This is a genomic window from Meiothermus rufus DSM 22234 (assembly GCF_000423425.1).
In the GTDB taxonomy this organism is placed as follows: Bacteria; Deinococcota; Deinococci; order Deinococcales; family Thermaceae; genus Meiothermus; species Meiothermus rufus.
On sequence record NZ_AUHY01000016.1, the window covers coordinates 1 to 50,021 of the forward strand.

Below are 50,021 nucleotides of genomic sequence, written 5' to 3' on the forward strand. Positions count from 1 at the left end.
TTACTCGATGATCTTGGACACCACGCCAGCCCCTACGGTGCGGCCTCCTTCGCGAATGGCGAAGCGCAGACCTTCCTCCATGGCGATGGGCTTGATGAGCTCCACCGTAAAGGTCACGTTATCCCCCGGCATCACCATCTCCACGCCCTCCGGGAGCTGCACCACCCCGGTCACGTCGGTGGTGCGGAAGTAGAACTGCGGCCGGTAGTTGGTGAAAAACCCGGTGTGCCGACCCCCCTCTTCCTTCTTCAGCACGTACACCGAGGCCTCGAACTTGGTGTGCGGCGTCACGCTACCGGGCTTGGCCAGCACCTGGCCCCGCTCCACATCCTCCCGGCCAATCCCCCGCAGCAACAGCCCTACGTTGTCCCCAGCAATCCCCTCGGTCAGGGTCTTGCGGTGCATCTCCACCCCGGTCACCACCGTCTTCTGGGTCTCGCGCAGGCCTACGATCTCCACCTCGTCCCCGGTCTTGATCTTGCCCCGCTCGATCCGCCCGGTGGCCACCGTACCCCGTCCGGTGATGGTAAATACGTCCTCCACCGGCATCAAAAAGGGCTTATCCACATCCCGTTGGGGCGTGGGAATGTACGAGTCAATGGCGTCCAAAAGCTCCCAGATCCGATCCACCCACTCGTTCTCCCCACGCTGGGTCTTGGGGTTGGCCATCATGTGTTCCAGCGCCTTCAGCCCAGAGCCCCGGATGATGGGGGTCTCATCCCCGGGAAACTCGTACTGGTTCAGAAGGTCGCGAATCTCCATCTCCACCAGGTCCAACAGCTCCGGGTCATCCACCATGTCCACCTTGTTCAGGAAGACCACAATGTAGGGCACCCCCACCTGCCGCGACAGCAGAATGTGCTCCCGGGTCTGGGGCATGGGACCGTCGGTCCCCGAAACCACCAGAATGGCCCCGTCCATCTGGGCCGCCCCAGTGATCATGTTCTTCACGTAGTCCGCGTGCCCCGGGCAGTCCACGTGGGAGTAGTGCCGTTTCTCCGTCTCGTACTCCACGTGGGCCGTGTTGATGGTGATCCCCCGGGCCTTCTCCTCCGGCGCCTTATCGATCTGGTCGTAGGCCTGTACCTCCACGTTAGGGTTGGCCGCCGCCGCTACGTAGGTAATCGCCGCCGTCAGGGTGGTCTTCCCGTGGTCTACGTGTCCGATGGTCCCCACGTTCACGTGGGGTTTGGTGCGCTCAAATACGCCTTTCGCCATGTGTTTCGCCTCCTTTGGCTTCCGCTGGGTGTCTTTCAGGAACACACCGCCCGCAGCGGTGAACGGGCGGTGTGGGTTTGGAGCTCGGGATCGGGCTTGAACCGACGACCTCACCCTTACCAAGGGTGTGCTCTACCAGCTGAGCTACCCGAGCAGGCTTTAGGGCGCGACCTGGGGCACACGAGGCGCAACCCAGCTTTGTCGCGCCCTCTAGCGCTTGGAGCGGGAAACGAGACTCGAACTCGCGACCCTCTGCTTGGGAAGCAGATGCTCTACCAACTGAGCTATTCCCGCACGTAGCGCTTTACGCTGCCTGGGCCCGGCGCTTGACGTCGGAAGCAGGGCCCGACGCAGGCTGGAGGCACACAGCGCACCGTAGGCGCTTTGGTGGGCAGGGATGGATTCGAACCATCGAACTCCGAAGAGAACAGATTTACAGTCTGTCGCCTTTAACCACTCGGCCACCTGCCCATGTGGAGCCACCCATCGGAATTGAACCGACAACCTTCCGATTACAAGTCGGGTGCTCTACCAGTTGAGCTAGGGTGGCCCGGCTTGCTGTTCTTCCGATGGTGCGCTTTGGACAGAGGGGTCGAACCTTGTCCAAGTCGTAAGGTTACAACACGCGCAAAGGGCTGTCAAGCTGGGTAAAGAGCGCGTGAAAGGCAATAGCAACTGCGTGGGAAGGCGCTTTGGTACAGTAGGCCCATGCAAATAACAGCTTTTGGCGCAGCCCAGACCGTCACAGGGAGCTGCCACCTGGTTGAACACAAGGGCTTCCGACTGTTGCTGGACTGCGGGGCCTACCAAGGGGCTGACGAGGAGCGCAACACAGACACCTTTGGCTTCGACCCCCGAACAGTAGATGCCGTGCTCATCACCCATGCTCACCTTGACCACATTGGCCGCCTGCCCCGCTTATTGCGGCGGGGCTATTCCGGCCGGGTGTATGTGACTGAACCTACCCGGCTTATCCTACCGGTCATTTTGCAGGATGCCCTCAAGCTGATGCTGGAAGAGCGGGAGCGCCTTTTGCGCAAAGGACGTCCAGCCCCCCCATTGCCCTGGGACGAGCCCGATCTGGTGGAGCTATATGACCGTTTAGAGGAGGTCGTCCTTTACCAGACCCGGGATTTGGGCCCATTCCGCTACCGTTTGCGCAATGCCGGGCACCTGCCAGGAAGCGTTTTTGTTCAGCTGGAAGCCGAGGGACGCAGTCTGATTTTCAGCGGTGATCTAGGTCACCGGCGCAAGGATGTACTGCCTGATCCAGACTATCCTACCCAGGCTGATCTGGTGGTTTGTGAGGGCACCTATGGTGACCGCGCCCACCGCCCTTTTGCCGCTACCGTAGAGGAGCTTGCTCGAATTTTGCGAGAGGTGTTGGGCCAAGGAGGCAAAGTTTTCATCCCCTCTTTTGCCCTCGAGCGTACCCAGGAGGTATTGTTTTACATCCGCGAGCTCGAGCTGCGTGGGGCTATCCCTAGCGTACCGGTGTTTGTGGACTCGCCCATGGCCTCTAAGATTAGCGAAATCTACCCCAAGTTGCGCGACTTTTTTAGCCCTGAGGTTCAGCATATCTACGCTCAGGGGCTCGATCCCTTCCGGCCCCAACAGCTGGAGTACACCCAAAGCGTAGAGGCCTCTAAAGCCCTCAACTTTAGGGAAGGGCCACTCATCGTTATTGCGGGCAACGGCATGCTCTCGGGCGGGCGTATCCTGCACCACCTTCGGCTGGGCTTACCGGACAGCAAGAATGCTGTGATTATTTTAGGCTATCAGCCTAGGGGCGGTCTGGGGGAGTTGCTCATCCACGGGGCCGATAGGGTGCGCCTATTTGGTGAAACCGTGTCCGTGCGGGCCAGAACCCACACCCTAGGAGGCTTTTCCGGGCACGCGGGCCGGGATGAGCTACTGGACTGGCTAGATGGTCAGCCCCGGGTGGCCTTGGTGCATGGGGAGAAGGACAAGCTGGAAAGCCTAGGAGGGGCTTTGCACGAGCGAGGCCAGCAAGCTTTTCTAGCCCATTGGGGCCAGGCGATAGAAGTGTAGCCCTTCAGCCTCCTTGGCTTTGGTTTTCCCTAAAACTTCTGGCCAAACCGCGCAGGAAAACCAAAAGCCACAGCCCACCCACCCCCAGCAACGCAGCCAGGTCGGCCCAGCTGGGTGCGCGTTGGAAGGAGGGCAAAACCGTCCAGGCATGATCCACCAGGCGAAAAGCCACAATCCACAAGGCGATGTAAAAAAGTACCCGGGGTTCCCGCTTGGGGGGGTTGGTGAGCAAAGCCAAGAAGGGCAGGAAGAACTGGCCCAGCAAGAGGGAAACCGCCACCCCGCCCCAGAGGCCTTGGGTGCGGGGCAGGTAGTACTCCGCCTCGTGGGGTAGATCGGCTCCCCAGATGATGATGAAGGTGGTCAGGGCCAGGTAGACCCAGATGATACTCAAAGCCAAAAGCAGGTTGGCCTGGTTTTGCAGGTTGCGGCGGGAAAGCCAGGCGGCCACCGCGGGGCTGCGCGTGGCTAAGGCTACCGCCAGGGCCAGACCACCCAGGGCATGCCCCACCACAAACAAAGCCCCATAGGAAGCAGAGAAGAAGTGGGCCTCGAGGCCCATCAGTAGATCGAAGGCCAGAAAGGTGCCGCCCACCATCAATAGAGCCAGCCCCCAGGCGGCGGTCTCGGTGCGCCGCTGGGCTACGGCTCCTTCAGCTTGGCCCCAGCGGGTCATGCGCCCGGCCAGGAAGAGGAAGAGGGCAAAGTACAGCACCAGCCGTATGGCAAAGAAGATGGGGTTGTTGTAGGGCTGCCGGTGCTGCAGGATGGGATCCTCGGCGACCTGGGTGGGCCGGGCCCAGGGATAAAGCTCCGGCAGGAAAAGGAAGAGGGGTAGGGCCAGGAGGGCCAGGAGGGGCAGGGTAGAGACCGAGGCCTCTAGAAAGGGTTGCAAGGCTAGCCCCCACTGGCTGCGCAGCAAGTGGTGCAGGAGTAAAACAGCCAGGGTACCTACGGTTAGGGCTAGGAAGAAGGTATACCCAAACAGATAGGCCTGGGCCACTGGTGCGCCTAAGATCAGGCCTAGCAAGAGCGTCGCCCCACCGGCTAGGGCTAGGGCTAGGCCCAGCCGGTTTAGGCCGGTAGAGCGTTCAGGGAGAACCTGCTGCATGGCTACCTCCAGGGCAGTTGTTTTTCTGAATGCATTCCTTGATGTAGGCCACGGCCGCCCAGCGGTCTTCGGGAGGGATACGCGAGGCGTAGCCCATCATCCGGCCAAACCCTTGGGTGGCGGCGAGGAAAAAATAACCCGGCGGGGCGGCCAACAGGCGCTCGCTGGTGAAGGAGGCGGGCTGGGGGAAGCCCCGGGCCACTGCGGGGCCGTTGCCTGCACCCTGGGCTCCGTGACAGACGGCGCAGAAGATCTGGTAGACCTCTTTTCCCCGGGCCAGATTCACCGCAATGGGTACGCTTTCCAGCAGGCCCTGGGGCCCTTGGCCGGTGTAAAAGCCCGGCACCGGTTCCAAGTGCCCTCGGGCCACGCTGCCTTGGGGGGCGGGGCGGCCTGTTTGTCCATCGGCAAAGAAGCCGCTTTCGGCAAAGGCCTTGGCCTTAGGTTGTTCCCACATCCAGCCACACCCGGCCAAAAGCAGCCCTAGAAGGAGGAGCAAGGGCCTCAACGGGACACCTCCTCTACCTCGGCCCCCAGGGTTTGCAGAAATGCCCGGGTGGCCTCCAGGTCAAAGCGGGGGTCTCGAGCCTCCAGGTATAGGGCAAAGTGGTCGGTCAGGGCCTGGCGGTAGCCTGGGGCCTGGGTCACCGGATGGTAGGCCAGGGGGAGGTTGTTGAGGGCCAAAAGGCTCACGAAGAGGCCCAGGGTAATGGTCAGGATGGTGAGCTCGAAGGTGATGGGCACGTAAGCCGGCCAGGCCAACAGGGGCTTGCCCCCAATGTTGAGCGGGTACCCCACCACCTGGGTCCAGGCCTGCATGCCGAAGCCCACCAAGGCCCCCACCACCCCCAGGCTGAAGGCAATCCAGGGGATGCGCTCGTCGCGCCGACCCAGAGCGTCTGCCAGCCCCTCGACCGGGAAAGGGGTATAGGCCTCGAGGTAGCGGTACCCCGCGGCCCTAACCCGAGGAATCGCCTCCAGAAGCTCCTCGGGGGTTTTGAAGTAGGCCATCAGACCGTGCAGCATGGCTTTCCTCCTTGTGGAAGCGCAGCTTGTGCAAAAGGTGGAGCATCTCCGCCACCGCGATGGGGGGGAAGATGCGGATGAAAAGGGCAATGCCCAGCACAAAGAAGCCGAAGGTACCGATGAACAGGCCCCAGTCTACCCAGGTGGGGTGGAAAAGCTTTGCGCTGGAGGGCAGGAAGTCGCGCGATAGGCTGATGATGACGATAACGTAGCGCTCGAGCCACATCCCCACGTTGGCCAGCACCGAGATCAGGAAGAGCCAGGGCAGGCTGTGGCGGAAGCGGGGAAACCACAAAAGCTGCAATATCCCTACGTTGATGAGCATCATGGCCCAGAAATAGGGGGCATAGGGCCCGTTAAAACGCCAGGCCTGTTGGCGTAGCTCGTAGGGCTCGGCAGAGTACCAGGCCACGAAGAGCTCAAGCAGGTAAATGTAGGCCACCCCTAAGCCGCTGGCCAGCATCACCTTGGCCATCCAGTCCAGGTGCCGCAGGGTGATGACCTCCTCCAGCCGGTACCACTTGCGCAGGGGGATGATTAGGGTCAGGGCCATGGCGAACCCGGAGTAGATGGCCCCTGCAGCGAAGAAGGGGGGGAAGACGGTGATGTGCCAGCCGGGCACCAGCCCGTAGGCAAAGTCCAGGCTCACCACCGAGTGTACCGAGATCACCACCGGGGTGGCCAGCCCGGCCAGCAGCACGTAGGCTGCCCGGTAGCGGTGCCAGTGGGTAGCGCTGCCCGTCCAGCCTAAGGAGAGCGCCCCGTAGAAGGCTCGAGCCAGCCGGCTTTTGGCCCGCTCGCGCAGCAGGGCCAGGTCGGGGATCAGGCCCAGGTAGAGGAAAAGGGTGGAAATGGTGAGGTAGGTCATGATGGCCAGCACGTCCCAGGCCAGGGGGCTTTTGAACTGGGGCCACATGGCCAGGCTGTTGGGGTAGGGCAGCAACCAGTAGAAATACTGCGGGCGACCCATGTGGATGAGGGGGAAGATAGCGGCGCAGAGTACAGCAAAAAGGGTCATGACCTCGGTCAGGCGGTTCAGCGAGTCGCGCCAGTCTTGGCGCATCAGCACCAGGATGGCCGAGATCAGGGTACCCGCGTGGCCAATCCCAATCCACCAGACAAAGTGCACGATGTCGAAGCCCCAGGCTACCGGGATGTTAATCCCCCAGGTGCCTAGCCCCTGCAAAAAGGTCACCAGGATGGCGTAGAGCAGAAAAGCCGTGCCCAGCCCCCCCAGCAGGACTAGGGGCCACCAAATGCGGGGTGGGGGTTTTTCCACCACCCCGACTAGCTTGTCGGCCAGGCTCTGGTAGGTGTGCTCGCCCTGGATGAGGGTGGTGTCTCCGGTGGGTTTAGCTTGCATCGCCACGCTCCTTCAAAGCAGGGTTGGGGTTGCGCACCCGGCCTAGGTAGGTGGTGCGAGGCCGGGTGTTAATCTCGGAAAGTAGGGTGAAGTGCCGCGGGTCCTGGCGCAGCGCAGCCACAGCGCTGTCCGGGGCTTTGAGGTCGCCGAAGACGATGGCTCCCGAGGGGCAGGCCTGCTGGCAGGCGGTCTGTACCTCACTGGGCTGGATAGGCCGCCCCTCTTTGCTGGCTTGGACACGGGCTTCCTCGATGCGCTGCACGCAGTAGGTGCACTTTTCCATCACCCCGCGGCTACGCACGCTCACCTGAGGGTTCATCAACAGGGTGAGGGGGCTTTGCTGGGCAGCCCGGGGGTCGCCCTGGCCGATGAAGGCCTCTGCATAGGGGAAGAAGTTAAAGCGGCGCACCTTGTAGGGGCAGTTGTTGGAGCAGTACTTGGTGCCCACACAGCGGTTGTAGACCATCAGGTTGAGCCCCTCGCCCGAGTGCACCGTGGCGGCTACCGGGCAGACCGGCTCGCAGGGGGCTTTTTCGCAGTGCTGGCAGGGTACAGGCTGGTGGTGTACCCGGTCTTCGTGATGGTAGCGCTCGATGCGTATCCAGTGCATTTCCCGTCCCCGCAGCACCTCCTCCTTGCCCACTACCGGGATGTTGTTCTCGGCCTGGCAGGCCAGCACACAGGCGTTGCAGCCGGTACACAAGGAGCTGTCGATGACCATAGCCCAGGCATGGGGTTCCGAGGGCCATTCAGGATAAAGGGAGGGGGTGGGCTTGGCCTTGGCCGCGGTGGCCTGGTAAGCGGACAAAGGCTCGTCGTGGAAGATCTCGAGCCCCTCCAGATTGAAGTGCTGCTGGGTGCTGGCCAAAGGGTAGCGTCGCCCGGTAGGTTGCACCGTCACCCCCGCCACGTAGTCGGGATGCGCCTGGGTGCGCAGCCGGTAGGCGTCGAAACCTACCTTGTTGCCCACCTGTCCGGCCCGGGTGCGGCCATGCCCTAAGTACAGGGTGAAGCAGCCTTCCGGGTGGTTGGGGGCCACCCAGAGGGGTAGCTCGAGCCGCCGTCCTTCAGCTTCCAGGGCTACCACGGGCCGCTCGGGGGCGAAGCGGGCCTCGGCCTGGCGTATCGGCCCCAAGAGGCCCAAAGCTTCGGCGGTCTGGGGGCCACAGATTAGGGCGTTGTCCCAGGTGAGGTGGGTGAGGGGCTTGGGGGCTTCCTGCAGCCAGGCGTTGTTGGCAAAGCGCCCATCGAAGAGCATGGGGTCGGGGCGGAAGGCCAGCTCCAGCCCTTCCTGGGGTTGGTAGGCTGGCAGGCTTTGGGCCCAGCCGGGCTGCAAGGCCACCTGCCGGGGCGCGGGGGCTGAGCCCGCGACCAGCCCGTCGTGCACAGCTTTCTGCCAGCGGGCCTCGAAACCGGTAGCTCCCCAAAGGGCCTGGTAATGGCTTCGCAGCAGCTCGTAGCTACTTTGCGGGTTACCCAGGGCTAGGCTCAGCACCTCAGCGGCGCTTTTCCCGCCGTACAGGGGTTCGATGAGCGGCTGAATCAGGCTTAGGGTGCCGTCGTGGGCCCGGGCATCGCCCCAGGCCTCGAGGAAGTGGGCTTCGGGTAGGTGCCAGGTGGTATGGGCTGCGGTTTCATCGGCATAGAGGCCCAGGTGGACGCTGAAGGGCACTTGGGCCAAAGCCTGGGCGAACTCGAGGTCGGCGGGGGCGGTATAGACGGGGTTGGCCGAGAGGATTAAAAGCGTGTCTACCTGCCCTGTTTGCATCTCTTGTACCAACTCGGCTAAGCTGCCCTCGGGGCGGGCCTCCAGGGGTGGCAGGTAGGTCACCGTGCGGCCCTGGTTGCCGAGGCTTAGGTTGAGGGCTTGGGCGATGGCCTGCACAGCCGGGCTGGTCTGGGGGCCGGCCACGACCAGGCTGGCTCCGCGGTGGGCCTCCAGGTCGGCGGCCAGGGCCTTAAGCCAGGTGGCCTGCTCGGGCAGCAGGGCTGGGCCGGGCAACAGGCCTAGGTAGTGGGCCAGATCGCGGGCTAGGGCCTCGAGCTGGCTGGGTTTGAGCCCCAGCCGGTGGTCGGCTACCGCCCCGGTGAGGCTTAGCCCCGACTCTACCGCGTACAACCGGTTCATGCCCTCCCCAGGCCGGCGCCCCTGGGCGAAGGCCTGCTGGTAGGCTACGCTGCCGGGGAAGGCGTGCAGGAAGTCGGCCTCCAGGGCCAGAATCACCTGGGCGGCCTCCAGCCGGTAGACCGGCCAGAGGGGCTGCCCCAAGGCCAGGCGGGTTCCGCTATAGAGGCTGTCCCAGGCGATGGGTTCGTAGCTGATCCAACGGGCCTGGGGGTAGGTTCGCAACAGCTGGCGCAGCAGAGCCTCGAGGCTAGGCGAGGTCACCCGCTCGGTCAGGATGCGCAACCCCCTACCCCCGCTGGCCTGCTGCTGGGCCAGCCGCTCCTTTAGGGCCTGGCCGAAGGCCTCCCAGGTGCTGGGCTGGCCCTGGCGCAGCACGCTTTGGCTGCGGTCAGGGTCGTAAAGGCCCAGAAGGGCCGCTTGGGCTAGGGCGTCGCTTTTGCCCCGGCTCGAGGGGTGCTCGGGGTTGCCCTCCAGCTTGATGGGCCGCCCATGGTAGCTCTTGGCCAGAAGGCCCTGGGCAAAGCCCCCCAGGGTAAAGGCGGTAGCGTAGTAGGCCACCCCACCCTCCACCACCCCTGGGGGCTGCTTGACATAGGGCACAGCCTTGCGCCGGGAGACTGGCGTACAGGCCACCAGCCCCCCCAAGGCCAGCGAGGCGGCCATTAGCTGTAAAAAGCGCCGTCGGTCGAACTCGGGCCACCCCCAGGCCCGCCAGAAAAACTCTTCATCGCGCGACATCCCCACCTCCTAGCGATGGCAGACCGAGCAGTCGTCCAGGTTGGCGGTCTGCACCTTGTGGGCCTCGAGCAGGCGTTGGCCCAGGGCCAGCAGTTCCGCCGGCGGCTGGTAGTTCATGTTGAAAACCTCCTCTTTGGGCCGCAAGAAGGCCGCTGGGTTGCGGTGGCACTCCAGGCAGAAGCGCATCTCGAAGGCCTGGTGGAGTACCAGAACTTGCATCTGGTGCACCGGCCCATGGCAGGTGGCGCATCCCACCCCTTTGGCTACATGAATGGCGTGGTTGAAGTAAACGAAATCGGGTACCCAGGCCACTCGGTTCCAGCGCAGGGGCTGGCCGCTCTGCCAGCTTTCCCGCACAGGGGCCAGCAGGGGGCTTTGGGCCTTGATCTGGCTGTGGCAGGTCATGCAGGTCTCAGTGGGCGGTAGCCCGGCGTAGCTGGCCCGCTCCACTGCGCTGTGGCAGTAGCGGCAGTCCATCCCGAGCTGGCCTACGTGCAGGGCATGGCTAAAGGGTACCGGCTGCTCGATGGTCACTCCTACCCGTGGGTCGAACCCCCCCACGGCCACGCCGGAAAAAACCACCACCAGCAGCACCCCAAGCCCCAGCAGTGCCCCGTAGAAAAGGGCCTTTAGGCGGAAATTGCGCGAGCGTAGTCGTCGCACACTAAAGCACCTCCTGGTTTGGGTCTTGTTCTAACTATCGTATAGGCCCTGGCAAATCCTAGGGACATTTGTCCTTATAAAGCAACTGTAAAATGTGGGCTTATTCATAAAAAGAACTTATATAGGGCGTAACAGGCTTACCCGGCGGAAGCGTTGCAACCCGGGATAGCTCTTGGGTAGGCTCTAAGGTCGATGAATGTGCTCATCGTCTATGCCCATCCCAACCCTCATTCCTTCAACGCGGCTATGCGGGAGGTGGCGGTGGGCACCCTGAGCCGTGCCGGGCACAGTATTCTTCTTTCCGATCTATATGCCATGCGCTTCAATCCGGTGCTCAGTGCGGAGGAACTCCAAGGCGACCTAAGCGCCATCCAGCCGGAGATAGAAAAGGTGCGCCGGGCCGACCTGCTGCTTTTTCAGTTCCCCAACTGGTGGTACGGGATGCCGGCCATCCTCAAAGGCTGGATGGATCGGGTTTTTGCTTGCGGTTTTGCCTACGACGAGGCCCACTCCTTCGAAAATGGCCTTCTAAAGGGCAAAAAGGCCCTACTTAGCCTTACTGTGGGGGCCCGGGCCGACTACTACCAGCAAGCCCCGGAACGCGACTTGCTGCGGGTGCTGGAGCCCATTCACTATGGCTGCCTGGCCTACTGCGGAATGGAGGTTTTGCCGCCTTTCATTGTCTATGGGCCCACTGAAATGAGCGAGGCCGAGCGTAAGGCAGCCCTCGAGGCCTACCGGCAATACCTGCTGGCGTTGCCCCAGCTAAGGCCGCTGCGCTTCAGCCATATGGGCTAAGCTGTGGCTATGCACCGGCGCACCTTGCTTAAGGGTTTTTTAGCCGCTTTGGGGTTGGGCTCGAGGGCCAACCCACTGAACCCCCGCTATCATCGCTTGGCGGCGGCCTATTCGGCAGCCCACCGGGGGATTGCCCTGCTGGTTATGGTCGAGGGCCAGGTGGTGTTCGAAGACTATCCCAACCAGGGCCAGCCTCAGCGGGCCCACGAGCTGGCCAGCGGCACCAAGAGCTTCTGGGGGGTGCTGGCGGTTGCGGCTCAGCAGGATGGACTGCTTACCCTGGACGAACCTTTAGCCCAGACCCTAGAGGAGTGGCGGGCCGACCCCTGGCGGAGCCAAATCAGCCTGCGCCAGCTCTTGAATTTGACCAGCGGTATTCCTGGAGGCCGCTTAGCCCGCCCACCCACCTATGCTGAGGCCATAAAGACCCCGGCCGAGGCCCCACCAGGAACCCGCTTTTCCTATGGGCCGATTCCCTTTCAGGTTTTCGGCGAGGTACTGCGCCGCAAGCTAGGGGGCGACCCCCTCGAGTACCTTCAGCGCCGCATCTTCCGGCCCATTGGCCTAGAGTACGCCTTCTGGCGCCGGGGCCCAGATGGCCTGCCCCACCTGCCCTCTGGGGCTTTTCTGACCGCACAAAACTGGGCGCTGTTCGGTGAGCTGGTGCGCCGGGGTGGGCTTTGGCGGGGGCAGCGGGTTGTGGAGGCAGGGCTGCTCGAGGCCTGCTTTGTGCCCTCCGGGGTCAATCCCCTTTACGGCCTGACCTGGTGGTTGGCCCGGCCCATTGATCCAGCACAGCGTAGGGCCCTTGGCCCCACTGGCCGTGCCTTGGATCCCCTGGCCTCCACCCCGGGCCTGCCCGACGACCTGGTGCTGGCGGCTGGAGCGGGCGACCAGCGGCTTTACGTGAGCCGCAAGCTGGGCCTGGTGGTGGTGCGCCAGGCCGAGGGTATCGCCGATGCACTTTTGGGTCAGCGCAGCGGTTTTTCTGATGCCGTATTTCTCCGGCTTTTGTTGACCGGCGAGGGCTAAGGCCTGTGGGAAAATAACCCTATGACCCAAGGTGAGGTACGGGAGCTAGTCTGGGGGGCCTTGGCCCAGTACCACGCTGCGGCCTACCCCACCCCGCCCCATGGCCACCACCCCAACTTCATAGGGGCCCGCCGGGCGGCCGAGCGCTTGATGGGCCTTTCCGCTTGGCAGCGGGCCCAGGTGGTGTTGGCGGGCCCCGATCAGGTGCTCAAACCTTTGCGCGAGGCTGCGCTGCGCGAGGGCAAGCGCCTGCTGATGCCCCACCCCGACCGGGCTGGGCGCTACCTGAGCCTCGAGGGCCTGCAGCCCCAAGCCCTTAGGCGGGTGCGGGAGATCGCCCGGCTAGGGCGGCCCATCGAACTAAGCCAGATGCCTATAGACCTGGTGTTGGTAGGCAGCGTGGCGGTGGATGCACAGGGCCGCTGGTTGGGCAAAGGGTATGGTTTTCCCCCCAGGGGGCTCGAGGTGGCCGCACCCTGGGCCACCCTAGCCCATACCCTGATGTTTTTCGACGAGCTGCCCTGCGAGGCCGAGCGCACCATGGACCTGATCGCCACGCCCCATCAGGTGCTGGGCCGTCCGTACGGAGCGCCTATCGTGTAGGCTATAGCCAGAGCATGGGTCTTTTAGATGAACTATACAAAGAGATCATCCTGCGCCACTACAAGTCCCCCCGCAACTTTGGCGAGCTGCCGGGGGCCAACCTGCGGGTAATGGGCGATAACCCCTCCTGTGGCGATCAGGTGGAACTTTTTGTGCTGACCGATGGGACGCGCATAGCCGATGTGCGCTTTCGTGGGCAGGGGTGTGCTATCTCCCAAGCCTCGGCCTCGCTGATGACCGAGCTGGTCAAGGGCAAGCCCTGGACGGAAGCCCTGGCACTAAAGCAGCAGTTCAAGGCCGTGGTGGTGGATGGGGCCGCCCCCACCCCGGCCCTGGGCGATCTGGCCGCCTTGGCTGGGGTGCACAAGCTAGCAGCCCGGGTTAAGTGCGCTACCCTGGCCTGGAACGCCCTCGAGCAGGCCGCGCGGGAGGCGGGAGTGCTAGATTGAGATAGGGTTGGCAAAATCGCTGAAGTCGGCGCGGAAACCCCCGGGCACCCCCTTGACGATGACCGAGACGGCGTCGTGGGAGTGCAGGCTCTCGAGGTGGGCGCAGGCTACCTGGAAGTCGCGGATGCGCCCATCGGTGTTGAGCTCCTGGTAAAGCAGCCGGGCGGCGTCCTCTACGAACTTAACGTAGGCCCCATTCAGCTCGGCAAAGGCCTGTTCGTCTTCCCGTTTGACCATCACCTGGGTTTCGGTTTTCAGCGCCTGGCGAGCGTGCTGGATGAGGTCTTCTAGGTGCAGGCGGGCCCCTGGGGCTACCTCAACCCGGAGGCGGGCTTTGGAGCGCTGGCTGTGGGGGATGGCGTAGACCCCCCGGGTGTCGCGGGCGTGCTCGGCTAGCTCAGCCGAGCAGGGGCAGGCCGAGGAGTAGACAAAGTCCAGCGTGATGAAGCGGCGGATGGGCTTAGCGCCTTCGGCCAGAGCCTCATAGCTGGCGTCGTAAAACTGGTAACCCTCCAGCCCCGAGCGCAGCGAGGGAACCAGGGTGGGATAGCTGAAGCTCACCTTGATCCGGGCATCCAGGCTTTCCAGCTCGCGCTGGTAGTCGCGCACCAGGTGGGTCAGGGTCTCCAGGGTAAAGACCTCATCCTTGCGGGTATAAAAGGTGCGGATAATCCGGCTCATGTTGATGCCCTTGAGGTTGGCCTCGAGCGAGACTGTTCCGGTGATCCGGGCCTCGAGGGTCAGGGCCTCGCCGGTGGGGGTAGCGAACCTGAGCGGCAGCCGAAAACCACAGATGCCGACCTGCTGGATGGCCACATTAGCCCCCTCTACCGAGTCCACGGTCTCGGTCATGTCGGGTAGGCTAGCCCTGTAGGCTTCATCGGGCTGGAAATGGGCGTCGTAGTGGCGGGTGAGGATGGGTTCGGCTCCGTCGGTATTGCGGAAGAGATAGGCTTTTTTGCTGCTCTTTTTTTCTAGGAATGCGGGTGGTTCGAGGGTTTGCTTGTTGTCGTAGCTAAGCAAGGGCGGCTCCTTTTTCCGTCAGCAACCTCGAGGAGTCTGACGGTCGGTTGAGATTCGAAGGGAACATCCCCGCTCTCGCACCCGAAGCATTTCCCTTCAGCCTGCTTCAGGCGGTGGTGCGGCTTGCCCACCGCACCCCCCCAGGATGCCACCTTGTACAAGGAGTAAACGTAAGCTAGACAATGGTTCACCGCAGAAGGAACGCGGCCTAAAGATTCCATCCCCCAGCTACCTCCAGCACCTGCCCGGTGAGGTAGTTGCTGGCCTCATCTACGAAGAAAAGCACCGCCCGGGCCACCTCCTCCAGCCGGGCCAACCGCCCCATGGGAATCTGCGTTAGCGGTTGGGAAAGGGAGTTTTCTGCCACCCCTGGGGCAACCACGTTGACCGTAACACCTTGGCCAGCCAGGCGCAGCGCCAGGGCTTTGCTGTAGAGGATGAGCCCGGTTTTGGCGATGACATAAGGGGCAATTTCCCCACGGGCTAGCAGGTGCTGTGCGCCAGCAAAGCCGAGGTTCACCACCCGCCCATACCCGGTCTGGCATAGGTAGGGCAAAGCGGCCTGGGTCAGGTAGAAAGGGGCGTTGAGGTTGGAGTCCAACATCCTGTGCCACTCCTCCAGGCTGACCTGCTCGATGGGTTTTTTGAGGTAATCGCCCACATTGTTGACCAGCACCTGCAAACCGCCGAGTTGTTCTGCGGTGCGCTGGATGAGCTGCCGGGCTGCTTCTGGCTGGGTTATGTCCGCGGCTAGGGCGATGGCCCGCACACCCCGCTGCTGTGCTTCTTGACGGGTTTGCTCGGCCTGGGTATGGCTTTGCCGGTAGTGCACGACCACGTCGAAGCCCTGCTCGGCCAAGGCCAGCACGATGGCCCGGCCAATGCCTTGGGCAGAGCCAGTGACCAAGGCTACCCGGCCCATGGGTAGCCCTCCAGGAGCAAGCGGGTGATGCGGTTGAGGGGGTAGGAGAGGGCCTCTTGGGGGCTGACCCAGGCCCATTGCCGGATTTCCTCGTTGGGGGTGATTTCTTCCCGATCGGTATCGGCATAGTAGTTCACGAACAGAAAGTGCATGGGCCGGTAAAACTCTGGGTCGAACACGCCTTCCATCAGCCGGGCCAGGCGAAGGTTGTAAAGCGGCAGGCCCACCTCTTCATAGAACTCGCGCCTTAGGGCTTCCTCGAGGCTCTCGCCCCAGGCCACCTTGCCGCCTGGCACGCCCCACAGCCCCCGCCACTTGCCGGTTTGCACCAGGAGCACCCGACCCGAGGGGCCGCGCACCAGTGCGCCCACCGTGGGAATGGGGTAAGGGTTTTCCACAGAAGCGCAGCTTAAGGCTTTTTTTGCTGGGCGATGGTAACTTGGCCGCAGGTTTGGGGCTAAGGCTGTAGCCGCTTGTACACCGCGTAGACGCGCTTTCCCTTGGGATAGGCCTCGAGGCTGTACAGGCCGCTGTGGTTGGGTAGGCGGGTCTGGATATGCTGGGGTAGGCCGGTCTCGGCAGCCACCACCAGGGGGTCGTTGCGGTGGAAGCCCATTCCCCGAGCCAGCCGGCCTTCGAGCTGGGGGTGGTGGGCGCTGAAGTAGACCCGCAGGGGCCGACTTCCGGCCATCAGGACTAGGGAAGGGATGGGGCCGCGTTCGGCCAGGGCGATAATGGCTACCTCTTCCGAGACCTGGTACCGCTCGGCCAGCTCGGGGATAAGCCGGGGGGTCTGGCCCTTTTGCCCCAGGGCCGCCTCCACGGCCTCGCCCGGCAGCAGCATCTCCGCTGCTCCCAGGTTGCACAAGGCCTCGAGCTGCCGCTCTAGGGCCTGGCCGGTGTGGGTTTCGTGCAGTTCAGAGAGCAGATCCTCATCGTGCTGGATGAGAAAGTGCATCACCTCGTGGGCCAGGGTAAAGCGCTGGCGCTTAGGGGGGGAGGTTTGCTCGATGAGGATGAGTTTTTTCTCCGGTAAGAAAGTACCGAACTGTCCTTCGGGCAGCCGGGTGTAGGCCAGACGGGCCCCGATGCCCCCAGCTAGGCGCTCGGGGGTGAGGGGGGCGTGGGCCCGGCGGTAGTCCTGGGCTAGCTCGAGGACCCGATGGCGCAGGCTCATATGGCTACGAAAAGGGAGGTGCGTTGGGGCTCTTGGTGCACCTCGAAGTCGTAGGTGTAGGCCCTGGGAGGAGCCCCTGGTTGGGCAAAATAGGCCTGGATTTCTCGCCAGGCCTGGGCTAGGGCCTGGGGCTTCGGGCCCGAGGCGGTGAACATCAGGTAGCGCCCGGCAGGTACGTACAACCCGCCTAGACCCGGGGGCACCTCCTCCTGGCCCGCCACCTGGTAGCCCAGCAAAACCGAGTAGGCCCCCCGCCCGGCTGCTTCGTAGTCGAAGTACACTACAAAAGGCTTTCCTCTGGCCAGGCGGCGGGGCAGTAGGCGCTCGAGGGCCCCGCTTTCCATCTGGCGCCACAAGGCGGGCAGCCTGGCTTGCTGGGGATCTGCCTCCAGCCCTGGGTGGGTGCGCACCTGGTAGCCCGCCACAAAAAAGCCCGACTCGGTGGTGCGGACAGGTTTATCCATAGGGCTATCTTAGGCTACGCCAGGGTTCTAGGGGCTTCAACGGGGCTTTAGCCGGTACAATGGCAGCCATGTCCGAAAGCAGCGCCCAACACAAGGCTATTGCCAAGGCTCGAGGGCCCGTGCGCATTGCCATCGTCACGGCCTCCGATACCCGCACACCCCAGACCGACACCAACTACCACTACCTGAAGCCCGAGATCGAAGCCCTGGGGCACCAGATCGTGGGCTACCGCATCGTGAAAGATGAGCCCGATCAGGTGGCCCAGGCCTTAGAGGAGATGGTCGAGGCGGGGGCCCAGATCATCCTTTTCAACGGTGGCACGGGCATCGCCCCCCGCGACACCACCTACGACGTGCTGGCCCGCCGGATTGAGAAGCCCATGCCGGGCTTTGGCGAGCTGTTTCGCATGCTTTCCTATGCCGAAGTGGGGGCGGCGGCCATGCTCTCGCGGGCCATGGCCGGAACCTATCGGCAGAAGGTGGTCTTTTCCATGCCGGGCTCGCCCAATGCGGTCCGGGTGGCCTGGGAGAAGCTCATCAAACCCGAACTGGAGCACCTGGCCTGGGAGGTGGCCCGCTAGGCGGTGGTAGGGGCGTATCATAGGGGGTATGACCCTCAAGGGCCAAGGGCCGGGGCCCTTACCCCCCTTACTTGAACAGTACGTGGAACTGCGGGATGCCTATCCCGAGTACCTGCTGTTGTTCCAGGTGGGTGATTTCTTCGAGGCTTTTGGTGAGGATGCCGAGCGGCTTGCGCGGGCTTTGAACCTTACCCTTACCCATAAGAGCGCCAAGGACTTCAGCACGCCCATGGCCGGTATCCCGGTGCGCTCGCTGGACGTGCACCTCGAGCGCCTCTTGAAGCTAGGCTTCCGGGTAGCGGTGGCCGAGCAGATGGAGCTAGCCGAGGACGCGGACAAACTGGTGCGGCGCGAGGTAACCCAGCTTCTGACCCCCGGCACCATCCTGCGGGAAAACCTGCTCAAGCCGGAGGCTAACTACCTGGCTGCCCTCAGTACGGGCGATGGCTATGGGCTGGCCTTGCTGGATGTTTCCACCGGGGAGTTCTGCGGGAGCGTGCTATATAGTAAAAGTGCCCTCTACGACGAACTTTTTCGCTATCGGCCTGCCGAGGTGTTGCTGGCCCCGGAGCTGTACCGCAACGAAGCCTTTCGCCAGGAGTTTCAGCGGCGCTTCCCGGTGATGCTCTCTGAAGAGGGCTTCGAGGAAGAAGTCGCCCGTTCAGCTTTAGCCCGGCAGTTTGCCCACCTGCCCCCCGGTCTGGATCACCCCGCCCTTTGGCGCGCGGCAGGGGCGGTACTGGCCTACGCCATGCGGGTACAGGAGGAAGGGCTGCCGCAGGTGCGGGGCTTTGTACGGCACGACCCCAGCGCGTTCATGCAGCTTGGCGAGGCGGCCATTCGCACGCTGGAAATTTTCGAGCCCAGCGCGGTAGGGGATCGGAGCGAGGCGTGCACCCTAGTGGGGGTACTGGGTCTGACCCGTACGGCCCCGGGGCGCAGGCTCTTGCGGGCCTGGTTGCGCCACCCATTGGTAGAGGAAGCGCCCTTGCAAGCCCGGTTAGATGCAGTCGAGGCGTTGGTGCGGGATGGGGTGTTGCGCAGCGAGGTCCGCAAGATTCTCTACCGCATGCACGACCTCGAGCGCCTAGCCGCCCGTCTTTGGGCAGGCCGGGCTAGCGCCCGGGATCTTTCGGCGTTGCAGCGCAGTCTGGCCCTTTTGCCCGAGCTAGCCGAGCTGCTGGAGGGGTTGGGGCCCTTAAAGAGCCTGCGCGAGCGGCTGCCCGGCCTGGGCCAGGTGGCCGAGCGCATCGCGGCGGCCTTGGTAGCCGACCCTCCCCTCAAGCTTAGCGAGGGGGGGCTGATCCGTGAGGGCTACGACCCCGAGCTAGATGCCCTACGGCAGCGGGCCGAGGAAGGGCGGGGCTGGATTGCCCGCCTCGAGGCTATCGAGCGAGAGAAGACCGGTATTTCCAACCTCAAGGTGGGCTACAACGCGGTGTTTGGTTACTACCTCGAGGTCACCCGCCCGCACTACCCCCTGGTGCCCAAGGATTGGCGGCCCCTGCAAACGCTCAAGGATCGCATGCGCTTTAGCACCCCTGAACTCAAAGAGCAGGAGCGCAAAATCCTCCAGGCCGAGAGCGAAGCCGTCAAGCGGGAGTACGCGGTCTTTTTAGAGCTGCGTGAGGCGGTGGCCCAGGCTGCCGAGGAGGTGCGTCAGGCCGCGGTGGTGCTGGCCGAGCTGGATGTGTACGCGGCCCTGGCCGAGGCCGCGGTGGACTACGGCTACACCCGCCCCCGCTTCAGCAAGGAGGGTACGCTTTCGATCGTGGCCGGGCGGCACCCGGTGGTGGAGCGGAACAGCGCCTTTATCCCCAACGACCTGAGCATGGGGCCTTCGGCCCGGCTATTGATTCTGACCGGGCCCAACATGGCGGGAAAGTCCACCTATTTGCGCCAGACCGCCCTGATTGCCCTGATGGCCCAGATAGGCTCCTTCGTGCCGGCGGAGTCGGCCGTGCTACCCCTTTTTGACCGCATCTATACCCGCATCGGAGCCGCGGACGACATCGCCGGAGGCCGCAGCACCTTCATGGTAGAGATGGACGAGCTGGCCGCTATTTTGCGCGGGGCCACCGCCCAGAGCCTGGTGCTGCTCGACGAGGTGGGGCGCGGCACCAGCACCTACGATGGGCTGGCCCTGGCCTGGGCGGCCTGTGCGCACTTGCACGACCGGGTGGGGGCCTATACCCTCTTCGCCACCCACTATTTTGAGCTCACCGCCCTGCCCGAGCGCCTGCCCGCCGCGCGTAACGCGCATGTGGCGGCCAAGGAAGAGGCGGGGGGGTTGGTCTTCTATCACCAGGTGCTGCCGGGGCCAGCCAGCAAAAGCTACGGCCTCGAGGTGGCCCGGCTGGCCGGCCTGCCGCCAGAGGTGTTGCAGCAGGCCCAAGCGGTGATGGCTGCCCTGGAGGCCAGCCAGAAGGGCCTTTCCCAAGCCTTGCTGGAGGAGCTGTTGCACCTCGATCTGAGCCGCACCAGCCCGCTGGATGCCCTCTTGTTCCTGCGGCGCCTGCAGGAGCAGCTTAGGGGGCTCCCCTTGGCCGAGAAGGTATGATTCGCCGGCTGCCTCCCGAACTGGTGCGCGAGATTGCCGCGGGCGAGGTCATCGCCAGCCCCGCCGATGTGGTGCGGGAGCTGTTGGAAAACGCCCTGGATGCCGGGGCTACCCGCATCCACCTCGAGCTTTGGGGCGGGGGGCGTGACCGTATCGTGGTCGCCGACAACGGCCTAGGCATCCCCCGGGAGGAGCTAGCCCTGGCCTTAGAGGCCCATACCACCAGCAAGCTCACCGACCTGGCCCGCATCACCACCCTGGGCTTTCGCGGGGAAGGGTTGTGGGCCATCCGCCAGGCGGGGCGGGTGCGCCTGACCTCGAGGCCCGCCCACCAGCTTGGAGGGGCCACCCTGACGGCCTTCCAGGAGGAGATTCAGCTCGAGGAACACCCCGCCCCTGCGGGTACCCGGGTCGAGGTAACCGCTCTCTTTCACCATTTACCTGCCCGCCGTAGTGCGTTGGAATCCCCAGCGGCTGAGGGGCGCAAGGTGGTACAGCTGGTTGCGCGCTACCTGCTGCACCGCCCGGAGGTGGCTTTGCGGCTGGTGGTGGACGGCGAGGAGCGGATTGCCCATGCCGGAGGGAGCTTTGCCGAGGTGGCCAAATTGCTTTGGGGGTCGGTGGTGGCCAACCGCCTGCTGCCTTTGGAGGCCGCCGAGGGGCCTTTTCACCTGAGGGGTCTGCTCTCCCGCCCCGAGCTTTCCCGCCCCCGGCGCGACCGGCTTTTCCTGGCCCTACAGGGCCGCCCGGTGGAGTGGCCCGAACCCTTGCTCCAGGTGCTGCTTTCGGCCTACCGGGAGCTTTTGCCCCGGGGCCAGTTCCCCCTGGGCGTGCTCAACCTGGAGCTGCCACCGGAGCACCTTCTGGTTAATACCTCGCCCGACAAGTCGCGGGTGCGGCTTATCAGCCCAGAGCCGGTACTGGGGTTTGTAGGGCGGGCGGTGCAGGGCTTGCTTTCGGCCCACCCCCTGGCCCGGGCCTTGCCCGAGCCCACCCCTCTGAGCGGCCCCGCCCCGGTATCGCGGGCGGCCTTTCCCCGTCTGCGCTACCTAGGCCGTTTCCGTGAACTATACCTCTTAGCCGAGGCGGAGGACGAACTATACGTGGTGGATCAACACGCCGCTCACGAGCGTATCCTCTTCGAGGAACTAGCGCGCCGTTTTCGCGAGGAAGCCCCCCTCGAGCTTTCCCACCCCGAGCTGCTCACCCTTGGCTTGGGCGAGGAGATGAGCTATGCCGAGCGGGCCGAGGCGCTGGCGGAGGTCGGGCTGTGCTTGGAACCCTTTGGCCCCGGCACCTATCGTATCCGCAAGGTGCCGGCCTTTTTGGCGGGGCATCCCTCCCTTATCCCCGAGGTGGTCAAAGGCAGCCTTGGCGCTGCGAGTTTCCAGCAGGCCTGGCGCCAGGTGCTGGCCCGGCTGGCCTGCCTGCCGGCCATCAAGGCTGGGCATCCACTGGCCCAGGCCTCGGCCCAGGCTCTGCTGGATACCCTGGCCCAGTGCGAGCTGCCCTGGGTCTGCCCTCACGGGCGGCCCACGGCCTTGGTGATGCGAGAACTCGAGCTGGCCCGGCGCTTTGGCCGGCGGGGGTTGCGGGCGGTGGAGCGGGCTAGGGTTGAAAAAACATAGCGCTAGAGCATTTTTGATACCTCTCTTGGGTATACAAGTAGTTACAGTGTAACGTTGTTGTAAATCACAAATCAAAACCTTGGAGCCTGGAAAAATACTCTAAGCCTAAGTTTCCCAAAGGAGGCTTGCATGGAAAAGCAAGGTAAGGAGTCGTTGCTCTCTGCAGGGATGGATCGCCGTACCTTCTTGAAAAAAACCGCCGTAACCGGCGCGGCCATGGGCCTGATGGGCATGGGTATGGCCCAGCAGCAGCCCACCGCCGACCAGGTGGTACGGGGTAAAAACGCCGCGCTCAAAGTGCTTTCCAGCCGCCCGGTAGTGCTGGAGTCCACCCTCGAGCTTTTGCGTGCCGAGCGCATCACCAGCAAGGCCAACCTTTTTGTGCGCAACAACATCGACCTGCCCGGCTTCAACACCACCGAGGCGATGATGCAGCCAAGCTGGGTGGTGGAGGTGGGGGGCTTGGTGGATCCTCCCTTCCGTATCACCGTGGAGGAGCTGGCCCGGCTGCCTCAGACCGAGGTCACCAGCGTGCTGCAGTGCTCGGGCAACGGGCGGTCTTTCTTCAACCCGCGCCCTTCGGGTAACCCCTGGACCTACGGTGGGATTGGCCAGGTCACCTGGCGGGGGGTCTCGCTCAAGACCCTGCTCGAGGCCAAGGGGGCCAAGCTCAAAGAGGGGGCCCGCTTCATCACCATGAACGCCTCGACCCAGGGCGGGGCCCAGCCTTACGAGAAGAGCTATCCCATCTTCGTCCTCGATACCGCCTTGCTGGCCCTAAGCATGAATGGGGAGCCCCTACCGGCGGTGCATGGCGGGCCGGTGCGCCTGGTGGCCCCGGGAACCTTTGGCACCGCCAACGTCAAGTGGCTGGCCAAGCTCGAGTTCACCGCCAACGAGAGCCCCGGCAACGAGCAGGTGCCGCGCTACCGGGTGGCTACCGTCCCTGGTTGGAATATCCCTATCCTGCCCACCCAGCCAGGTAGCCGCTACAACTACACCCTGGAAAACTCCCGCTCCAACTGGGGGGCCAACATCAACTCCTTCATCCTCTTCCCCTTAGAGGGCCAGACCGTGCAGGGCCGGCGGGTGGAGGTGCGGGGCATTGCCTGGAACGACGGCCTCTCGCCCATCGAAAGCATCGAGGTCTCAACCAACGGGGGCACGAGCTGGCGCCGGGCCCTCATCGAGGGTAACTCGGGCCGCTTTGGTTGGTACTTCTGGGTGGCTCCGCTGCTGCTTTCGGCGGGCGAACACCAGGTGATGGTTCGGGCCACCGACGCGGTAGGCCGCACCCAGCCCCTCGACGGCAACGTTTGGTGGAACGAGCGCGGTTACGAGTGGAACGGGGTGATGCGGGTCAAGTTTAAGGTTACTTGAAGCGGGGTCACTCCTGTTCAAGCCTTAGAGCGTACATACTTGAAGCGGGCTGGGAGTGCCCAGCCTGCTTGACCTGTAAGTACTGAGGGTTCAGCGATGAAGAAAAAAGGTTACTGGTTGGCAACCCTGACGACAGCCCTCTTGTTGGCCTCCTGGCTGGGTTTAGGGCAGAACGCCCTGCCCGAAGGGCCGGGTCGGGAGCTGGTGCTGCAAAAGTGCCAGACCTGCCACGAGCTGGGTTTCGTGACCCGTGAGCGGCAGACCCGCGAACGCTGGGACAGCATTCTGAGCGAGATGCAAAGCTATGGCTTACGCCTTTCCCCTGAGGAGCGGGCCCAGATTCTAGACTATCTGGCCACCTACCTGGCCCCTGGGGCCGCCGCCCCTGCCCAACCCGCCCCTGCGGCCAGCGCCGCAGTGAATGGGGCCCAGGTGTACAACAACTGCGTGGGCTGCCACCAGGCCAATGGGGCAGGCATCCCCGGGGCTTTCCCTCCGCTGGCCGGGCACATTCCCCAGGTTTTGGCCCTCTCCGGCGGGCGGGAGTGGCTCATCCAGGCCGTGCTTTTTGGGTTGCAGGGGCCCATCACCGTACGGGGCAATAACTACAACGGGCTGATGCCAGCCTATCCCCAGCTCAGCGATGCCGAGATTGCCGCGGTGCTCAACCACATTGCCACCCAGTGGGGCAATACCTTTCCCCAAGGCCAGGCCCCCTTCACCCCGGCAGAGGTGCAGGCCCAGCGGGGCAAGAACCTGAGTACAGGGCAGGTTTACCAGGCCCGCCAGCAGCTTGGTATTCCCACCCGTTAGGGGAATGGCCCGGGTTATCTCGTTACACGCAGGGGCAGGCCAGAGCCTGCCCAAGCCCCCCCTGGTGCAGGCCCACCTGGTGGCGGGCATGGGGGTGGTGGGCGACCGACACTTCGGCAAGCATCCCGACCGGGCGGTGTTGGTAGCCGGTGTGGAGGCCTATGCCCTGGCGGCCCAGGTGGGCCTAAAGCTGCCCTGGGGGGCCTTGGGCGAGAACTTGCTCATAGACCTCGACCCCCATCGACTCGAGGCCGGGGCACGGTTGGCCATTGGGCCGGTTCTGCTTGAGCTTACCTCGGTTTGTACCGTCTGTGAGGCCCTTTCGGTTTTCGATCTGCGTCTGCCCAAGCTCCTGTATGGCCGGCGGGGCCTGTACGCCCGGGTGTTGCAGGGGGGTGTGGTGCGGGTTGGGGATGCCCTCGAGGTGTTGGCTCCAGAGGCCCGCAGGGTAAGCTAAAGCCATGCGCTCTTTTTCGGCGGAGGAAACCGCTGCTTTACTGCCCTACACCGCGCTGGCGGAGGCCATTGCTCAGGTGCTGGCCGAGCGGGCGCGGGTGATAGCCCCAGAGCGCCTGGTAGTGGGCTTGCCGGGTGGGGCTACTTTGCTTCTAATGCCTGCTGCCGACCCCCAGATCAGCGTGACCAAGCTGGTCACGGTACACCCCCAGGCCCGCCCCAGTGTGCGGGCCGAGGTCTGGGTGATGCGCACCGATAGCGGGGAGCGTTTGGCCCTGCTGGATGGGGCGGTGCTCACTGCCCGGCGTACGGCGGCGCTTTCTTTGCTGGCTGCACAGACCCTGGCGCCTGAGCCCGAGGGGCCGCTGCTCATCATCGGGGCTGGCGTTCAGGGCCGAAGCCACCTCGAGGCCTTCGCCGAGGGGCTGGGGGTGGACAAGGTCTACGTTTGCTCGCGCACCCCGGAGCATGCCGAAGCCCTGGCTGCGTATGCCCGAGGGCGGGGTCTTTTGGCCCAAGCCCTTTCACGTATCGAGGGAGTGCTGGACGAGGTACGCCTGATCGTCTGCGCCACCACCAGTCCCACCCCAGTGCTGCACTGGGCGGCGGAGGGGAGCTTCATCGCTGCGGTGGGGGCCTACCGTCCCGAGATGGCCGAGGTGGACCCGGCCTTGGTGCAAGAGGCCCAGGTCTATGTGGACACCTTAGAGGGAGCCCGAGCCGAGGCGGGTGACCTTTTGCAAGCCGGGGTGGACTGGTCTGGCGTGCGGCCCCTGGAGGCTGCCCTGAAAGCCCCCCGTCCCCAGGGAGGACGGGTGCTTTTCAAAAGCGTGGGCCATGCCCTGTGGGACCTGGCCGCGGCCCGGCTAGCGGTGCGCGCACTGGGCGGGTAGACTACGGGCATGTTCTGGTTGGTGCTCTGTACCGCGCCGGAAGGGGAGACCGGTTCCCGGTTGGCCCGTACCCTGGTGCACGAGGGGTTGGCGGCCTGTGTGAACCTGGTGCCGGGTCTGGCCTCGGTCTACCGCTGGGAAGGGCAGGTGGAGGAAAACCGCGAGAGCTTGCTTCTCATCAAAACCCACCAGAAGCGCTACCAGGCCCTAGAAGCCCGCATCCGTGAACTCCATCCCTACCAGGTGCCGGAGATCGTGGCCATCCGGCTCGAGGCGGGCCTACCCGCTTACCTAGACTGGCTGGCCCAGAGCGTTCTTGGGCTGGGTTCTGATGTTTGACTGACACCTCGAGGTTTACAATTGGCAAGGCTTAGGAGGAGATATGCAGCGAAGAGAGGTTCTCAAAGCGGGTTTGTTGGGCGGGGCGGCCCTGGCCGGGCTTACCCGGGCGCAAGGCAACGGTAACTTCACCCTGACCATTGTCCACATCAACGACACCCACGCCCACCTCGAGCCCACCGGCGGTCTGACCCTAGGTGGGCAGCGCGACCAGCGCCTAGGCGGCTTTGCCCGGGTGATTGCCTTCTTCGACCGGATGCGGGCCACGGCCACCAACCCGTTGTTCTTGCACGCGGGGGATGTCTTCCAGGGAACCTTGTACTTCAACCAGTACCAAGGCCTGGCCGACCGTCATCTCCTGCACCGCATGGGCATTCGGGCCATGGCCCCGGGCAACCACGAGTACAACCTGGGGCCAGAAGGTCTGGCCAACTTCCTCAGTGGGGTGCGCTTTCCGGTGGTCTCGGCCAACACCGATGTTTCGCGCGAGCCCAAGCTGGCTGGGCGCATCCGCCCGTATGCTGTGGTGAACGTGGGTGGACAGAAGGTGGGCATCATCGGCCTGACCATCCCCGAGACCACCATTCTCTCCAGCCCCGGCCCCAACGTGCGCTTTACCGACCCAGTGCCCGCCACCCAACAGGCGGTGGTGGAGCTTCTGGCCCGGGGGGTGAAGTTCATCGTGGTTCTTTCCCACCTGGGCTACCTGCAGGATCAGGAGCTGGCCCGCCGGGTCACGGGGGTTCAAGTGATTGTGGGAGGGCACAGCCACACCCTGCTGGGCCAGACACCCTTCCCCGAGCTACGCCCAGGTGGGGCCTATCCCACCATCGTCAAGAACCCCGAGAACAAGGATGTGTTGGTGGTGCAGGCCTGGGAGTGGGCCAAGGTGGTGGGCCGCTTGCAGGTGACTTTCAATGCCCAGGGCGAGCTGGTGGCCCATCAGGGCGAGGTGGTGCCCATGACCGCCAACCTGCCCGAGGATCGTTTTGCCCTGGATGCCATTGCAGCCTACAGCCTCCCCATCGCTGCTCTCAGAGCCCAGGTGGTGGCCCGGGCTGCGGTAGCCCTCAATGGCGAACGCAACGATGTGCGCCGCCGCGAGACCAACCTAGCCAACCTCATCGCCGATGCCATGCTGTGGAAGACCCGCCAGGCTGGGGCCACCATCGCCCTGCAGAATGGCGGGGGTATCCGTGCCACCATTCCGGCAGGAAACATCACCGTGGGCCAGGTCTATGAGGTGCTGCCTTTCGGCAATACCCTGGTGGTCCTCGAGCTCAAAGGCAGCGAGATTCTGGCCGCTTTGGAAAATGGGGTTTCCCAGTGGGAGCAGATTGCAGGCCGTTTCCTTTCGGGAGTGGCCGGTATCCGCTACACCTTCGACCTCAGCCGCCCGGCGGGCAGCCGCATCACCCGGGCCGAGGTGCAGACCCCTACCGGCTTCCAGCCCTTGGACCCCAACGCCACCTACCGGGTGGTCACCAACAGCTTTACCGCAGCCGGGGGCGATGGCTTCACCTCTTTCCGCGATGCCAAAGGCTTCCGGGTGGACACCGGTTTTAGCGATGCCGAGGTGCTCATCGAGTACCTGCGCACCCAGCCTACCTGGGAACCCCGCCTGGAAAACCGTATCACCATCCTCAACGAGCCTCGGGGCCAGCTTTGGGAAGGGCCTTTTTACTCGGATCGCTTCCTGCGCGTAGGCGTGTAGCCCATAAAACAACCCCCCGCGCCAGCGGGGGGTTTTCTGGTGCTATGCAGCCTCTTTGGAGAGGCGTTCGAGGCCAGCGGGGTTTTCCAGAACCAGCTTGCCGTAGCCCGAGCGGATGTACCCTTCGCGGGTAAGCTCGCCAATCACCTTAGTCACGGTCTCCCGTACCGAGCCCACCGCCGAGGCGATCTCGTCGTGGGTAGCCCGAACGCCTACCCGCCCGTTTTTCTCTACAAAGGCCACGGGGGTGCGGGAAAGCTCGAGCAAAGCGGCAGCAATGCGGTTTTTGAGGCGCTGACTGGAGATGCGCTGGATGGTCTGGTAGGTCTGGCCCAAGGCCCGGACTAGTCCTTGCACCAACTGGGCCATTTCCTGAGGGGAAAGCTGGCTGGGGGCCAGGGCATCCACTTTGCTTTCGGTAACGGCCTCGGCAAAGTAGCTGCGGGCCGTACCGGAGAGTACTTCTTCGCCAAAGAACTCTCCTGGGCGCACAAAACGCAAGGTCAGCCCGTTGCCTTCGTCGTCCACACTTTGCAGGCGCACCAGACCCTCCCGCACCCGGTAGAGCAGATCCTTGGGGTTGGGTTCACCGGGGTAGAGGATAATCTCGCCCGGGTCAAAGGTTAGGGTATCTAGAAGGCTGGTCTGCATGGCTATTCACTCCCCTAAGCTGAACTATAGCAGGCCGGCCCGATTTTGTAAACATTTATGTTGATTTATTTGGGGAGGGTTACCACCAGCCGCGGCTCTTCATCCACCAGGCCAGGCTTCCCCCAATCAGCACCAGTCCACCCCAGAAAAAGGCCCTTCCGTGGGGCCAGTGGTACTCGGTGAAGGTTTCAAAATTGGTTCCGTAGATGCCGGCCCACAGGGTCATGGGCAAAAACAGCACCGAGATCACCGTAAGGGCCTGTACCACCCGGTTGAGCCGGTTGCTCTGGGCCGATAGATGAACCTCCAGTACGTTGGAAAGCTCGTCGCGGGAAGCATCCAGCCCTTCGTAGACCCGGCCCATGCGGTCGGTGAGGTCGCGGAACAGGTAGGCCTCGCTGCCTAGCTCGGGCAGGCGCTCGAGGTGCAGCAGGGCCTCGCGGGCCTGGGAGGCCAGCCGGCGAATACGCAGTACCTCGCGGCGTGCGGAAAAAACGCGGCGGGGGGTTTCGGGGCCGTTGTCCCCGTTTAGGGCCAGCTCTTCTAGCTCCTCGACCCGGTCGGTGAGGGCATCAATGTATTCAAAGAAGGTCTGCACGCCCTGATCCAGAAGACGCTGCCACAGCCGTAGGCAAGGCCCTCCGCGGAAGGTATCCCAAATTTGCTCGAGGTAGTCTACCGGTTCGTTGCGGTAGGTCAGGACCACCTGGGTTTCGGGGAAGTAGAAGTACGAGACCCGTTCGGTGCGGCTGTGGGCGTTTTGGGGGGCCTCGAGGGTTCTGAAAATCAAAAAAAAGTGCCGGGGATATTCCTCGAACCGGCTCCAGTGCCCGATCTCCTGCGCATCGGCCAGGGCCAGGGGATTGAGGGGGTAGTGCGCTTGAATGAGGGCCAGTTCCTCAGGGGTGGGGGTTTCCACGTCCACCCAGACCTGTTCTGGTAGAAGGCCGCAGGTCATCCCATTGGCAAGCTGTTTGGCCCGAATCATGTGCCTTAGCATATCGCCTGGCGGTCTGTGGTCGCCTTGCTTTTGCAGTATGCTTTGGTATATGCCGGTTCCTGTGGTTTTTCTGCATGCCTTTCCCTATAGTCCAGCCATGTGGGAAGCCCAGCAAAGCGCCGTGATAGGGCACCCCTTGCTGCTGCCGGATATCCTGGGCTACGAGAGCTTGGAGGGAGCGGCGGCCCATGTGTTGGTGGAGATGGACAACCTGGGCTGGGAAAAGGCGGTGTTTGTGGGGCTTTCCATGGGAGGGTACGTGATCTTTCGCCTGTGGAACCTCGAGCCCGAGCGCTTTGTGGGGATGGTGCTGGCCGATACCCGGGCGACCCCCGACACCCCAGAGCAACAAGCAGCGCGAGTACAGCTTGCCGAGCGTATCCTGGCTGAAGGGATGACGGTCTTTCCCCCGCTCAACCTACACACCCATTTGGGCCAGACCAGCCTGAAGGAGCGCCCACTCCTAGTCGAGCAGGTACGCCGGATGCAGCTTGCCGCCGATCCGGCCAAAACTGCAAGTAGCCTCAAGGCCTTAGCCAAGCGCCCCGATTCGCAACCCTTGCTTTCCGAGATTTCGGTACCGGCCTTGCTGCTGGTCGGCGAGGAGGATGTGCTCACCCCACCCGCTGAGGCAGCGGGGATGGCCGCCCAGATTCCCGACAGCCGGATGCTGATTATTCCTAAGGCCGGTCACCTGAGCAATCTGGAAAACCCCAAGGCCTTCAACACCGCTCTAAGGGGCTTTTTGAGTGAGCTTTCGGCCTAGGGTTTCTCGCTGGGGCGGGGCGACTCCAGCTGGTGATTGACCCGGTAGTGGCCAGCCAGCTCGTCTACATAGGTTTCCTCGCTGGGCTTGACCCCCGATAGATAGGCGGCCCGGCCTAGGGCATGGGCCGCTACCGGAGCCGTTAGGATGATGAAGGCCAGCCCGGAGAGGGCCCGCGCGGCCACCGAGAGTTCCTGGTAAAAGACCGCCACCGCCAGCAGGATAAGCCCCACCCCTAGGGTGCCAGCCTTGGAGGTGGCGTGCATACGGTTGTAGAGGTCGGGCATCCGCACCACCCCCACTGCCGCTACAAACAGGAAAAAGACGCCTCCGCTCACCAGTAGGTAAACCAGCCAGTCCAACATCTCACTCTCCTTGGCGGTGGTACTCGATGTAGCGGGCCAGCCCCAAGGTGGCCAGGAAAGCGAACAGGGCCAGGGCGATGGCCACATCTAAAAAAGCGGTCTGGCCGCTAACAATGGCGTAAAGGGCAGCTAAAGCTACCGAGACCGAGGTGATGAGGTCCAGCCCCACCACCCGGTCGGCCAGGGTGGGCCCCCGCACCAGCCGGTAAAGGGCGAAGGGCAAGGTCAGGGCTAGGGCCAGCAAAGCCCCTTCCAGAAAACTCATCGTGTCACCTCCAGAACAGCTTTTTCCAGGCTTTCGTGGATAGAGCGGGCCACGGCCTGGGGGTCGTCCACGAACATCCCGTGGACATAAAGCACCTTGCGGTCGTGGGAGACATCCAGGCTGAGGGTACCGGGGGTGAGGGTGATGAGGTTGGCCAGCAGGGTGATTTCTAGGTCGCTTTTGACCTCGAGGGGGTAGGCGATGATGCCGGGCTGGATCTTCATGCGGGGAGAGAAGACCGCCTGGGCCACCCGCAGGCTGGAAAGAACAATCTCCCACAGCATGAGTAAAGCGAAGCGGGGCAGCTTCCAGAAGAGGGTGAAGTAGCGCCTCGAGGCCTCATCGAAGAGGGGGCGGGCCAGGAGCAGGATGAGAAACGAGAGGGCAAAGCCCACCAGAAAGTTACCCAGGGTGAAAACCTCGGTAACGGCCAGCCAAAAAATGGTCAGCAAGAGATTGTAGGTAAAGGCCCTCATCGGCTCACCCCCAGCACCGCCTGGATATAGCCGCTGGGCTCTAGCAGCTCTAAAGCGGCTTTTTGGGAGAGGCGCAGCAGCGGCTCGGCCCACAGCCCCAGCCCCAGGGCCAGCAAGGCCAGCAGGGCGATGGGTAGGGCCTGAGCGGCCCAGCCTCTGGCCTCGAGGTTTGCGCTCGCTTTAGGTGGCTCTTTCCAGAAGGCTTCGGCGAAGACGATACCCATGGAAAGCAAGGTGAGCAGCCCTACCAGCAGGGCCACCGCCACAATGCCGTACTGACCGGCCTCGAGGCCTGCAGCGGCCAGGGTGAACTTAGCCCAGAAGCCCGAGAAAGGCGGTAGGCCGGCTAGGGAAAAGGCCGGCAACAAGAACCAGACCGCCAGCCAGGGCTGCTGCCGGTATAGCCCCCCCAGCCGAACCAGCACCCCACTGCCCCCTAGGCGCTGGATAAGCCCGGCCACCAAGAACAAAGCCGAAATAACCAGCATGTGGTTTAGTGCGTAGAAGACCGAGCCGGTTAGGGCCAGGGGGCTCAGGAGGCCCAGCCCCATGAGCATGTACCCGATGTGGCTTACCAGCTGGAAGGATAGGATGCGCCGTAGCTCTCCCTGGGCCAAGGCCAGTAGCGCTCCTACGAGGAGGGTTAGCCCAGCCACCCACAGGATGACCTGGTGGGTAAAAGCGGTTTCGTAGGTGAAGAGCAGGGTGAAGACCCGGATCAAAGCGTAGACCCCTACCTTGGTCAGAAGGCCAGCGAACAAGGCTGAGATGGTGACCGGAGGGGCTGGGTAGGAAGCCGGCAGCCAGAAGAAGAAGGGGAAGACGGCAGCCTTTAGGCCGAAGGCTACCAAAAACAGCATGGCCAGCGCGCTCCGTAGCCCTGGGGCCAGGGCTTCGACCCGGGTGGCCAGGTCGGCCAGGTTCAAAGCCCCTGTGGCCCCGTAGAGCAGCCCTACCGCCGAGAGGAAGAGGATTGAGGATAAAAGCGAGACGGCAAAGTACTTTACCCCACCCGATAGCTGGGCCCGCTCAGCGCCCAGAACCATCAGCACGAAGGAGGAGATCAGCAAAACCTCGAACCAAACATACAGGTTGAAGATATCCCCGGTGAGGAAGGCTCCGTTGACCCCTACCAGCAGAAAGTGGACCAGGGCATGGTAGCCCTGGCGCTCGCGGGGAGCATCGTTTTCCTCCAGGGCGTAGAGGGTCACCGCCACAGCCACCACCCCGGTAACGAGCACCAGCAAAGCCGAGAGGTGGTCGGCTACAAAGGTGATGCCGAAGGGAGCGGGCCAGTTGCCCATCTGCATTACCTGGATGCCATCCTCGAGCTGGGTGAGCAGGTAAAGACCTGCCGCCAACAGGGCCAGGGCCCCAGCCAGGCTTAAGTAGCGCTGTGCTGTGCGGTAGGGCACCACCAGGCACAAAATGGCGGTGGTGAGGGGAACCAGAAGAGGTAGGATGACGCTCATGCGGGAACGCGCTCCTGTGGGGTTTGGGGTTCATCTACCAGCGAAGGAAGCGGGGCTGTCTCAAACTGCTCGGGCATGGCCTCGCCGTTCAGGGTGCCTAGTTCCTGCTGGGCACGGAAAAACAGCACAATACCAAAAGCCGCTAGACCGAAACCGATCACGATGGCGGTGAGGATTAGGGCCTGAGGCAGGGGGTTGGCGATAGGCTCGAGCAACTCCCCTCCCGGAGGCACCAGGGGGGGAAACTGGCTGCCCAAGCGACCTGCGGTGAAGATCAATAGATTAGCGGCGTTACCCACCACCAGAAAACCGATCAGAAATTGGATGAGGTGAGGGCGGAGCATCAAGTAGACGCCCACGGCGAAGAGCCCCCCGACCAGAAACGAGAGCAAGACCTCCATCAGCGAACCTCCTTAGCGCTTTCCTCCAGGGCGAAGATGGCCGAAAGCAGTGCTCCAAACACGGTCAAGTAGACCCCGATGTCGAAAATCACCGGGGTACCTAGCTTAAGGCCCAGAACCTTGAACCAGACCCCGGTCATGAAGGGCTGCTGGTTTAGTAACCCCACCAGCCCACTCAACAAGGCGATCAGCAGGCCTAGGCCCACCAGGCGCAAAGGGGGCAGTGGCAGCAGCTGGCGAGCCGCAGATAGGCCGTGGGCCAAAGCATAAAGGGCGTAAGCACCCACTGCCACCAAGGCCCCAATAAAGCCCCCGCCTGGCTCGTTATGCCCGCGCAGCAACAGGAAGATCGAAAGCAAAAGCAGAAGGGTGAAGAGGAACCTCGAGGTGGTCTGGAGTATCAGCGTGTTCAATGCTCCTCCTTGCGCCGCCGCAATAGGGCGTAAACCCCCAGGCCAGCCAGCCCCACCACCGCAATCTCGCCGAAGGTGTCCAGACCACGGAAGTCGACCAAAATGACGTTCACGATATTCTGACCGAAGCCTTCCGGCAGACTTTTCTCGGCGAAGAAGCGGCTTAGGTGTGGGGCGATAGGTTGGCCGAGCATATGCAGCATCAGAAGGGTTATCAGCCCTCCAAAGGCCAGGGCCACCAGCTTATCCAAAGGCCGGCCTGGGGGCACTCTGCCCAGGCGGGGGATCTGCAACAGCACCAGGGCAATGAGAATAGCAGTCAGGGTCTCTACCAAGAACTGGGTAATGGCCAGGTCGGGGGCATTTTGCAGCAGGAACAACAGGGCTACCCCTGCCCCTACAATGCCTACCACCACCACCATGCCCAGGTGCGAGCGCAGCCGCAAAGCGGCTAGGGCCCCCAGCAGCATCAACCCCACCAAAAGGCCCAGGGCTGGCTTAAGCGGAGCAGCCCCCTGGGGCCAGGCCAGCCCCTTTGGCAGCAGGGCCAGGCCCACCAGGCCCACCAGGCCAGCGAAGGTCCAGACGAGGTAGGCCCGTAGGGAGCCGTTTTGCAGCAGACGGGCCAGCCCCACTGCTAGCCGCATCAGGCCACGCAGCAGAGCATTGTAGGCGTTTTCCGGCCCAGGCAGGGGGTCGGTGGCCATCCAGGCCCATAGGCGTGGGTAGAGGAAATAAAGCCCCAGCCCCAGAAGTACCGTTAGCAAACTCAGCAGCAGGGCCAGGTTGAAGCCAGGCCAGAGCTTCAGGTGATACTCCACGGCCTTGCCCTTGACCGCGCTGGCTACGGCGTCGGCCAGGGGGTTGTATAGCCCTGGGAACAAGCCCACCAGAAGGCCCAGGCCCGCCAGCACCAAGGGGCCTAGCCAGAGGCTGGGGGACCCTTCATGGACCCCTTCAGGGGGCTGGCCACGGAAAAAGGGCACCACCAGGAGGGTGGCCAGGGTGGCTCCCACAGCAAAGCCCAGCACCGCCAGTCCCACCATCCAGGCTGGGGCGGCTTGCAGCGAGGCCATGTACAGCACTTCCTTGCCGATAAAGCCCAGTACCGGCGGCAGGCCAGCCAGTGAGAGCGCGGCCAGCCCCACCGCCACCCCGGTGATGGGCATTACCCGGAACAACCCCGAAAGCTGGTGGATGTCGCGGGTCCCGGCCTCGTGGTCTACTGCACCTGCGGCCATGAACAGCCCACCTTTGTACAGCGAGTGGGCCAGCAGAAAGGTGGCGAACCCCACCGCTCCGTAGTAGCTGGTGAGGGGCACCAGGCCGATGGCAAAGACCAACGCCCCTAGGGCCGCTACCGTGGAGTAGGCCAGCAGGCGCTTGAGGTCGGTGTGGCGGAAGGTGAGGGTGGCCCCGGTGAGCAAGGTGACCAGACCAAAGGCCATTAGCACGCTACTCCAGACCTCGCTGCTGCCTAAGCTGGGCTGGAGCCGGGCCAGCAGGTAGACCCCAGCCTTGACCATGGTGGCCGAGTGCAGGTAGGCCGAGACCGGGGTGGGGGCCTCCATGGCGTTTGGGAGCCAGAAATGAAAGGGAAACTGGGCTGACTTGGTGAAGGCCCCCAGCAACACCAACACTAGGGCGCTCAGGTACAAAGGATGCTGCTGCAGGGCCGGTAACTCGGAGAGGTAGGGGGTACCGGCCATACCGCTGAGCAGGATTAGCCCAGCTAACAAGGCCAGGCCGCCCCCAGCGGTGACCAGCAAAGCCTGCAAGGCCGCCCGGCGCGAGCGAAACTCGCGGTGGTTGAAGCCAATGAGCAGGTAAGAGGTGAGGCTGGTTAGCTCCCACATCACGAACAAAGTTACGAAGTGGTCGGCCAGCACCAGGCCTAGCATGGAGGCCATGAAAAGCAGGATGATTAGGTAGAACCGGCCCAGGTCAGGGTGGCCCTTCAGGTAGCCCCCGGAGTAGATCACGATGAATGTGCCAATGCCACAGATCAACAGGGCAAAGAGCAAGGAAAGCCCGTCGAGGTAGAAAGAGAGGCGAACCCCCAGGGTGGGAACCCAGTCCACACTGTGGCGTAAAGGGGCCCCCTCGAGCACGGCGGGCAGCAGGCTGGCGAAGTAGATCGTGAGGCCCAAGGGTAATAGTGCCAGCACCCAGTTGGCCTGCTTTAGGTTGCGCTCGACCCAAGGTGCCAACAGCGCACCCAAAAAAGCGATAAGAACAGCCCCTATCACAGCTTGTGCACTCCTTTTGCAAGGTCGAAGACCCCAAGTTTAGTGCTACCTTGCTACAAACAGCAAAGTCCGCCCTAGTGTATTACAGGCTAATCGGGCTGGGCAAATCGGTTACCGCTTGGGGGAGCACCCGGTGGGCAGAGGGGGATCAGGCCACTGGTTCGCGACCCAGCATCTGGTGCACCGCCCGCCCCAGCCGGCGGATGCCCTCCTCGATCTGGGCCTGGGTGGCGCTGGAGAAGGAGAGGCGCAGGGTGTGTTTTCCACTGCCATCGGCGTAAAAGGGCTGCCCCGGCACAAAGGCGGTCTTTTCGGCCACGGCGCGTTGCAACAGCTCGAGGCTATCTACCGCTTCGGGCAGGCTAAGCCAGAAGAACATCCCTCCCTCGGGCACAATCCAGCGCACCTCAGGGGGCATGTATTTTTGCAAAGCGGCAAGCATCCAGCGGCTGCGGGTCTGGTAGGTTTGGCGAATTTTGTCTATCTGGGCACGATACCACTCACCCTCCCGCACCAGCTCGTAGACCAGCATCTGGTTGAGGGTGGGGGAGTGTAGGTCGGCCCCTTGCTTGGCGTAGACGATTTTCTGAATGACCGGCTTGGGCCCCACCACCCAGGCCACCCGAAGCCCAGGGGCCAGGGTTTTGGAGGTGGTGCTGAGATAGATGACGTTGCCCCCGCCCAGCGCGTGGTCGAGGGCGTAGAGGGTGGGCAAGGGCTGGCCGTTGAAGTAAAGCTCCGCGTAGGCGTCGTCTTCCAGGATGGGGGTCTGGTACTTGCGGGCGAGCTCGACAATGGCTTGGCGCCGCTGTAAGCCCATCAGGCGGCCCGAGGGGTTTTGGAAGGTGGGCATTACGTACAGGAAGCGGGGAGCTTGTTGTTTCAGGGCGGCCTCGAGTGCGTCTAGGCAAAGCCCTTGGTCGTCCATGTCTACCGCGATGTACTGCGGTTCATAGGGGTTGAAAGCGCTCAGTGCCCCTAGGTAGGTAGGGGCTTCCACCAGCACGGGGCTACCAGGGTCGATGAGTACCTTGCCGATGAGGTCAAGGCCTTGCTGCGAACCGGAGACAACCTGGACGTTTTCGGGGCTGGCCCCGGGCATCCGCTGGGCGATCCACTCGCGCAAGGGTAGGTAGCCCTCGGTGGTGCTGTACTGGAGGGCCTGGGCGCCGTGCTCGAGCAGAATGCGCTGGGTGACCTGGGCCATGCGTTCGATGGGGAAGAGGTCGGCGGCGGGCAGCCCCCCGGCGAAGCTGATGAAGCCAGGCTGGGTGGTTAGCTTGAGCATCTCCCGGATGGTCGAGGCCTGGATGCGCCGGGTACGGGCAGCAAAGCGCTGCTGATAGTAGGTTTCTAGGGTTTCCACCCTTCTAGTCTACCCCGCAAATATGACGGTTTCCATAGTTTCTGCCGCAAAGGCGTTAGGGCTGGTAGCCCAGGCCCAGGGCCTGGTCTTCCTGAATCAAAGCATCCAGGATTTCCTGGCCCTTTTCCTGGCTTTGCTTTATGTAGGCCAGGAGGTCTTTGGCCCGGATGCGGCGGTGGGTGCCCACTTTGCGGTGGGCAATCTGCCCCTTCTCTAGCAGGCGAATCAGGTAGGGACGGGAGACCCCCAGTAGATCGGCGGCTTCCTGGGTGGTGAGTTCGGCTTCGAGAGGGATAACCTGTACAACCTCGCCCCGTGCCAGAGGCTCGAGGTAGGCCCGTAGAACCTCGGCCAGCGCGGGGGTGATTTCCAGGGTTACCTCCCCCACCCTGAGCCTTGCCTGCGGATGGATGTTTTGCAGAAGGGTTCGCAGGTTCTCTTGTTGGGTTTGTGGAAGATAGACCCTTGCCATAACGCCCTTATTGTAGTAGCCAACCGAAATAAACGCAATAAGCGAAATAAGCGAAACAAAAACCTAGTCCTATGGTCTAAAGATGAGGGATGAATTGTCTGATGAGCTGAACGAAGCGCACTAGTCCTGCCCGCTTAAGACTGTCGAGGAATTCCTCTGGGCTTAGGGGAGGTTTTTTTAGGGCGCTGCGCTGACGGCGCAGGGCGTGGACAAGCTCTTGGGGTAGGCTCGAGTCCCGAATGAGTTTTTCGGCTAGGTCTAGCAGGTAATCGTCTGGGTGAATGGCCACTAGATCGAAAGGATCCAAAGCGTTTTGTGGGAAATCGCGCAGGTTGAAGGTTAGGATAGCCTCGGCTTTTCCCACAACCGCAGCAGCGACCACATGGGCATCGTCAGGGTCGGGAAGGGTGATCTGAGCGATCAGATGCTCGTAACCCTCGACCACCGGCTCTTGGTGTTCTAAGGCCTCGGCCATCCGCGATGGAATGCGCCAGAGGCGGTGTTGCTCGGAAGGGGTGTTTGTGTTTGCCCGAAGAAAAGCAGAAATCCACTCTTCCTGCACCCGTTGGCTCCAGCAAAGGCGTACCAAGTCTTCCAGGGCCAGGTGCATAAAGATGTTTCGAGTAACCGCAGGATATAAGACGCTAGCATCGAGGAAGAGCTTTTTTGCAAGCATAGCCGTTGGTTAGCGGTGAAACTCCGGTTCAAAGAGCCGGGCATACTCGTCCAGGGCGAAGCGGTCGGTCATGCCGGCGATGTAGTCGCAGGCTGCGCGGTGGATGCCCTCGGTCTCGGCGGCTTTTTGCACCTGAGGGGGCAGGATGTGGGGGTCGTGGGTGTAGGCCTCAAAGAGCTTTTCCAGCACGAAGCGCGACTTGCCCACCTGCCGCACCACGTAGTAGTGGCGGTAGAGGTTGGCGTACAGAAACTCCCGCAAGGCTTTGAGCTGCAGGGTCAGGCCCTCGGAGTAGACCGCCAGGGGGCCAGGGTGATGCCGCACGGCCTCGAGACTTCCGATCTGGTGCCGCTGCAAAAGGGCATGGGTGGCGGTGATGGTGTCGGTGATGATCAGCCCCAGCAACTCCCGGACGAAAACCCGGCGGCCCATCTCGTCGAAGCGGTCGGGGGAGAGGCCCAGTTCGCCCAGCAAATCCCGTAACAGCTCCACCTCCCATAGCTGGCCGGCCACCAGCAGCCCCGAGCGCAGGCCGTCGTCGAGGTCGTGGGCGTTGTAGGCGATCTCGTCGGCCAGGTTGACGATCTGGGCCTCGAGGCTGGGGCGCAGGTGGGGTTCGTACCCCTCGGCATTGGGCAGGTCGTAGCGGGTCTCGTGTTTGATGATGCCTTCGCGGGTCTCCCAGCACAGGTTCAGGCCGCGAAAGCCGGGGTAGCGCTGCTCGAGGTAGGTGACGATGCGCATGGACTGCTGGTTGTGGTCGAAGCCGCCGTGTCCTTGCATCAGGCCATCCAGCACCGCCTCGCCCGAGTGGCCGAAGGGGGGGTGCCCCAGGTCGTGGGCAAAGGCGATGGTCTCGGTGAGTTCCTGGTTGAGGCCCAGGGCTCGGGCGATGGAGCGGGCGACCTGGGCGACCTCGAGGGTGTGGGTTAGCCGGGTGCGGTAGTAGTCGCCCTCGAAGTTCACAAAGACCTGGGTTTTGTACTGCAAGCGGCGAAAGGCGGTGGTGTGCAGCACCCGGTCGCGGTCTTTCTGGAAGGGGGTACGGAAGTGCGACTCCGCTTCGGGGTGCTCCCGCCCCCGGCTCTGGCTCGAGCGAACCGCATAGGGGGCCAAGTACTGGTCCTCTAAGGCCTCGAGGTGGGTACGTTCGAACAACATGGGCCCAGTGTACGCTTGGGTTGTTGCTGCCTACAAACCCGACTTCTCATGGGCAAGCCCTCATGCATTTTGCGAAGGCTCGAGGTATCAAGGTCTGGATGCCTCGAGTGTTGTGGCTGGCCTCAATTCTGCTAGCGCTTGTGGCTTGTGCCCCCAGCCAGGCCAACCTGCGGCGCTTCGACCTGATTGTGCAAAACCAGTGCACCGGCCCCAACCAGACCGTTTACTTTTACATCAATGGCGAATTTATCGGAACCGTGCGGGGCTCGAGGCTCTTTCCCGGCCTGCGCGAAGGGCGCTACGAGCTACGCGCCGAGGGCACCCAGCCCGGCCAGCCGGGGCACCTGCGCTTCAGCCGCTCGCTTTTGCTGGATCGGGATACGGTCTGGACGCTGTGCCCCTAGTCGCTGCCCTGCAAACCGGTTACGAGCTTGTCCAGGTCGGTTTGGGTAGTGTAGTGGGCAATGGAGGCCCGGATGGCCCCCTCGGGCCACAGGCCCAGGGCCTGCATGGGCATGGTGGCGTAGTAGTGTCCGGCGGCCACCCCCACCCCCACCTGGGCCAGCCGCTCGGCCACGGCCAAAGGAGGGTGGCCTTTCAGGTTGAAGCAGAAGGTGCCTACCCGGCCCTGGGGGGTGGGCAGGCCATACAGCTCCAGGCCGGGGATGCCCTGTAGCCGCTCTATGGTCTGGGCCACCAGGGGTTGTTCGATGGCCTCGATCTGCTTGTAAGCCTCTAGCAGGCCCTCGCGCCTCGGCTTTCCGCCCCCCAGTTCGTTGCGCAAATACTCGAGGGTGCCCAGCCATCCGGCCATACACTCGTGGTTGTTGGTGCCAGGCTCGAACTTGAGCAGGCTGTCCTGGGGGATGAACCACAGCTTGTCGGTGGGCAGCAGGGGGATGAGCGCCTCGCGCACGTACAAAAAGGCGATGTGGGGGCCAAACACCTTATAGGCCGAGAAAAAGGCCATATCCACCCCGGAAGCCTGCACATCGGGGAGGTGGTGGGGGCTGTAGTGCACCATGTCGGTGATGCACCAGGCCCCCACCTGGTGGGCAATTTCGGCCGCAGCGGCCACATCCGGCACAGTGCCCAGTGAGTTGGCCGCCGAGGTGACGGCCACCAGGCGGGTTTTGGGTGTGACTAGGGCCTTTAAATCGGCCGGCTCCAGCCGACCGCCCTGATCCCAACGGGCTTTCCAGACCCTGACCTGCACCCCTTTTTCTTCCAGGTTGCGCCAGGGTGAGGCGTTGGCCTCGTGCTCGAGCTCGGAGATCACCACCTCGTCGCCCTCGCTAAAGAGCCGCGAAAAGGCCCTGGAGAGGATGAAGGTCAGCGCGGTGGCGCTGGGGCCGATGGCCACCTCGGAGGGCTTGCAGTTGAAGAAGAAAGCAGTCTCCTGGCGGGCCTTGTCCCGCACCAGGGTTGCGGCCCTCGAGCCGGGGTAAGGCATGCCCACATTGCAGCTCGAGGTGGCCAGAAACTGGGCCATGCCCTCGATGCATTGCCGGGGCACCTGGGCCCCGGCGGCGTTGTCCAGAAAGCTAAAGCCTGTGGCCAAAGCAGGAAACTGGGCCTGGATGGACATGTCCCGATTCTACGCCCTACACCCTTTTGAACAGCAGGGTGGCGTTCATCCCACCGAAGGCAAAGGAGTTCGAGAGGGCGTAGTCGACCTGCTTCTCTTTCGGCGTGTTGGGTACGAAGTCCAGGTCGAGTTCGGGGTCGGGGTCGTCCTGGTTGATGGTGGGGGGCAGGATGCCGCTGTAGAGGGCCTGCACCGTAGCGATGGCCTCGATGGCCCCGGCAGCCCCCAGCAGGTGGCCAATCATGCTCTTGGTAGAGGAGACCGAGAGCTTGTAGGCATGGTCGCCGAAGACCCTCTTGATGGCCAGGGTCTCGGCCCTGTCGCCTACCGGGGTGGAGGTGCCGTGGGCGTTGATGTAGCCTACCTGTTCGGGGTTGATCCGGGCGTCTTTGAGAGCGGCCTGCATGGCCAGGGCCGCGCCGGCTCCTTCGGGGTGGGGCTCGGTAATGTGGTGGGCGTCGGCGCTGCGGCCAAATCCCACCAGCTCAGCGTAGATGCGGGCACCCCGGGCCTTGGCCCGCTCGTACTCTTCCAGCACCAGTACCGCAGCCCCCTCCGAGAGTACGAAGCCGTCGCGGCTTTTGGTGAAGGGGCGGCTGGCTTTTTCGGGTTCATCGTTGCGGGTGGAGAGGGCCCGCATCACCCCAAAGCTGCCAATGGCCATCTCGGTGACCACCGCCTCGGTTCCGCCGGTGAGCATGACATCAGCCTCGCCCAGCTGGATTACCCGAAAAGCGTTACCAATGGCATCCGAACCCGTCGCACAGGCCGTGACCACGGTGGAGGAAGGCCCCATTAGGCCGTACTTCATGGCCAGTTGGCCCGAGGCCATGTTGGCAATCATCATGGGGATGAAGAAAGGGGAGAGCCGGGTGCCGCCTTTTTCAAAGAGGATGCGGCTTTGTTCCTGCCAGGTGTGCATCCCCCCAATACCAGTACCGATCAGGGTGCCGATGCGGGTGCGGTCTTCTTTGTCGAGCTCGAGGCCAGCGTCTTGCAAAGCCAAGTGTGCGGCGATGAGGGCTAGCTGGGTGAAGCGGTCCAGGCGGCGCAGCTCGCGTTTATCAATGTAGGCCTCAGGATTGATGTCCACCTCGCCGGCGATCTGTACTGGGTAGGCAGAGGCATCGAACTGGGTAATCCGGCGGATGCCGGATTTGCCCGCGAGTTGGGCTTGGTGGAAGGCCTCGGCCCCGATGCCGTTGGGGGCTACTGGGCCGATACCGGTCACAACAACACGACGCATAGGCGTCATTATAGCCTACCCGTCGGGGGCCCTAGCGACGGGGCCAGGCCCAGCGTGCAAAACCCTGAGAAAAGCCCATCTTTTTCCGCTATACTCCAGGTGGATGCGGGCGTATGCCTTTCTGCTGCTCTTTTTGGCTCAAGCCCTGGCCTTTCCCCGCCTAGGGCTGCACGAAGGCTACACCCGCCTAGTGTTCGACCTAAGCCCCAGCGCCACCTACCAGATAGCCCAGACCCCCGACACCCTAACCCTGCGCTTCAGCGGGGTGGCCGCAGCGGCCAGTGATACCGATGTAGGCTCGCCTCAGGTGGCCTCCTACCAGGTGGTGCCGGGGGCCAATGGGGCCACGGTTTTCGTGCGCCTAAAGCCGAATGTGGAGGTCAAAACCTCCCTTCTAACCGATGCCGACCGGCGGCGGCTGGTGGTGGATGTGCTGAGCGTAGCGCCCGTGCCCGCCCCAAAGCCCGCGGTAGCGGCTACGGTTCCCCGGCCTCGTCCTCAGCCCATCGTGGTGGTCCTGGATCCGGGGCACGGCGGTGTGGACCCCGGGGCGGTGGGGTTTGTGGTGGAGAAAGAGGTGACCCTAGACCTGGCCTTGCGGGTGCGTAGCCTTTTACAGGCCCGGGGCCTCGAGGTCATCCTCACCCGCGGGCGCGATACCCACCTTTCGCCCGATAAGGCTACCGACCTGGGGATGCGGGCCGAGATGGCCCACTCCAAGCGCAATTTGTTTGTTTCTATCCACGTTAACAGCGCGCCTAATGTGGCCCAAGGCATCGAGACCTACTACTTCGGCCACACTATCGACCCCAGTCTGCTGGCCCAGGTGATCCGGGAGAACGGTGGGGGTGAGCTAGGCCAGCGCCTGACCCGCGAGGCCCAGAGTGTGGCCGAGCGGCTGGTGCGTGACCTGATTGCCCAGTCCAACCTCAGATTTTCCCGCCTGCTGGCCCAGCAGGTGCAGGGGGCTTTGCTCGAGGCCACCGGGGCGGTGGATCGGGGGGTGCGCCAGGCACCCTTTTATGTGCTGCGCAACGCCCGAATTCCGGCCATCCTGGTCGAGGTGGGCTTTGCCAACCATCCGGTGGAAGGACGGCGCTTGCAGACGAGCGAGTACCGCCAGGCCCTGGCTGAGGGGCTGGCCCGGGGCATCCTGCGTTTTCTAAGCAACGGGGGGGCGTTGGCCCCGGCTTTGCCATAAGGCGATGGGCAGTAGTTCCCATAGCGGCAGGTCGTCCAGGCTGGTCAGCACTAGGTCGGCCTGGCTCAGGTCAAGGTGTCGGGTTAAGGGGTTGGGGACGGCCACGGTGAAAGCCCCGGCAGCCTTGGCCGCCCGTACCCCATTGAGGGAGTCCTCTAGCACGATGGCTTGCTGGGGGGATACCCCCAGGTCCTCTGCTGCCCGCAGGAATAAGGCCGGGTCGGGTTTGGTACGGGGTACATCCTCCTTGGTGCAGATGACCGTGAAGTGCTCCAGCAGGCCCACCCGGGCCAGATGCCCTTCGACCCAGGCCCGGCTCGAGCTGCTGGCTACCGCTAGCTTCAGGCCCATGGCCTGGGCGGCCTCGAGGTAGTCCAGCACTCCGGGAAGGGGTTTTAGGGCCTGGTTGAGTGCCTCTTTGCGTGCCTCTACCTGCTCTAACAGCCGAGGCCGGTCGAGCGGCTGGCCGAGCTGCCGCTCGAGCTCGCTCAAGGGGTCGAAGTGGGGGGCGTTTTGGCCAATGAAGGGTAGCCAGTACGCCAAGCTTAGCTGGGCTCCGTAGGACTGAAAAACCTCCTGCCAAGACTGAAATTCGCTGCTTTCGGTATCCAGGATAGTGCCGTCGAAGTCGAAGATTAGGGCCTGCATAGGGCTGTATTGTACTGCTTAGCTGCCAGCCAGGGGCTTATTGGATGGCTACTCGTGGCTAGAGCCTCGAGCGGATTTATTTCTGAGGCAAAGGGGTGTAAGCTTGAGGGCGTATGAAACGCGGCCTGTTTCTTTTGTTGGCCTTGTTGGCGGTCAGCTTCTCTGTGGGTCTGGCCCAGAACCCCATCAAGGTGCGCATCGGTTTCAACCCCACCCAAAACTCCGACCAGCTCCGCCCGGCAGCCCGAGCCATTGCTGACTACCTCGAGCGCCGTTTCCAGGGGGCCATCGAGGTGGAAATCTTCATCCCCACCGAGTACCGGGGCCTGATCGAGGCCATGCGCGGGGGTAACCTCGACTTTGCCTTCTTCCCGCCCGACGGCTATGTAATCGCCAACCAGGATGTGGGCGCCCAGGTGCTCCTCAAGAGCGTCCGCGGCAACAGCCCCTTCTACTGGAGCGCTATCGTGGTACGCAAAGATTCGGGTATTAAGAACCTGCAAGGTCTCGACGGCAAGAGTATTGCTTGGGTGGATAAAAACTCGGCGGCAGGGTATGTCTTTCCCCGGGCGGCCATTGTGGGCGCTGGCTTCGACCCGGATAAGCTCTTTGCCAAGCAGACCTTTGCTGGTCGGCACGATGCTTGCGTGCTGGCCGTGCTGAATAAATCAGTGGATGCTTGCGCCACCTTTGCCAACGACACCCGCAACAAGAGTGGGGCCTGGACCCAGTTCCTCAAACCGGAGGACGCAGCCCAGCTCACCGCCATCTTCTACTCTCGGCCTATTCCTGGTGATACCTTTTCGGTCTCTAAGCAGTTCATCACCAAGTATCCCACCCTGGCCCGCGGGATTGCTGCAGCCTTGCAAGGCATCCGTACCCCCCAGAGCAACCTCCTGATGAACCTCTATCGCATCGACTACATGATTCCAGCTCAAGACTCCGATTACGACGTGGTACGCCAGGCGCGCAAGGTGGCTGGGCAGTAAGACCAGCAAGGGCTTAGATGGAATGCCCCCAGATAGGTGCTGGGGGCTTATGATTTGGGGATGGCACAACCGGGAGGAAGAATGACTTGCACAAAGGAGTGGAAAAATCTGTGGGGGTGCGCATGATTGAGGTGCGCAACCTCAGCCAGACCTTTCAAACCGCCAAAGGCCCCTTACAGGTGCTAACGGATGTGAATTTGGATATTCCTCGAGGCGACTTCGTGGCGGTGATTGGACGTTCGGGGGCCGGTAAGAGCACCTTCTTACGCACCTTGAATGGGCTTTTGATTCCTACTGCAGGAAGGGTGGTGGTGAACGGCACCGACATCACCAGGCTGTCCAAACGCGAATTGCAGAAATATCGCCGCACGGTGGGCTTCATCTTCCAGCAATTCAACCTGGTGAACCGTTTGAGCGCCCTGGATAACGTGCTGCATGGCCGACTGGGTTATCTGTCCGCCTGGCGGGGCTTGCTGGGCTTGTATACAGAGGTGGATTATCGGATTGCCCGGGAACAGCTTCAACGGGTGGATCTGGCTGCCAAGGAGAGCGCTCGAGTGGATTCGCTTTCTGGGGGACAGCAGCAACGGGTGGCTATTGCCCGCGCCATGGCCCAGCAGCCTACCCTGATGCTGGCCGACGAGCCTGCGGCCAACCTTGATCCAGTGCTCTCGGAGGAAGTGATGCGTACACTCAAACGCTTCAACGAGCAGGATGGGGTAACGGTGGTTATCAACATCCACGCCTTGGACTTGGCCCTGAAGTACGCTAAACGCATCGTTGCATTTAAGCGGGGTCGGGTAGTTTTCGATGGGGCCCCCGAACAGCTTTCCCAAGACCTGGTGGACGACCTCTACGAGCGCAAGGAGATGCTGGTATGAGCGGGCTGCTCTTCTATGTACTGCTGGGGTTATTGCTGGCGGTGCTGGCAGGGGTGGCCAAGGGCTCGATGCGACGCTGGGTGGTTGGGGCCGGATTGGCCTTGCTGGTGGTCTTTGCTGCCTTTCCCTTCAGCCGGGCCAGGGGCTTTTTGAGCCGCGACACAGTAGACCCCACCCTGCTGGCGCTGGTGCCTACCTTCCCGTTGTTGCTGCTAGTTCCACTGAGCGTGTTGGTGGCACTGGTGCTGGCTCGTTGGGGCGGACGGGCTGCTGGGCTGGGGGGTGTGCTGGGTGGCGTAGCAGCGATTATCGCCGCAGGCTGGTGGTATGCCCAGCCCGCCCAGATTGTCCGGCTGCACCCTGTCGAGGGTCTGATTGAGTTGCTGATCGCCCTGGGGGTGGCCGCCTCGATTGCCCTGTTGTCTTTCAGCCGCCCTAAGCAGCGCGTTCCAATTCTGATAGGTGCGGTGGTGGCCGGGGTGCTGGCTTTTGTGTGGTTTCACGCGCCCCAGGGGGGTGGGGTCTACCTGCCCAAGAGCCTGGGCTACTACAAGCTGCTTTTCCCTACGCCGCCAGCCACCCAACAGGAAATTGCCGAGGCTTACAACCGCGCGCTACCCGAGCTAAACGCTATTCGTAAGGAGCTGGGCCAGGATGAGCTACAGCCTATCCGAAGCCTGGCCGACCTGCAGGGGGCCCTTCCCCAGCAGGCCTCGAGCCAGGGCTACCGCCTGGTGCAGCCTGCGACTACCCAGTACGGTGCTTTCGCGGTCTTCTTTCTGGCCGGCCTGATGCTGGGGGCGGGGCTGATGCAGCTTGGCAGCCCCCGCCTGCAAGAACCCGACGACTTCCGCGCTGGCATTCTGATTGCCCTGGTGGCCAGCTTCCTGATTCCGGCCTTCGATGCCACCGAGTTCGACCTGAACAAGCTGGTCGTGGGCTGGCCTTTCCTGCAGCAGTTCGCCGATAGAGCCTGGCCGCCTTTGCTGGCCGACCCCGCCGCTGAGCGCTACCCTTTGCAAGAAGTGCTGAGCCAGATTGCCGTGACGGTGCAGATGGCCCTGGTGGGCACCTTCCTGGCAGCTATTTTTGCCATGCCCCTCTCGTTTCTGGCGGCCCGCAACGTGACTGCGGGTACACCCTTAATGCGCTCGGTGTTCTATGCCACCCGCTTGTTCTTGAACGTGCTGCGCGGGGTTCCTACCCTGATCATCGCCCTTATTCTGGTGGCTGCGGTGGGCCTGGGGCCTTTTGCCGGGGTGATGGCCATTGCCATTCACTCCCTCACCGAGCTGGGGAAGCTCTACTCGGAGGCCATCGAGAACGCCGACAAGGGGCCGGTGGAGGCCCTCGAGTCTACCGGGGCGGCAGGGGTCAACGTGGTGCGCTGGGCCATTCTGCCCCAGGTCTTGCCGCTGTTTATCTCCTATACCATCTACAACTTCGAGATTAACTTCCGCTCCTCGCTGGTGCTGGGGCTGGTGGGGGCCGGAGGGATTGGCTACTTCATCAACGAGAAGATGGCTTCGGGGCAGTACGATCAGATGATGGTGGGGGTCATTGCGATTGTGGTTGTAGTAAACATCATCGACTTCGCCTCCTCGTGGCTGCGCAGCAGGCTGGTATAACCAGCCAGAGCTAGGCCGGTACAGCCCGGGCTGTACCGGTTTTTTTCTGGAGCAATCTCAGTTTTGGTATTGGCCTAGCCCCCGGAAGCGGCGGTAGCGATCCTCGAAAAGCTCCTCTGGCCCCAGGTGGGCCAGCTCGGCCAGGGTTTCTAGCAGGGCCTGGCGGATGCCCGCCATGGCTGCGGCAGGGTTGCGGTGAGCCCCACCGTCGGGCTCGGGGATGATGCGATCCACGATACCTAGGCTTAATAGGTCGGGGGCGGTGAGCTTGAGGGCTTCGGCGGCCTTGGCCGCCTCCTTGGCATCGCGCCACAGGATGGCCGCGCAGGATTCAGGCGAAATAACCGAGTACCAGGCATTTTCTAGAATCAAGACCCGGTTGCCCACCCCAATGGCCAGGGCCCCGCCCGAGCCCCCTTCGCCCAAGATAACCGCAATAGCCGGTACCCTGAGACGGGCCATACGCTGAATGCTCTGGGCAATCACCCAGGCCTGGCCACGCTCCTCGGCCGAGATACCGGGGTAGGCCCCAGGGGTGTCGATAAAGGCGATAAAGGGGCGGCCAAAGCGGTCGGCCAGGTCCATCAGACGCATAGCCTTGCGGTAGCCCTCGGGGTGGGGCATGGCGAAGTTGCGCCGGATGTTTTCCTTGGTATCGCGGCCTTTTTGGTGGCCCACTACCACCACCGACTGCCCTTCCAGGCGGGCTAGGCCCCCCACCACAGCCGCGTCGTCGCCGAAGGTGCGGTCGCCTGAGAGTTCGACGAAATCGCTCATGATGCTGCCAATGACGTCGAGGGTGGTGGGGCGCCCTGGGGCTCGAGCGAGCTGGACCCGCTCCCAGCGCGATAGATTGCTGAAGGTTTCCGCCTTGAGCTGGGCCAGGCGTTCGCGCAGCACCTGTAGTTCGTCGGAAAGGTCTACCCCGCTGCTGGCGGCGAACCCCTCGAGCTCGGCGATTTTGGCCTCGAGCTCCTCGATGGGTTTTTCGAACTCAAGCGGCATCGGCCCTCCTAGCCCACGCGGTTCACCGTGCTGGGGTGCAGCAGTTTGAGGACCTGGGCCACCGTTCCTTTGAGCTGGCGCCGGTCCACCACCTGGTCGACCATGCCGTGCTTGAGCAAAAACTCCGAGCGCTGGAAGCCCTCGGGCAGGTCTTGGCGGATGGTCTGCTTGATCACCCGGGGTCCGGCAAAGCCGATTAGGGCGCCGGGTTCGGCCAGGATGACATCGGCCAAGGCGGCAAAACTAGCGGTGACCCCACCGGTGGTAGGGTCGGTAAGGATGGAGACATAGGGGAGCCGGCGGGCCCACAGCCGGTCCAGGGCCAGGGTGGTCTTGGCCATCTGCATTAGCGAAAGGGCCGCCTCCTGCATGCGGGCCCCGCCCGAGACGGCCACAATCACCACCGCGCGCCCTTCTTGGGCGGCTTGTTCCACCCCACGGGTGATCTCCTCCCCCACCACGCTGCCCATCGAGCCTCCGGCGAAGGCGTAGTCCATCACCAAAAGCACGCTGGGCACCCCACCGATGGTACAACGCCCCCCCACGATAGCGTCGGGGCGGCCAGCCTCCCGCTGGTAGCGCTCGAGGCGTTTGGGATAGGGCTCGGTGTCTACGAAGCCCAAGGGGTCGGTGGGTTTGAGGCCGGTGATCTCTTCGAAGCTACCGGCATCGGCTAGCATGGCCACCCGCCGGTCGGCGGGCATGCGCAGGTGGTGGCTGCATTTGGGGCAGACGTAGAGGTTGGTCTCGAGGTCTTTCTTGTATATCTGCGCGTCGCATTTGGGGCACTTGGTCCACAGCTCGGGTATATCCCGTGCCTCCCCCTGTGCCCGGCGACGGCGGAAAAGTCGCTCTAAGGCCATAACGCCCTATCTTATACCCCAGAATGAGAAACAGGCGAAGCCCCCCTTGCTTGAACGGGGTTCAATCTGTAGGGCCAATGTTGAAGCCCCGGCATGAAAGTACCGGGGTAGGTAAAGGGCCGTGTTTATGGTTGGCTGAGCTTAGCCTCGAGCCACGGCAGCAAGGCCCTCCTCGTCGAACTTAGGATTGTCCGCAAGGGTTTTTTCACGGGCGATAGCGTAGAGCAGGAAACCAAAGATAGGCTTGGCTAGGATGTCGGCCAGGCTGTAGCCGACCTGTAGGCCCACGATTCCTATCGCTTCCCCCAGACCCAGTGTGGGCAGCAGATAGGCAATGGGGTAGAAGCCCCAGGAGCCCAACAAGAGCAGGCGCATGTTGCGGGTGAGCAGCTTGACCCGCTCCGGTTGGCGCTCGAGGGCCTTGGTTAGTTCTACCCAGAGCACGTAGAGGATGTAAACGAAGGGGATGGTGGAAAGAGTGCCCCACAGCCAGCGGGTGGCATTATCGGTGGAAACCTCGCCCGGATAGCCCAGCACCAGCATCAGGATGGCCGCGGTGACCAGTTTGAAGATCAGGTTATGGGTGATGGCCCGGGCTAAGCCTAGCACCAGCACCAACTCTGCCAAAAGGAGCGGTACTGTGAGCAGCCAGTCGGCGTAGCGGTAGGCATCGTTGAACAACTTTCCGCTGGGTAGATACAGACCTGCTTGATCCCCAGTACCCACCGCATAAGCGTCCTGCCAGCTCAGGAAGATGCGGAAGTAGTGATAGGCAGCGATCCAGCAGACCAGGGTCGAGAAGTACAACGCCAGGTGGTACTTAGGGGCGATGAAATTGCGGGCAAACAGGAAGAAGATACCAGCTGCCCCCATTGCCGCGATGGTTAGGGACATCACGTTGTAGACCAGGAGGTATTGCCCTGTGGTAAGGGGTGTATCGGCTCCAATCATTCTTGTGACCTCCTCGAATGACTCGAGCCTGGCCAGGTTCGTGAGTCAAACCCATTTATAAGCAAATAGGAGTTACGCAGTTGCAGTTGACTGGACATTCTTCTGTGTGCTAGGAGGAGAGTGCTTAGCCAAGCTTCTCCAAAGGGGGTGATGCCCA

The 50,021-nt window shown here is 63.0% G+C and carries 51 protein-coding genes and 4 tRNA genes; 20 read left to right on the forward strand and 35 right to left on the reverse strand.

All coding sequences use genetic code 11. From position 1 onward, the window contains the following. The 5 genes from tuf to G552_RS0104475 form a co-directional block, all read right to left on the reverse strand. Nucleotides 1-1,218: an elongation factor Tu gene (gene tuf, locus G552_RS0104455; RefSeq protein WP_027881937.1), complete on the reverse strand. Its 1,218-nt coding sequence runs from the start codon at nucleotides 1,216-1,218 to the stop codon at nucleotides 1-3. 78 nt (nucleotides 1,219-1,296) lie between these two features. Beyond that, nucleotides 1,297-1,372: transfer RNA gene (locus G552_RS0104460), tRNA-Thr, on the reverse strand. Nucleotides 1,373-1,436: 64 nt separating this feature from the next. Next, nucleotides 1,437-1,512, reverse strand: a tRNA-Gly gene (locus tag G552_RS0104465). A gap of 91 nt (nucleotides 1,513-1,603) precedes the next feature. Beyond that, nucleotides 1,604-1,689 (reverse strand) — tRNA-Tyr (locus tag G552_RS0104470). A gap of 3 nt (nucleotides 1,690-1,692) precedes the next feature. After that, nucleotides 1,693-1,768, reverse strand: a tRNA-Thr gene (locus tag G552_RS0104475). A gap of 158 nt (nucleotides 1,769-1,926) precedes the next feature. Between G552_RS0104475 and G552_RS0104480 the strand changes: the two genes are divergently transcribed. Beyond that, entirely contained in the window at nucleotides 1,927-3,270 is a 1,344-nt protein-coding gene (locus G552_RS0104480) for an MBL fold metallo-hydrolase (protein WP_027881938.1), read from the forward strand. A 4-nt stretch (nucleotides 3,271-3,274) separates the two neighbouring features. On the opposite strand, the gene G552_RS0104485 is transcribed toward G552_RS0104480, so the two are convergent. The 6 genes from G552_RS0104485 to G552_RS0104510 are packed head-to-tail and all read right to left on the reverse strand — an operon-like array spanning nucleotide 3,275 to nucleotide 10,299. Beyond that, a complete protein-coding gene (locus tag G552_RS0104485; protein WP_051195679.1) occupies nucleotides 3,275-4,381 on the reverse strand; it encodes a hypothetical protein in 1,107 nt (368 codons plus the stop codon). Next, a complete protein-coding gene (locus G552_RS0104490) occupies nucleotides 4,362-4,889 on the reverse strand; it encodes a c-type cytochrome (protein ID WP_027881940.1) in 528 nt (175 codons plus the stop codon). The genes G552_RS0104485 and G552_RS0104490 overlap by 20 nt, the downstream gene beginning before the upstream one ends. Continuing rightward, nucleotides 4,886-5,407 (reverse strand): DUF3341 domain-containing protein, encoded by a 522-nt coding sequence (locus G552_RS0104495; RefSeq protein ID WP_027881941.1) that lies wholly within the window; start codon nucleotides 5,405-5,407, stop codon nucleotides 4,886-4,888. Before G552_RS0104495 ends, G552_RS0104490 begins: the two co-directional genes overlap by 4 nt. Next, nucleotides 5,340-6,770 (reverse strand): NrfD/PsrC family molybdoenzyme membrane anchor subunit, encoded by a 1,431-nt coding sequence (gene nrfD, locus G552_RS14750; protein ID WP_084640374.1) that lies wholly within the window; start codon nucleotides 6,768-6,770, stop codon nucleotides 5,340-5,342. Before nrfD ends, G552_RS0104495 begins: the two co-directional genes overlap by 68 nt. Then, the gene (locus G552_RS14755; protein ID WP_084640375.1) at nucleotides 6,760-9,636 is read right to left on the reverse strand and encodes a 4Fe-4S dicluster domain-containing protein; all 2,877 of its coding nucleotides are present in this window, start codon (nucleotides 9,634-9,636) and stop codon (nucleotides 6,760-6,762) included. The genes nrfD and G552_RS14755 overlap by 11 nt, the downstream gene beginning before the upstream one ends. Nucleotides 9,637-9,645: 9 nt before the next feature. Further along, entirely contained in the window at nucleotides 9,646-10,299 is a 654-nt protein-coding gene (locus G552_RS0104510) for a cytochrome c3 family protein (RefSeq protein ID WP_027881942.1), read from the reverse strand. A gap of 192 nt (nucleotides 10,300-10,491) precedes the next feature. Here G552_RS0104510 and G552_RS0104515 point away from each other — a divergent pair, with 192 nt between their 5' ends. The 4 genes from G552_RS0104515 to sufU are packed head-to-tail and all read left to right on the forward strand — an operon-like array spanning nucleotide 10,492 to nucleotide 13,181. Then, nucleotides 10,492-11,097, forward strand: a complete 606-nt coding sequence (locus G552_RS0104515; protein WP_027881943.1) for an NAD(P)H-dependent oxidoreductase — start codon at nucleotides 10,492-10,494, stop codon at nucleotides 11,095-11,097. Between the two features lie 9 nt (nucleotides 11,098-11,106). Beyond that, nucleotides 11,107-12,129: a serine hydrolase domain-containing protein gene (locus tag G552_RS0104520; RefSeq protein ID WP_027881944.1), complete on the forward strand. Its 1,023-nt coding sequence runs from the start codon at nucleotides 11,107-11,109 to the stop codon at nucleotides 12,127-12,129. A gap of 21 nt (nucleotides 12,130-12,150) precedes the next feature. Then, nucleotides 12,151-12,732, forward strand: coding sequence for a 5-formyltetrahydrofolate cyclo-ligase (locus G552_RS0104525; RefSeq protein ID WP_027881945.1), 582 nt, complete (start codon nucleotides 12,151-12,153; stop codon nucleotides 12,730-12,732). Nucleotides 12,733-12,746: 14 nt separating this feature from the next. Next, nucleotides 12,747-13,181: a Fe-S cluster assembly sulfur transfer protein SufU gene (sufU, locus tag G552_RS0104530; RefSeq protein WP_027881946.1), complete on the forward strand. Its 435-nt coding sequence runs from the start codon at nucleotides 12,747-12,749 to the stop codon at nucleotides 13,179-13,181. Here sufU and folE2 read toward each other — a convergent pair. The 5 genes from folE2 to G552_RS0104555 form a co-directional block, all read right to left on the reverse strand. Continuing rightward, entirely contained in the window at nucleotides 13,173-14,204 is a 1,032-nt protein-coding gene (gene folE2 / locus G552_RS14760) for a GTP cyclohydrolase FolE2 (RefSeq protein ID WP_084640376.1), read from the reverse strand. The genes sufU and folE2 overlap by 9 nt on opposite strands. 208 nt (nucleotides 14,205-14,412) lie before the next feature. Then, nucleotides 14,413-15,126 (reverse strand): bifunctional dihydropteridine reductase/dihydrofolate reductase TmpR, encoded by a 714-nt coding sequence (tmpR, locus tag G552_RS0104540; protein ID WP_027881947.1) that lies wholly within the window; start codon nucleotides 15,124-15,126, stop codon nucleotides 14,413-14,415. Then, complete coding sequence (locus tag G552_RS0104545) at nucleotides 15,114-15,524, reverse strand: NUDIX domain-containing protein (protein ID WP_027881948.1); 411 nt, start codon at nucleotides 15,522-15,524, stop codon at nucleotides 15,114-15,116. Before G552_RS0104545 ends, tmpR begins: the two co-directional genes overlap by 13 nt. A 59-nt stretch (nucleotides 15,525-15,583) precedes the next feature. Next, nucleotides 15,584-16,303, reverse strand: a complete 720-nt coding sequence (locus G552_RS0104550) for an ImmA/IrrE family metallo-endopeptidase (protein WP_027881949.1) — start codon at nucleotides 16,301-16,303, stop codon at nucleotides 15,584-15,586. Further along, the gene (locus G552_RS0104555; protein ID WP_027881950.1) at nucleotides 16,300-16,767 is read right to left on the reverse strand and encodes a GyrI-like domain-containing protein; all 468 of its coding nucleotides are present in this window, start codon (nucleotides 16,765-16,767) and stop codon (nucleotides 16,300-16,302) included. The genes G552_RS0104550 and G552_RS0104555 overlap by 4 nt, the downstream gene beginning before the upstream one ends. A gap of 68 nt (nucleotides 16,768-16,835) precedes the next feature. Between G552_RS0104555 and G552_RS0104560 the strand changes: the two genes are divergently transcribed. The 9 genes from G552_RS0104560 to G552_RS0104600 all read left to right on the forward strand — a co-directional run bounded on the left by G552_RS0104560 (nucleotide 16,836) and on the right by G552_RS0104600 (nucleotide 27,131). Beyond that, complete coding sequence (locus G552_RS0104560) at nucleotides 16,836-17,348, forward strand: MogA/MoaB family molybdenum cofactor biosynthesis protein (protein WP_027881951.1); 513 nt, start codon at nucleotides 16,836-16,838, stop codon at nucleotides 17,346-17,348. Nucleotides 17,349-17,376: 28 nt separating this feature from the next. Further along, nucleotides 17,377-19,908, forward strand: coding sequence for a DNA mismatch repair protein MutS (gene mutS / locus G552_RS0104565; RefSeq protein ID WP_156890673.1), 2,532 nt, complete (start codon nucleotides 17,377-17,379; stop codon nucleotides 19,906-19,908). Next, nucleotides 19,905-21,536: a DNA mismatch repair endonuclease MutL gene (gene mutL, locus G552_RS0104570; RefSeq protein WP_027881953.1), complete on the forward strand. Its 1,632-nt coding sequence runs from the start codon at nucleotides 19,905-19,907 to the stop codon at nucleotides 21,534-21,536. The genes mutS and mutL overlap by 4 nt, the downstream gene beginning before the upstream one ends. A gap of 129 nt (nucleotides 21,537-21,665) precedes the next feature. After that, nucleotides 21,666-22,916: a molybdopterin-dependent oxidoreductase gene (locus G552_RS0104575; RefSeq protein ID WP_245575112.1), complete on the forward strand. Its 1,251-nt coding sequence runs from the start codon at nucleotides 21,666-21,668 to the stop codon at nucleotides 22,914-22,916. A 96-nt stretch (nucleotides 22,917-23,012) separates the two neighbouring features. Continuing rightward, the gene (locus G552_RS0104580) at nucleotides 23,013-23,729 is read left to right on the forward strand and encodes a c-type cytochrome (protein WP_027881955.1); all 717 of its coding nucleotides are present in this window, start codon (nucleotides 23,013-23,015) and stop codon (nucleotides 23,727-23,729) included. A 4-nt stretch (nucleotides 23,730-23,733) separates the two neighbouring features. Beyond that, nucleotides 23,734-24,186, forward strand: coding sequence for an MOSC domain-containing protein (locus tag G552_RS0104585; protein WP_027881956.1), 453 nt, complete (start codon nucleotides 23,734-23,736; stop codon nucleotides 24,184-24,186). Between the two features lie 4 nt (nucleotides 24,187-24,190). Then, nucleotides 24,191-25,078 carry a delta(1)-pyrroline-2-carboxylate reductase family protein gene (locus G552_RS0104590; protein ID WP_027881957.1) on the forward strand — a complete coding sequence of 296 codons (888 nt, stop codon included), beginning with the start codon at nucleotides 24,191-24,193 and terminating at the stop codon, nucleotides 25,076-25,078. Nucleotides 25,079-25,087: 9 nt separating this feature from the next. Continuing rightward, nucleotides 25,088-25,417, forward strand: a complete 330-nt coding sequence (gene cutA, locus G552_RS0104595) for a divalent-cation tolerance protein CutA (RefSeq protein WP_027881958.1) — start codon at nucleotides 25,088-25,090, stop codon at nucleotides 25,415-25,417. A gap of 43 nt (nucleotides 25,418-25,460) precedes the next feature. Beyond that, nucleotides 25,461-27,131, forward strand: a complete 1,671-nt coding sequence (locus tag G552_RS0104600) for a bifunctional metallophosphatase/5'-nucleotidase (RefSeq protein WP_027881959.1) — start codon at nucleotides 25,461-25,463, stop codon at nucleotides 27,129-27,131. A gap of 42 nt (nucleotides 27,132-27,173) precedes the next feature. Here G552_RS0104600 and G552_RS0104605 read toward each other — a convergent pair whose 3' ends face one another. Beyond that, nucleotides 27,174-27,782 (reverse strand): helix-turn-helix domain-containing protein, encoded by a 609-nt coding sequence (locus G552_RS0104605; RefSeq protein WP_027881960.1) that lies wholly within the window; start codon nucleotides 27,780-27,782, stop codon nucleotides 27,174-27,176. Between the two features lie 79 nt (nucleotides 27,783-27,861). Then, entirely contained in the window at nucleotides 27,862-28,770 is a 909-nt protein-coding gene (locus G552_RS0104610; protein ID WP_027881961.1) for a magnesium transporter CorA family protein, read from the reverse strand. Nucleotides 28,771-28,831: 61 nt separating this feature from the next. Here G552_RS0104610 and G552_RS0104615 point away from each other — a divergent pair, with 61 nt between their 5' ends. After that, nucleotides 28,832-29,548: an alpha/beta fold hydrolase gene (locus tag G552_RS0104615; protein ID WP_027881962.1), complete on the forward strand. Its 717-nt coding sequence runs from the start codon at nucleotides 28,832-28,834 to the stop codon at nucleotides 29,546-29,548. Here G552_RS0104615 and mnhG read toward each other — a convergent pair. From mnhG to G552_RS0104670, 11 genes are all read right to left on the reverse strand, one after another. Beyond that, nucleotides 29,545-29,913, reverse strand: a complete 369-nt coding sequence (gene mnhG, locus G552_RS0104620; RefSeq protein ID WP_027881963.1) for a monovalent cation/H(+) antiporter subunit G — start codon at nucleotides 29,911-29,913, stop codon at nucleotides 29,545-29,547. The genes G552_RS0104615 and mnhG overlap by 4 nt on opposite strands. 1 nt (nucleotide 29,914) lies before the next feature. Then, the gene (locus tag G552_RS0104625) at nucleotides 29,915-30,178 is read right to left on the reverse strand and encodes an MrpF/PhaF family protein (RefSeq protein ID WP_027881964.1); all 264 of its coding nucleotides are present in this window, start codon (nucleotides 30,176-30,178) and stop codon (nucleotides 29,915-29,917) included. Beyond that, the gene (locus G552_RS0104630) at nucleotides 30,175-30,654 is read right to left on the reverse strand and encodes a Na+/H+ antiporter subunit E (protein WP_027881965.1); all 480 of its coding nucleotides are present in this window, start codon (nucleotides 30,652-30,654) and stop codon (nucleotides 30,175-30,177) included. Before G552_RS0104630 ends, G552_RS0104625 begins: the two co-directional genes overlap by 4 nt. Further along, nucleotides 30,651-32,126, reverse strand: a complete 1,476-nt coding sequence (locus tag G552_RS0104635) for a Na+/H+ antiporter subunit D (protein ID WP_027881966.1) — start codon at nucleotides 32,124-32,126, stop codon at nucleotides 30,651-30,653. The genes G552_RS0104630 and G552_RS0104635 overlap by 4 nt, the downstream gene beginning before the upstream one ends. After that, a complete protein-coding gene (locus tag G552_RS0104640) occupies nucleotides 32,123-32,527 on the reverse strand; it encodes an NADH-quinone oxidoreductase subunit K (protein WP_027881967.1) in 405 nt (134 codons plus the stop codon). The genes G552_RS0104635 and G552_RS0104640 overlap by 4 nt, the downstream gene beginning before the upstream one ends. Beyond that, nucleotides 32,527-32,940: a Na+/H+ antiporter subunit B gene (locus G552_RS0104645; RefSeq protein ID WP_027881968.1), complete on the reverse strand. Its 414-nt coding sequence runs from the start codon at nucleotides 32,938-32,940 to the stop codon at nucleotides 32,527-32,529. Before G552_RS0104645 ends, G552_RS0104640 begins: the two co-directional genes overlap by 1 nt. Further along, entirely contained in the window at nucleotides 32,937-35,150 is a 2,214-nt protein-coding gene (mbhE, locus tag G552_RS0104650) for a hydrogen gas-evolving membrane-bound hydrogenase subunit E (RefSeq protein ID WP_245575113.1), read from the reverse strand. Before mbhE ends, G552_RS0104645 begins: the two co-directional genes overlap by 4 nt. A 187-nt stretch (nucleotides 35,151-35,337) precedes the next feature. Beyond that, complete coding sequence (locus tag G552_RS0104655) at nucleotides 35,338-36,555, reverse strand: aminotransferase-like domain-containing protein (protein ID WP_027881970.1); 1,218 nt, start codon at nucleotides 36,553-36,555, stop codon at nucleotides 35,338-35,340. A 55-nt stretch (nucleotides 36,556-36,610) separates the two neighbouring features. Further along, nucleotides 36,611-37,027, reverse strand: a complete 417-nt coding sequence (locus tag G552_RS0104660) for a helix-turn-helix domain-containing protein (RefSeq protein ID WP_027881971.1) — start codon at nucleotides 37,025-37,027, stop codon at nucleotides 36,611-36,613. A gap of 76 nt (nucleotides 37,028-37,103) precedes the next feature. Next, complete coding sequence (locus G552_RS0104665; protein ID WP_027881972.1) at nucleotides 37,104-37,703, reverse strand: VapC50 family PIN domain-containing toxin; 600 nt, start codon at nucleotides 37,701-37,703, stop codon at nucleotides 37,104-37,106. 9 nt (nucleotides 37,704-37,712) lie between these two features. Beyond that, on the reverse strand, nucleotides 37,713-38,864 hold the full coding sequence (locus G552_RS0104670; RefSeq protein ID WP_027881973.1) for a deoxyguanosinetriphosphate triphosphohydrolase: 1,152 nt from the start codon (nucleotides 38,862-38,864) through the stop codon (nucleotides 37,713-37,715). Nucleotides 38,865-38,926: 62 nt separating this feature from the next. On the opposite strand from G552_RS0104670, the gene G552_RS0104675 reads away from it, so the two are divergent. Next, complete coding sequence (locus G552_RS0104675; protein ID WP_051195681.1) at nucleotides 38,927-39,268, forward strand: hypothetical protein; 342 nt, start codon at nucleotides 38,927-38,929, stop codon at nucleotides 39,266-39,268. On the opposite strand, the gene G552_RS0104680 is transcribed toward G552_RS0104675, so the two are convergent. Next, a complete protein-coding gene (locus G552_RS0104680; RefSeq protein WP_027881975.1) occupies nucleotides 39,265-40,452 on the reverse strand; it encodes a cysteine desulfurase-like protein in 1,188 nt (395 codons plus the stop codon). The two genes, G552_RS0104675 and G552_RS0104680, sit on opposite strands and share 4 nt — an antisense overlap. Before the next feature lie 16 nt (nucleotides 40,453-40,468). After that, nucleotides 40,469-41,698, reverse strand: a complete 1,230-nt coding sequence (gene fabF, locus G552_RS0104685) for a beta-ketoacyl-ACP synthase II (RefSeq protein ID WP_027881976.1) — start codon at nucleotides 41,696-41,698, stop codon at nucleotides 40,469-40,471. Between the two features lie 103 nt (nucleotides 41,699-41,801). On the opposite strand from fabF, the gene G552_RS0104690 reads away from it, so the two are divergent. Next, complete coding sequence (locus tag G552_RS0104690; RefSeq protein ID WP_027881977.1) at nucleotides 41,802-42,899, forward strand: N-acetylmuramoyl-L-alanine amidase family protein; 1,098 nt, start codon at nucleotides 41,802-41,804, stop codon at nucleotides 42,897-42,899. On the opposite strand, the gene G552_RS14765 is transcribed toward G552_RS0104690, so the two are convergent. Next, on the reverse strand, nucleotides 42,861-43,547 hold the full coding sequence (locus G552_RS14765) for an HAD family hydrolase (protein WP_036270251.1): 687 nt from the start codon (nucleotides 43,545-43,547) through the stop codon (nucleotides 42,861-42,863). The two genes, G552_RS0104690 and G552_RS14765, sit on opposite strands and share 39 nt — an antisense overlap. A 113-nt stretch (nucleotides 43,548-43,660) precedes the next feature. On the opposite strand from G552_RS14765, the gene G552_RS0104700 reads away from it, so the two are divergent. From G552_RS0104700 to phnE, 3 genes are all read left to right on the forward strand, one after another. Beyond that, nucleotides 43,661-44,536 carry a phosphate/phosphite/phosphonate ABC transporter substrate-binding protein gene (locus G552_RS0104700; protein WP_027881978.1) on the forward strand — a complete coding sequence of 292 codons (876 nt, stop codon included), beginning with the start codon at nucleotides 43,661-43,663 and terminating at the stop codon, nucleotides 44,534-44,536. Nucleotides 44,537-44,658: 122 nt separating this feature from the next. After that, nucleotides 44,659-45,417: a phosphonate ABC transporter ATP-binding protein gene (phnC, locus tag G552_RS0104705; protein ID WP_027881979.1), complete on the forward strand. Its 759-nt coding sequence runs from the start codon at nucleotides 44,659-44,661 to the stop codon at nucleotides 45,415-45,417. Then, a complete protein-coding gene (gene phnE, locus G552_RS0104710) occupies nucleotides 45,414-47,045 on the forward strand; it encodes a phosphonate ABC transporter, permease protein PhnE (RefSeq protein WP_027881980.1) in 1,632 nt (543 codons plus the stop codon). The genes phnC and phnE overlap by 4 nt, the downstream gene beginning before the upstream one ends. 57 nt (nucleotides 47,046-47,102) lie before the next feature. Here phnE and G552_RS0104715 read toward each other — a convergent pair whose 3' ends face one another. The 3 genes from G552_RS0104715 to G552_RS0104725 form a co-directional block, all read right to left on the reverse strand. Further along, entirely contained in the window at nucleotides 47,103-48,050 is a 948-nt protein-coding gene (locus tag G552_RS0104715; protein ID WP_027881981.1) for an acetyl-CoA carboxylase carboxyltransferase subunit alpha, read from the reverse strand. Between the two features lie 8 nt (nucleotides 48,051-48,058). Further along, the gene (accD, locus tag G552_RS0104720) at nucleotides 48,059-48,913 is read right to left on the reverse strand and encodes an acetyl-CoA carboxylase, carboxyltransferase subunit beta (RefSeq protein ID WP_027881982.1); all 855 of its coding nucleotides are present in this window, start codon (nucleotides 48,911-48,913) and stop codon (nucleotides 48,059-48,061) included. A 141-nt stretch (nucleotides 48,914-49,054) separates the two neighbouring features. Then, entirely contained in the window at nucleotides 49,055-49,864 is an 810-nt protein-coding gene (locus G552_RS0104725) for a bacteriorhodopsin-like (protein ID WP_027881983.1), read from the reverse strand. Nucleotides 49,865-50,021: the final 157 nt, after the last annotated feature.

Excerpts from the sequence above, each read along its gene's own strand:
- phnE (WP_027881980.1), top strand. The coding sequence starts at position 45,414 with ATGAGCGGGCTGCTCTTCTATGTACTGCTGGGGTTATTGCTGGCGGTG.
- G552_RS0104480 (WP_027881938.1), top strand. The coding sequence starts at position 1,927 with ATGCAAATAACAGCTTTTGGCGCAGCCCAGACCGTCACAGGGAGCTGC.
- G552_RS0104635 (WP_027881966.1), bottom strand. The coding sequence starts at position 32,126 with ATGAGCGTCATCCTACCTCTTCTGGTTCCCCTCACCACCGCCATTTTG.
- G552_RS0104625 (WP_027881964.1), bottom strand. The coding sequence starts at position 30,178 with ATGAGTTTTCTGGAAGGGGCTTTGCTGGCCCTAGCCCTGACCTTGCCC.
- fabF (WP_027881976.1), bottom strand. The coding sequence starts at position 41,698 with ATGCGTCGTGTTGTTGTGACCGGTATCGGCCCAGTAGCCCCCAACGGC.
- mnhG (WP_027881963.1), bottom strand. The coding sequence starts at position 29,913 with ATGTTGGACTGGCTGGTTTACCTACTGGTGAGCGGAGGCGTCTTTTTC.
- G552_RS0104630 (WP_027881965.1), bottom strand. The coding sequence starts at position 30,654 with ATGAGGGCCTTTACCTACAATCTCTTGCTGACCATTTTTTGGCTGGCC.
- G552_RS14755 (WP_084640375.1), bottom strand. The coding sequence starts at position 9,636 with ATGTCGCGCGATGAAGAGTTTTTCTGGCGGGCCTGGGGGTGGCCCGAG.
- G552_RS0104520 (WP_027881944.1), top strand. The coding sequence starts at position 11,107 with ATGCACCGGCGCACCTTGCTTAAGGGTTTTTTAGCCGCTTTGGGGTTG.
- G552_RS0104590 (WP_027881957.1), top strand. The coding sequence starts at position 24,191 with ATGCGCTCTTTTTCGGCGGAGGAAACCGCTGCTTTACTGCCCTACACC.
- G552_RS0104725 (WP_027881983.1), bottom strand. The coding sequence starts at position 49,864 with ATGATTGGAGCCGATACACCCCTTACCACAGGGCAATACCTCCTGGTC.
- G552_RS0104560 (WP_027881951.1), top strand. The coding sequence starts at position 16,836 with ATGTCCGAAAGCAGCGCCCAACACAAGGCTATTGCCAAGGCTCGAGGG.
- G552_RS0104675 (WP_051195681.1), top strand. The coding sequence starts at position 38,927 with ATGCATTTTGCGAAGGCTCGAGGTATCAAGGTCTGGATGCCTCGAGTG.
- G552_RS0104700 (WP_027881978.1), top strand. The coding sequence starts at position 43,661 with ATGAAACGCGGCCTGTTTCTTTTGTTGGCCTTGTTGGCGGTCAGCTTC.
- G552_RS0104615 (WP_027881962.1), top strand. The coding sequence starts at position 28,832 with ATGCCGGTTCCTGTGGTTTTTCTGCATGCCTTTCCCTATAGTCCAGCC.
- G552_RS0104715 (WP_027881981.1), bottom strand. The coding sequence starts at position 48,050 with ATGCCGCTTGAGTTCGAAAAACCCATCGAGGAGCTCGAGGCCAAAATC.
- G552_RS0104515 (WP_027881943.1), top strand. The coding sequence starts at position 10,492 with ATGAATGTGCTCATCGTCTATGCCCATCCCAACCCTCATTCCTTCAAC.
- tmpR (WP_027881947.1), bottom strand. The coding sequence starts at position 15,126 with ATGGGCCGGGTAGCCTTGGTCACTGGCTCTGCCCAAGGCATTGGCCGG.
- G552_RS0104585 (WP_027881956.1), top strand. The coding sequence starts at position 23,734 with ATGGCCCGGGTTATCTCGTTACACGCAGGGGCAGGCCAGAGCCTGCCC.
- nrfD (WP_084640374.1), bottom strand. The coding sequence starts at position 6,770 with ATGCAAGCTAAACCCACCGGAGACACCACCCTCATCCAGGGCGAGCAC.
- G552_RS0104580 (WP_027881955.1), top strand. The coding sequence starts at position 23,013 with ATGAAGAAAAAAGGTTACTGGTTGGCAACCCTGACGACAGCCCTCTTG.
- G552_RS0104610 (WP_027881961.1), bottom strand. The coding sequence starts at position 28,770 with ATGATTCGGGCCAAACAGCTTGCCAATGGGATGACCTGCGGCCTTCTA.
- mutS (WP_156890673.1), top strand. The coding sequence starts at position 17,377 with ATGACCCTCAAGGGCCAAGGGCCGGGGCCCTTACCCCCCTTACTTGAA.
- G552_RS0104665 (WP_027881972.1), bottom strand. The coding sequence starts at position 37,703 with ATGCTTGCAAAAAAGCTCTTCCTCGATGCTAGCGTCTTATATCCTGCG.
- cutA (WP_027881958.1), top strand. The coding sequence starts at position 25,088 with ATGTTCTGGTTGGTGCTCTGTACCGCGCCGGAAGGGGAGACCGGTTCC.
- phnC (WP_027881979.1), top strand. The coding sequence starts at position 44,659 with ATGATTGAGGTGCGCAACCTCAGCCAGACCTTTCAAACCGCCAAAGGC.
- mutL (WP_027881953.1), top strand. The coding sequence starts at position 19,905 with ATGATTCGCCGGCTGCCTCCCGAACTGGTGCGCGAGATTGCCGCGGGC.
- G552_RS0104525 (WP_027881945.1), top strand. The coding sequence starts at position 12,151 with ATGACCCAAGGTGAGGTACGGGAGCTAGTCTGGGGGGCCTTGGCCCAG.
- G552_RS0104600 (WP_027881959.1), top strand. The coding sequence starts at position 25,461 with ATGCAGCGAAGAGAGGTTCTCAAAGCGGGTTTGTTGGGCGGGGCGGCC.
- G552_RS0104605 (WP_027881960.1), bottom strand. The coding sequence starts at position 27,782 with ATGCAGACCAGCCTTCTAGATACCCTAACCTTTGACCCGGGCGAGATT.
- G552_RS14765 (WP_036270251.1), bottom strand. The coding sequence starts at position 43,547 with ATGCAGGCCCTAATCTTCGACTTCGACGGCACTATCCTGGATACCGAA.
- G552_RS0104680 (WP_027881975.1), bottom strand. The coding sequence starts at position 40,452 with ATGTCCATCCAGGCCCAGTTTCCTGCTTTGGCCACAGGCTTTAGCTTT.
- G552_RS0104550 (WP_027881949.1), bottom strand. The coding sequence starts at position 16,303 with ATGAGCCTGCGCCATCGGGTCCTCGAGCTAGCCCAGGACTACCGCCGG.
- G552_RS0104575 (WP_245575112.1), top strand. The coding sequence starts at position 21,666 with ATGGAAAAGCAAGGTAAGGAGTCGTTGCTCTCTGCAGGGATGGATCGC.
- G552_RS0104495 (WP_027881941.1), bottom strand. The coding sequence starts at position 5,407 with ATGCTGCACGGTCTGATGGCCTACTTCAAAACCCCCGAGGAGCTTCTG.
- G552_RS0104555 (WP_027881950.1), bottom strand. The coding sequence starts at position 16,767 with ATGGATAAACCTGTCCGCACCACCGAGTCGGGCTTTTTTGTGGCGGGC.
- G552_RS0104640 (WP_027881967.1), bottom strand. The coding sequence starts at position 32,527 with ATGGAGGTCTTGCTCTCGTTTCTGGTCGGGGGGCTCTTCGCCGTGGGC.
- accD (WP_027881982.1), bottom strand. The coding sequence starts at position 48,913 with ATGGCCTTAGAGCGACTTTTCCGCCGTCGCCGGGCACAGGGGGAGGCA.
- G552_RS0104660 (WP_027881971.1), bottom strand. The coding sequence starts at position 37,027 with ATGGCAAGGGTCTATCTTCCACAAACCCAACAAGAGAACCTGCGAACC.
- G552_RS0104670 (WP_027881973.1), bottom strand. The coding sequence starts at position 38,864 with ATGTTGTTCGAACGTACCCACCTCGAGGCCTTAGAGGACCAGTACTTG.
- sufU (WP_027881946.1), top strand. The coding sequence starts at position 12,747 with ATGGGTCTTTTAGATGAACTATACAAAGAGATCATCCTGCGCCACTAC.
- tuf (WP_027881937.1), bottom strand. The coding sequence starts at position 1,218 with ATGGCGAAAGGCGTATTTGAGCGCACCAAACCCCACGTGAACGTGGGG.
- G552_RS0104485 (WP_051195679.1), bottom strand. The coding sequence starts at position 4,381 with ATGCAGCAGGTTCTCCCTGAACGCTCTACCGGCCTAAACCGGCTGGGC.
- G552_RS0104690 (WP_027881977.1), top strand. The coding sequence starts at position 41,802 with ATGCGGGCGTATGCCTTTCTGCTGCTCTTTTTGGCTCAAGCCCTGGCC.